This window comes from Rhizobium sp. AC44/96, assembly GCF_001692185.1.
Taxonomy (GTDB): domain Bacteria; phylum Pseudomonadota; class Alphaproteobacteria; order Rhizobiales; family Rhizobiaceae; genus Rhizobium.
The window spans coordinates 1-57426 of the sequence record NZ_LXKO01000039.1; the positions used below are offsets into that span (position 1 = coordinate 1).

Consider the following 57426-nt stretch of genomic DNA (forward strand, 5'->3'; position numbering starts at 1 on the left):
GCAGGCCAGAACCAGAAACGCCGTCTCCGACGCACTCGCAATCATCCTCCAAACAGTCACCCCGCAGGAGTGTCAAAACCACTTCAGCGAGGCTGGATATGAACGGACTTAAAACAATCCCGCTCTAGTGCAGGCGGGCCTTCACTCGCCACCACCGGATTGAACAAAGTCGGCCCGGACAATGCCGTGCCGCTGCAGCTTGTCGTAAAAGGTCTTACGCGGAATGCCGAGGTCGGCAATCGTCCGCCTCACGTCGCCTCCGTTGGCGTCGAGAGTCTCGCGGATGATGCCGGCCTCATATCGCTCCATGCGATCGGGGAGTGGCAGGGGGCCGTCCTCCACCGCTGCCGCGCGGACCGTGCCCCCCGCGGCCTGCTCTACCCCAAGCACGAAACGTTCGGCAAAGTGAGAAAGTTCGCGCACGTTGCCCGGCCAGTTGTGATCCCGCAGATGGCGATGGACCGCTGCTGACGCTGTCGGCACATCGCGTTTGAACCGCTTCGCGGCTCGCTCGGCAAAATAACCGAAGAGAAGCGGGATATCGTCACGCCGCTCCCTCAACGGCGGAATGGAGATCGTCACGACATTCAGCCGGTAGTACAGATCCTCTCGAAAGCTGCCTCGCTCCTTGGGGTCCCCAAGATCGATCTTCGCGGCGGCGACGACACGAAGGTCCACGGGCCTGACTTCATTCGTGCCGAGAGGTGTGACCTCGCGCATCTCAAGCACGCGCAGCATCTGCACTTGCGTCGATGGCGGCATGCTCTCGATTTCGTCAAGAAACAGCGTGCCGCCACTCGAATGCTCGATGCGGCCGATGCGCTTCTTCTGCGCGCCCGTGAAGGCGCCCGCCTCATGCCCGAAGAGTTCGCTTTCGATAACTGTCTCGGGTAGGGCGCCGCAGTTGAGCGCAACGAAATTGCCAGCTGCCCGGCGGCTCCATTGATGCAGGAGGCTGGCAACAACCTCCTTGCCGCTGCCGGTTTCCCCCGTGACAAGAACATCGACGTCCGTATCCGCGATCTGGCGCAGCGTTCGGCGCAACCGCTCCATCGCCGGCGTCTGGCCGATCAGGGGGAGATCGTCGCGGACTTGCTCGCTGGCTTTGCGCAGGGCGCGGTTTTCCAGGATCAGCCGGCGTTTCTCGACGGCCCGGCGAACGCTCTGCACCAGGCGGTCGGCCGGAAACGGCTTGGTGATGAAGTCGTAGACGCCGTCCTGAATGGCCTTCACCGCCATGGGGATGTCGCCATGGCCGGTCATCAGGATGACAGGCAGATCGGCATCCCGATGCCGCACGCGGTTGAAAAGTTCCAGCCCGTCTATTTGCGGCATCCTGATATCAGAGACAACGATCCCGGAGAAATCGGCATCGAGCACCGCCAGCGCATCGCTCGCTACGGAAAACGCGGAGACGCTGAACCCGGCAAGCTCCAGCGTTTGCTTGGTCGCCCGAAGGAGATCCTTGTCGTCGTCGACAAGATAGATCGGTGCTGCGTCGGTCATGATGTCACCTTCACGAGATGAACTGTAAACTTGGTGCCATCGGCACTGCTTGAGACATCGATGCGCCCGCCATAGTCGGCGACGATGTCCTTGGCGATCACAAGGCCGAGCCCCAGGCCTTTTTCCTTCGAGGTGTTGAACGGAGTGAAAAGCGAGTTCAGAATTTCAGGCGGTATCCCGGGGCCATTATCGGCAACGGTGATCGCGACCTCCGCCGGGGTTTCCGCGACCGAAATCTCCACCTTGCCGCCGATGCGGCCATCGAGAGCTTCCAGCGCATTCTGGAGAAGATTGATGAGGATCTGCTCTAGCCGGACCCGGTTGCCGAGAACGCGTAGGCCGGACGGTGCCGGCTGAACCACAAGCGCATCCAGCTGGCCAGAAAAGCGGCTCTTCAACAGGACAACGGCTCCGGCGATGACATCCCGCAGGATGACTGGTTCCGGCGCCGTCCGGCCCTTGCGTGCGAAGGCCTTCAGCTCCTCGGTGATCGTGCCGATGCGCTCCGTCAGAGCCGCGATCGCTTCCAGATTCTCCTGAACCGGCTCCGTCTGCTTCCGGTCGAGGAAAACGCGTGCATTGTCGGCATAGGCGCGGATAGTGGCGACGGGCTGGTTGATCTCGTGGGCGACGCCTGCCGCAACCTGTCCCAGGATGGCGAGGCGGTTTGCCTGCACGAGGTCCTGTTGCACACCCTGCAATCGAGCCTCCGTGTCCCGGTGATCGGAAATCTCCGCCTGAAGGCGGTCGCGTGCGCGGCTGAGATCGACGGTCCGCTCCTCCACGCGTCGCTCCAGCTCTTCACGCATCGCCTGTTCCACCGCGATCGTCATTGTCGCGACCTGCCGTCGTCGCAGAAGAAAAGCGGCCACTGCAAGAATGGGAAGGAGTACGGCGAGTGTCAGAAGTCGCGCCTCTCTCACCGCCGATGCAATCGGCGCTGCGGTAGGGACAAGATATTCAAGTCGCCAGGGCGTCGTCGGCACCGCCGCGAAAAGCCGCAAATATTCCGCCTCGCCGCTGCCGGGAAGAACAGCGGAAACCAGTGCGGTCTCTGCATCGATGTTTCGCGGACGCATGATCGGCAGCGGCGTCAGCGGCGCGTCGCCGAACTGGAGGCTGTTGCGAATGGATGTAAGGTCTTCCTGCGGGATGGGCGTCGCCGTCATGAAGCGCCACGATGGGATGCTGGTGATGAGAACGACCCCGTGGTCATCGGTGACGTAGACGGGTCGCCGTGCGTCGCGCCAGTCATCCTCGAGCCGGTCGAACTCCAGCTTGACGACCACGACACCGAGCGGCTTCGTCTCGTTGCCGACACGGCGCGAGATATAAAGCCCGGGTCGCTTGCTGACGCTGCCGAGTGCAAAATGCTCGGCCGTGCCCTGTTCCATCGCTCGCTGGTAATAGTCGCGAAAGGTGTAGTCGTTTCCAACGAAACTGACCGGCTCCCGCCAGTTGCTCGAGGCGATGGCGATGCCGTCCGTGCCGATGACGTAGAGGACGGCAGCCTGCGTGCCTGACACGAGCCGTTCCAGCTTGCGGTTCAAGATGTCGACGGCGTCGGGCTTGGACGATGACAGCGCGTCCAGAACCTGCTGATCCTCCGCCAGCAGGAAAGGCAGCGCGCGAGGCCGCTCAAGCACGGCATTCAACAACGCGACCTTCAGCCCGGCATCGCTGCGGCTCTGGTTTTCGAGTGCCTCGATCGCCGAGCGGCGCCCATAGAATTCCGCGCCGACAAAACCTGCCGAAAGCAGGGCGAGCGCGAGGCAGGCGAACACGATCCAGCTTCGCCGCGCCTGCCGGCCAGCCTTCATCACAAGTTGGAAGTCCGCGATCTGGGTGGGCGAGGTCATCTCCAAATATTGTGCGTAATTTCGCACGCCCGTCAAATGAATTTGTGCGGAATGTCGCCTAATTCCGGCAACTGGATCTCTGTTGAATCAAAAAGAATGTTTAAAATCATAGCCCTGTCGTCCCGTCCGCGAACTGGCACGCGCGTTGCAAAAGATCAGCAAACAGCACGCGCTGTTGATCGATCAACGAAACTGCCCCGGGAGGCCGATCTGGTTTGGGGCGCGATGGAGGACACTATGGGTGTAGCACTTCCAACCGCGCAGGTGCGCGGCAAGGTTCCATTTTATCGGCATCTCTACGTTCAGGTTCTTGCTGCCATTGCGGCGGGCATCCTGCTCGGCCACTTCTATCCTGACATCGGCACGGCGCTGAAGCCGCTCGGTGATGCCTTCATCAAGCTGGTGAAGATGATCATTGCGCCGGTTATCTTCCTGACCGTCGCGACGGGTATTGCGGGCATGTCGGACCTGCAGAAGGTCGGTCGCGTCGCCGGCAAGGCGATGCTCTACTTCCTCGTCTTCTCGACGCTTGCACTCGCCGTCGGGCTTGTCGTTGCCAATGTCGTGCAGCCGGGCGCAGGGATGCACATCGATCCGGCGACGCTCGATGCCAAGGCTGTCGCCAGCTACACGGAAAAGGCCCATGACGCGACCGTCACCGGCTTTCTCATGAACATCATCCCGAACACCATCGTTGGCGCCTTCGCGGACGGCGACATTCTGCAGGTGCTGTTCTTCTCGGTTCTGTTCGGCATCGCGCTGGCGATGGTCGGTGATCGCGGACGTCCGGTCGTCGATTTTCTACAGGCACTGACCGCACCGGTGTTCAAGCTGGTGGCGGTGCTGATGAAGGCCGCCCCGATCGGCGCGTTCGGTGCGATGGCATTCACGATCGGCAAATACGGTATCGGCTCCATCGCGAATCTCGCGATGCTGATCGGCACGTTCTATCTGACGTCGATCATCTTCGTGATCGTCGTGCTCGGTGCCGTCGCTCGCTATAACGGCTTCTCGATCCTGGCGCTGATCCGCTACATCAAGGAAGAACTGCTGCTCGTCCTTGGCACATCGTCATCAGAAGCGGCTCTGCCGGGTTTGATGCAGAAGATGGAACGCGCCGGCTGCAAGCGCTCGGTCGTCGGCCTCGTTATCCCGACCGGCTATTCGTTCAACCTCGACGGCACCAATATCTACATGACGCTGGCGGCGCTCTTCATCGCCCAGGCAACGGACATTCACCTGTCGCTCGGCGATCAGATCCTGCTGCTGGCGGTAGCGATGCTGAGTTCCAAAGGCGCTGCCGGTATCACCGGCGCCGGCTTCATTACGCTGGCGGCGACGCTGTCGGTCGTTCCCTCGGTTCCGGTCGCGGGCATGGCTCTGATCCTTGGCATTGACCGCTTCATGTCGGAATGCCGCGCATTGACCAACTTCGTCGGCAATGCGGTTGCTACCGTTGTTGTTGCCCGCTGGGAAAATGAACTCGACCGCGAAAAATTCGCTGCCGCCATGGCTGGCCAGCTGCCGGAAGAGCTCGATCAGCCGGTTCCGGTGCTGCAGGCGGCCGAATAAGGCAAACGTACCAACGAACAGCCTGCCGTCACCGCGGCAGCTGTGCCTCCCAAGGCGGATGACCGCACTCCCGAAACGGGAGTGCGGTCGTTTTATTTGGTCGGCCAGCTGAGGTCGAGCCGGTCCAGGCCATGGAAGTGATAGACGTCCTTCACCTTTGGCGTCTTGGCGATCTTCAGGCCGGGCAGGCGTTCGAACAGGATCGGCAGCACGACATTGAGCTCCAGGCGTGCAAGCGGTGCCCCGATGCAGAAGTGGATGCCCGCGCCGAACGACAGGTTGGGCGCCTCGTTGCGACCAGGCGCGAACGTCAGCGGGTCAGTGAACTTCGCAGGGTCGAGATTCGCCGCCGCCAGGATCAGGCTGACCTTGTCTCCGCGCCTGAAGGAAATGCCGTCGATTTCGACAGGCTCAAGCGCCCAGCGCTGGAAAATGTGGACGGGCGCACAGATGCGCAGCGTTTCTTCCACCGTCCGTTCGGTCGTCGCTTCGTCCTTGAAGAGTGCTGCGGGATCTAAGCCGCTATCGAGGATCATGCGGACGGAGTTGCCGATCTGGTGGACCGTCGCTTCGTGCCCGGCGTTCAACAGAACGATCGTCGTCGACACGAGTTCGTCCTCGGTGAGGTACTGGCCCTTGTGCTCGGTGTGGATCATGTGCGTCAGCAGGTCGTCCTGCGGATTGGCGCGCCGTTCCGCGATCACGGTTTTCACGTAATCCGAGAATTCCTTGGCCGCCTTGTCGGCGCCGTCCTCGTCGGCACGCGTCCGGCCGAAGAGGTACATGCGGATGTAGGCGTGTGACCATTTCAGCAGTTGCGGCCCCATCTCTTCCGGGATGCCGATCATGCGGGCGATCATCGTGACCGGAATGATGTCGGCGAAGGCCGAAAGTAGCTCGACTTCGCCAGTCTTCTCGAATGTGTCGATCAGCCGGTTGGCCAGCTCGGCAAGCTCGGGTTTCATTTTCTCGACGTGGCGGGAGACGAAGGCGCGATTGACGAGCGTTCTTAGCCGCGTGTGTTCAGGCGGCTCAAGCTCGAGCAGGGAGAAGCGTTCGGCGAGGTCGAAGTTTGCGACGTGCTGATCGGGTTCGGGCAGGCCGAGTTCTTCGCGGCTCGCGATATGCAGGATCTGACGGCCGAAGCGGCGGTCGCGCAACAGGGCGTTCACATGGTCGTAGCCAGTGAAGAACCATTGCTTCTGCTCTTCCCAATAGAAGGTCGGACAATGAGCGTGCAACGCCGCGTAGGCGGCGTTGGGGTTGCCGTAGAAGGCTGGATTGCTGGCGTCGAGAGAGACGCGGCGAGTGGCGGGATCGATCGAAATAAAAGGCGGTATCATCATGTTTCGAGGCTTAGCGGATTTGCCGAGCCTCGAAAAGAGCGCGCGCCGTTCAACCTCTGGAAAGCGATCCGACCCGGCGAAGCGCGTGGACTTGGTCGTCGACGGTCGGGACAAGCTCACCGCGCCGGTGATCCGGCTCTACCGGCGCAGGTGCGGCCGCTTCCGTCTCTCCGAAGATCACGGTGCAGTTTCGCCCGGCACCCTTGGCCGCGTACAACGCCCGATCGGCAGCGGAAACCAGTTTGTCCATGTTCGCTTCCACCGGCGGTGCGATCGCCACGCCAATACTGACGGTGGCGGGAATGATCGCGTCTCCGGTGCTGATGGGAGCGCGGCAGAACTCTGTGCGGATTGCTTCGGCGAGTGCTTCGGCTTCCGTCTGATCGCCGACACTTGCGAACGCAGCGAACTCTTCGCCGCCCATGCGTCCGAACGCGCCCGTTGGTACATATTGGCGTGTCATACGAGCAAACGCCGTAAGAACGACGTCACCCGCTTGGTGCCCGAACCGATCGTTGATGCGCTTGAAGTTGTCGAGGTCGAACAGCAACACCGCAACCTGCCGCCCTTGTTCGAAGGCGCGCAAGCTGATCGGGTCGAATTGCCCGAACAGACCGCGTCGGTTGAGCACGCCCGTCAGTGTGTCGGTCAGGCTGAGCAGCCGCAATTGGCGCTCGGAACGCTCCATGATGACCCGCGCGGTAAGGGCGCAGGCAAGCGTCAGAAGGAATCCCGTCCCCATGGCGGCCGCGCCGGCGTAATTCGCTGCCTGCACATCCGTGGGCGAGGCAACGGCCATTATCACGGCTGTACTGAAGCAGAGGCCACTCTGAGCGAAGAAAAGAACCGCCAGTTTGGCACGTGTAGGCTCAGCTTTGAGATTTGGCGCGTTTATAGCCATGAGGAGCGAAGTGGCACCCGCCGCGGAAGCAAGATTGTAAAGAATGACGCGGTTGGGGTAATCCTCGTTCACCCAGGGCAGGAAGATACCCGCGACCCATATGAGAGGAGGGAGGAAGATCCACCACTCCATCTTCCGCTTGTCGAGCGCGAGGTAGCCTGCCGCCCACGCGCTCTGGCCGGTCAAGGCAATCGCGTTGCCGAGCTCGATCGACAGGAAGTCGGCAATGTGGCCGCGCAATGCCACCATCGCGAAACCGATGGCGCTGAGCAGAAAGCCATAACCCCAGTAGAGATAGGATTTGTTGCGGACATCATGGCGCCAGGCCATGAAGGCCACCAGGGCGAGCGTCATGGCCTCTGAGCACCAGATGGCCAGACCCGTTGTAACATTGAACACGGCAATACCTCTTGTTGGCCGCATACTCGCCGAAGTTACTGGTGACTTCCTTAATCGCCCGCTGCCCGTCGATGGCCGGCGCCATTTATCCGGCGATAGGCTTTCCGTGAGGTAAACGCCGCACGCTTGGTGGGCAGGATTTAGCATTCCTTCATCTTGCTGCAGAGAAAAGCTGTGCGGCAGCACGACGGCGGATCGCTATTGTCGACAGTTTCGAACAATACGCTCGCCAGCAGACCCAAGTGATTCCACATGGATGCCCGCCCTCTTAACGTTATCCGCTGGCGCGTCTTGAAGAGAAGGGTAGGGAAGTTCTATGTAGGGAGAAGGCATTTTCTTTGATTCCCGGCGTCGGGCCGGAAAGACGTTGACAAAGGACGCACATGAGAAACCCAGTCGATACCGCTATGGCCCTCGTGCCGATGGTTGTGGAACAGACCAATCGCGGTGAACGCTCCTACGACATCTATTCGCGCCTGCTCAAGGAACGTATCATCTTCCTGACGGGTCCTGTCGAGGATCACATGGCGACGCTCGTTTGCGCCCAGCTTCTCTTCCTCGAGGCCGAAAACCCGAAGAAGGAAATCGCGCTTTATATCAATTCTCCGGGCGGCGTCGTGACCGCAGGCATGGCGATCTATGACACCATGCAGTTCATCAAGCCGGCCGTTTCGACGCTCTGCATCGGTCAGGCCGCGTCCATGGGATCGCTGCTTCTGGCGGCTGGCGACAAGGACATGCGCTTCGCTACACCGAACTCCCGCATCATGGTTCACCAGCCGTCCGGTGGCTTTCAGGGTCAGGCGTCGGACATCGAGCGTCATGCGCGCGATATCCTCAAGATGAAGCGCCGCCTCAACGAAGTGTACGTCAAGCATACCGGCCGCACGTACGACGAAGTTGAAAAGACGCTCGATCGCGACCATTTCATGGATGCGACGGAAGCTCGCGACTGGGGCGTTATCGACAAGGTTCTGACGTCGCGCGCAGAAATCGAAGGCGACGCGGCCTAGTGAGAACTAGGGATGGTGTTTTATCCGCCACAGTTCTATCTCATTTGTGATCGAACAAAGGAATAAACCCGGTGGCGGGTGAGGCAATCTCAAGTATTAATGCTATGTTGAATTTTTATGACATAGCATTCGGCATTCGAAGGGGAATTCGTTGCCACCGGAACCAGGACAGCATAGCTTGGACCCGGTTCGTACCCCTTAACGGCCCTGGCCGGCTGGAACTCCAAGAGTGGAGTAGGCCAATGAGTGGACCGTCATTTCACCTTGAAATGCGGCGTGCTGGAAGGAAAGTGATATGAGCAAGGTCAGCGGCAGCAACGGCGGCGACTCCAAAAACACCCTCTATTGTTCGTTCTGCGGAAAGAGCCAGCACGAAGTCCGGAAGCTTATTGCCGGGCCGACAGTTTTCATCTGCGATGAATGCGTCGAATTGTGCATGGACATCATTCGCGAAGAGAACAAGTCCTCGATGGTTAAGTCCCGCGACGGCGTTCCCACGCCCCAGGACATCATCAAGGTTCTCGACGAATACGTCATCGGTCAGCGCCAGGCGAAGAAGATCCTGTCGGTTGCCGTTCACAACCATTACAAGCGCCTCGCACATGCGTCGAAGAACGGCGAAGTCGAACTGGCGAAGTCGAACATCATGCTGGTCGGTCCGACCGGTTGCGGCAAGACCTATCTGGCCCAGACGCTCGCTCGCATCATCGACGTTCCCTTCACGATGGCTGATGCAACGACGCTGACGGAAGCCGGCTACGTCGGTGAAGACGTCGAAAACATCATCCTGAAGCTTCTCCAGGCTGCTGACTACAACGTCGAGCGTGCGCAGCGCGGCATCGTCTACATCGACGAAGTCGACAAGATCTCGCGCAAGTCGGACAATCCTTCGATCACCCGCGACGTGTCGGGCGAGGGTGTCCAGCAGGCGCTTCTGAAGATCATGGAAGGCACCGTTGCCTCGGTACCGCCGCAGGGCGGCCGCAAGCATCCGCAGCAGGAATTCCTGCAGGTCGACACGACGAACATCCTGTTCATCTGCGGCGGTGCGTTTGCTGGTCTCGACAAGATCATCTCCGCTCGCGGCGAGAAGACCTCGATCGGCTTCGGCGCGACGGTGAAGGCTCAGGACGATCGCCGCGTTGGCGAAGTACTGCGCGAGCTTGAGCCGGAAGATCTGGTCAAGTTCGGCCTCATCCCGGAATTCATCGGTCGTCTGCCGGTTCTGGCAACGCTCGAAGACCTCGACGAAGACGCGCTGATCCAGATCCTGTCGGAACCGAAGAACGCGCTCATCAAGCAGTATCAGCGCCTGTTCGAGATGGAAGACGTGGAACTGACCTTCCACGAGGACGCTCTTCGCGAAATCGCCCGCAAGGCGATCACCCGCAAGACCGGCGCCCGCGGCCTTCGTTCGATCATGGAAAAGATCCTGCTCGACACGATGTTCGAGCTTCCGACCCTGGAAGGTGTACGCGAGGTCGTGATTTCCGACGAGGTCGTACGCGGCTCAGCCCGTCCGCTGTACATCTACGCGGATCGTCAGGACGAAAAGGCGAACGCATCGGCCTAACGCCTTATCGATGTCTTTACGATACGAAGCGTGATTTTTAGGGGCTTGCCGTCGGCAGGCCCCTTTCTATTTGAAAAACCATGCACGGCACTGATAAATCTTGCTTATGAAGTCCGAAACCACCTCCGTTGCCGTTGCGAATTCACGCGCCCTTGGCAATTATGGAATGATTCCGTTGGTGTGTTTCGACTTTGTATTTTAGTCGGTTCGGAAGTGGTCAGCGCCGGTCCAGCGTAGCGCGCCATAGTGCAGGTGTTCCGTTGTAGCATAGCTGTCATGTCCAGGGGGACGCGGGCCATGGCACTGCTTGAAAAGCGTAGTCAGAACCTCCACTTGTGTCTCAAGTGAGAGTGCGGCCGGTCCAAGCGGCCGTGCCAGAAGAGCCCGGCAACGGGACGATGGAAAGGAAATAAAATGACGAAGAAAACGTCAGCTGCGAGCAGCACCCCATATCCGGTTTTGCCTCTGCGCGACATCGTGGTTTTTCCGCATATGATCGTGCCGCTGTTCGTTGGTCGTGAAAAGTCGATCCGCGCGCTTGAAGAGGTCATGGGTTCCGACAAGCAGATCATGCTCGTAACGCAGATCAATGCGAGCGATGACGATCCGGAGCCGTCGGCCATTCATAACGTCGGCACTGTCGCCAATGTCTTGCAGCTGCTGAAGCTTCCCGATGGTACCGTGAAGGTGCTGGTCGAAGGGCGCGCCCGCGCCGAGATCGATACCTACACCGACCGTGAGGACTTCTACGAGGCGCTCGGCCATGTTCTCGAAGAACCGCATGACGATCCGGTCGAGCTCGAAGCGCTCAGCCGCTCGGTCGTCTCCGAGTTCGAGAGCTACGTGAAGCTCAACAAGAAGATCTCTCCGGAGGTCGTTGGCGCCGCCAGCCAGATCGACGACTATTCGAAGCTGGCCGATACGGTTGCCTCGCACCTGTCGATCAAGATCACCGAGAAGCAGGAGATGCTGGAAACCACCAGCGTCAAGGCTCGCCTCGAAAAGGCGCTCGGTTTCATGGAAGGTGAGATCTCGGTCCTTCAGGTCGAGAAGCGCATCCGCTCGCGCGTCAAGCGCCAGATGGAGAAGACCCAGCGCGAGTACTACCTGAACGAACAGATGAAGGCGATCCAGAAGGAGCTCGGCGACGGCGAAGAAGGCCGCGACGAGATGGCCGAACTGGAAGAGCGCATTTCCAAGACCAAGCTGTCGAAGGAAGCCCGCGAAAAGGCCGATGCCGAGCTGAAGAAGCTGCGGCAGATGAGCCCGATGTCGGCTGAGGCGACTGTTGTCCGCAACTATCTCGATTGGCTGCTCGGCATTCCGTGGGGCAAGAAGTCGAAGATCAAGTCGGATCTCAACAACGCCGAAAAGATCCTCGAAGCCGATCACTTCGGTCTAGACAAGGTCAAGGAGCGCATCGTCGAGTATCTGGCTGTTCAGGCTCGTGCGACGAAGATCAAGGGGCCGATCCTGTGCCTCGTTGGCCCTCCGGGTGTCGGCAAGACCTCGCTCGCCCAGTCGATCGCCAAGGCGACCGGCCGTGAGTATGTTCGCATGGCGCTCGGTGGCGTTCGTGACGAAGCTGAAATCCGCGGTCACCGCCGCACCTATATCGGTTCGATGCCTGGCAAGGTCATCCAGTCGATGAAGAAGGCGAAGAAGTCCAACCCGCTCTTCCTGCTCGATGAAATCGACAAGATGGGCCAGGATTTCCGCGGTGATCCGTCATCGGCTCTGCTCGAGGTGCTGGATCCGGCTCAGAACTCGACCTTCATGGACCACTACCTTGAGGTCGAATACGATCTGTCGGACGTGATGTTCATCACGACGGCGAACACGCTGAACATCCCTGCGCCTCTGATGGACCGCATGGAAGTCATCCGTATCGCCGGCTACACCGAAGACGAAAAGCGCGAAATCGCCAAGCGGCACCTGCTGCCGAAGGCCATCAAGGAACATGCGCTGCAGCCGAATGAATTCTCGGTTTCGGACGATGCCCTGATGGCGATCAGCCAGCAGTACACCCGCGAAGCCGGTGTCCGTAACTTCGAACGCGAATTGATGAAGCTCGCCCGCAAGGCGGTCACCGAGATCATCAAGGGCAAGACGAAGTCCGTTCATGTGACGGCCGAAAACATCGACGACTACCTGGGCGTTCCGCGCTTCCGCCACGGCGAAGCCGAACGCGAGGATCAGGTCGGCGTCGTTACCGGTCTGGCCTGGACGGAAGTCGGCGGCGAACTGCTGACGATCGAAGGCGTCATGATGCCGGGCAAGGGTCGCATGACCGTCACCGGCAACCTGAAGGAAGTGATGAAGGAATCGATTTCGGCGGCCGCATCTTACGTCCGCAGCAGAGCTGTCGATTTCGGCATCGAGCCGCCGCGCTTCGATAAGAGCGACATCCACGTGCACGTGCCGGAAGGTGCGACGCCGAAGGATGGTCCGTCGGCCGGCGTTGCCATGGCAACCGCGATCGTCTCGATCATGACCGGTATTCCGGTCGACAAGAACGTGGCAATGACAGGTGAAATCACCCTGCGTGGTCGCGTACTGCCGATCGGTGGTCTCAAGGAAAAGCTGCTTGCAGCGCTTCGCGGCGGCATCAAGAAGGTGCTGATCCCGGAAGAGAACGCCAAGGACTTGGCGGAGATTCCGGATAACGTGAAGAACAACATGGAGATCATCCCCGTGTCCCGCATGGGCGAGGTGATCAAGCATGCTCTGGTCCGCAGGCCGGAGCCGATCGAGTGGGATGGAACAGTCGAAACGCCGGTCATCGCGACGGTCGAAGGGCTCGATGAAACTGGCGCAACCATAGCTCACTGAGCCTTGTTTGCCACATTCGTGCCCAATTGCTTAAAAACCCTGAAAAGGCTGGCGTTTTCGCCAGCCTTTTTTTGTGAAAACCATGTGTAGACGCTTGCATTTCCTTGATTTGCAGGGTCTTTGGGGTGCGGCGGGCCTGATGAACCTTATTCTGTGCCAGCTTATAGATTTGAGTCGTTTCGAACCATTTAGAAAGGGGTGGAAACATGAACAAGAATGAACTCGTGTCCGCAGTTGCCGAAAAGGCAGGACTCTCGAAGACCGATGCTGCTTCCGCAGTTGACGCAGTTTTCGAAGTTGTCCAGGCTGAACTCAAGGGCAAGGGCGACGTTCGCCTCGCTGGTTTCGGTAGCTTCACCGTTTCCCATCGCGCAGCCACCAAGGGCCGCAACCCGTCCACCGGCGCTGAAGTCGATATCCCGGCTCGCAACGTGCCGAAGTTCACGCCCGGCAAGGGCCTGAAGGATGCCGTCAACGGCTGATTGGATTTGACTTGGCTGCCGGACAACGAGGCCGGCGGCACAGGTTTTAGAGGGTTCGGCGCAAGCTGGACCCTTTTCGCGTTTTTATGACCTTGCTGATCTTGCGACTTTGTTTTACGCCATTGGTGTTCTCAGGGCGGGGTGAAAGTCCCCACCGGCGGTAAGAGCATTTGCTTGAGCCCGCGAGCGCTTTTCCGGCCACGTCGGAAAGGGTCAGCAGATCCGGTGCAATTCCGGAGCCGACGGTCATAGTCCGGATGAAAGAGAATGAACGTCGTTTGATCGCGAAGGCCGATGCCGACGCGTGATATCGGCGCTCATGCGTCCTGATTTGTGTTGGTCCCTTGTTTCGGATGAATGACATGAATCAGACTTCCCCATTGACCGCTTCCAAGTCGCGCGCGCTTGCCGGCGCCGGCTGGATGGTACTTGCAGGGATCGCTTTCGCGATCCTCAACGTCATCACGCAGTGGCTGACGATGAAGCTGGCGTTTCCCTCCGCATCAGCCGCTTTCTGGCAATATGCATTCGCTTTGCTGTTCTCCCTGCCGTTCCTGAAAAAGGTCGGCCTTTCCGCCATGCGGACCAGTTACCCCTGGCGCCACGCCGTTCGCGTTGCCCTGGCCTCCTTCGGCGTGCTGGCCTGGGTTGCGGGGCTCGCGTCTGTCCCGATCTGGCAGGCGATCGCACTCGTGATGACGTCTCCCTTCTTCATCATCCTCGGCGCCCGGCTGTTTCTTGGCGAACGTGTTGGAACCGCCCGTTGGGCAGCGACCGCAGTCGGTTTCATAGGCGCGATGATCATCCTGCAGCCGTGGTCGGATGCCTTTACCTGGGCTGCCCTGCTGCCGATACTCTCCGCGTTGCTGTGGGGAGCCTCGTCCCTGATCACCAAGAGCCTCACCGGGATCGAGCGCCCAGAGACGATCACCGTCTGGCTGCTGGTCTTGCTGACGCCGATCAATGGTGGCCTGGCGCTTGCCGCGGATTTCGCCATCCCGACCGGCATGACCCTCGTGCTCTTCGTTCTGGCTGGCCTGTTGACCGTCATGGCGCAGTATTTCCTGACGCTCGCCTACACCGTGGCCGACGCCACTTACGTGCAGCCGTTCGATGATCTCAAGCTGCCCCTGAACGTACTGGCCGGCTGGCTGTTCTTCGGTTACGCGCCGGCGGGCTACCTCTGGCTCGGTGCTTTCCTGATCCTCGGCGCCTCTATCTTCATCATGCAAAATGAAATGAAGCGGGAGCGGGCAGGCGGCTGATCCACAGCTGACCAGCGGGCGGTCACGCATATGTTATCGCCCGTTCCAGAAGCCGACAGAAATGTCATATCGTTGTGATCTCACCCCCCTAGGCGGAGTGCGTTTCTTATAGCGCCAATGGGGGTATCCATAGTGAAGACGATTTTTTCCACCGCAGCAGCCTTGCTTTTGACCGCAGGTATCGCAGCCGCTGCAGACTATGTTTCCTATCTCGATTTTCCGCAGCCGAAGGATGACAGCAAGGAGTTCTTCACGGCGATCGAGATCCCGCAGGGAAGCATCATCAAGTACGAGATCGACGCCGATACCGGCCACATCGTCGTTGACCGCTTCCAGTCGATGCCGGTGGCCTATCCGGCCAACTATGGCTCGATCACCAGCTCGCTCGGCGGTGACGGTGATCCGCTCGACGCGATCGTCTACACACGCGAACCGGTCGCTCCCGGCGCAATCATCCGGGTGCGCGCGATCGGTGTGCTGAAGATGATCGACGGTGGCGAGGTCGACGACAAGATTGTTGCCGTGCCGACGACCGACATCGATCCGACCTACGACAAGGTCAAGGAAATCACCGATCTTCCGGAGATCGAGCAGGAGCGCCTGCAGGCCTTCTTCCGCGTCTACAAGCAGCTTCCGGCAAAGCGCAAGGTCGTCGAGCTGAACGGCTTTGAAAATGCCGAGAAGGCGCAGTCGGAAGTCGCCACCGCCATCAAGGCCTATGCCGACAAGAAGTAATTCGAGCCGCACTCTCAAAGAAATGGCCGGGTTTTGCCCGGCCATTTTTGTATCTACCAGCGCTGATGCACGTGCGGCCCGATCAGCCGCTCGTAGATCTCGCGGGTGGCATCCATGACGTCCTGCGAAAGCGGCGCAAGGCTGGCCGCGGCCGCGTTGGCTTTGGCCTGCTCGGCATTGCGAGCGCCGGGGATCACGACGGTGACGGCGTCGCTCATCAGGATCCAGCGAAGCGCGAATGCGGCCATGGAGGCGCCGGCCGGAACCAGCTTGCGCACTTCCTCGACGGCTTGAAGGCCAACCTCGAAAGGCACACCGGCAAACGTTTCGCCGACGTCGAAGGCTTCGCCGTGACGGTTGAAGTTGCGGTGGTCGTCGCTCGCGAACGTCGTTTCCCGGTTGATCTTGCCGGAGAGAAGGCCGCTTGCCAGCGGCACGCGGGCGATGACGGCGATGTTCTTGCGGCGCGCTTCCTGGAAGAACAGATGATCCGGTCGCTGGCGGAAGATATTGTAGATGATCTGGATGCTGACGACGCCGGGATATTCGATCGCCTTCAACGCTTCCTCGACCTTTTCAACGCTGACGCCGTAGCCCCGGATCTTGCCGGCCTTCTGCAGTTCGTTCAGCCCTTCGAAGACTTCGGGACGATAAAGGACCTCTGTCGGCGGGCAGTGCAGCTGAACCAGATCCAGACTGTCGACGCGCAGGTTCCTGAGGCTGCGATCGATGAAGCCTTCGAGGTTGGCCTTGGTGTAGCCATCGGCCATATGCGGATTGAGCCGGCGACCGGCTTTGGTCGCCACCATCGGGCGCTCGCCGCCACGGCTTTCAAGCACATCGGCGATGATCTTTTCCGAACGCCCGTCACCATAGACGTCTGCCGTGTCGATGAAGGTCATGCCGGCATCGAGGGCGGCGTTGAGCGCTGCGCGTCCGTCCGCTTCCGTGACATCGCCCCAGGCGCCGCCGATCTGCCATGCGCCAAAACCGATGTTGGTGACAGTATGGGGCAGATGGCCGAATGAATGTTGCTTCATGAAAATCCTCCACGTGATCAAGTGTTCCCGGCACTAGCAGCGAGCCGGGCAGGGGGCAAGCGTCGGGGCAGAAGATAGGGCGGCCAGCGGGTCGCGTCGCATCTATTTTATGGAGAGCCTTGGCCGTCCCAGGCGTCCTGTCCCTTGGACGGTGGCGATCTATATCCTACGATCGGACGATAACGTTGAGTTCAATTCGCAAGGGAGCGTGCAGTGGAGATCAAACCCGTCGGAAGCGGGCCTTCGATGAAGGCGCCTGCCGAATACTTCACCGGTGCCGTGCGTCAGGACCCACTGATGGATACCCCCGAGCCGGCACGGGTCAGGGCCGTCAGCGTGACTTTCGAGCCGGGCGCCCGCACCGCATGGCACACCCACCCATTGGGGCAAACGCTGATCATCACATCAGGCAAGGGCCTGGCGCAAAGCTGGGGCGGCCCGCTTCAGGAAATCCGCGCCGGCGACTCCGTGTGGTTCGCGCCTGGTGAAAAGCATTGGCACGGCGCCGCGCCGGATACTGCCATGACCCATATCGCCATCCACGAGGCCCTGGATGGCAAGGCCGCTGACTGGATGGAACAAGTCAGCGACGAGCAATATGCGGGAAAGGCCTGAGGCGGTTCAGAGCCGCTTCAGGCAATAGGAAAAGTGAGCGTGCGATTCGACCGTCAGGAACTCGAATTGCCAGCCATAGTCCTTGCAGAATTTCGTGACGGCCTCGACCACGCCGTAAACGATCGGCTTGACCGTGTTGCCGGTGCAGAAATCATGGCCGGCAATCCGGCCGGTCCGTTTGACCTTCTTCTCGCAGAGCAGAAGCTCCTGCCATGTCAGTTCGAACGAGTGGTCGGTGTCGATATAGGCCCAATCGAGAAAGTCGTCTTCGAACTCGGCAAGCTTTTCGAGCGACGTGCCCTGCATCAGGTGCAGCTGGCCGCTATCGATCTGCTGCTTGAACTGGGTATGGATCTGGTCGAGGCCGGAGCTGTAGCGATCCATGCTCCACGGATCGATGAGATAAAGTTGCGCCGGGCGATTCTTCTCCAGAATCTCGGCGGTGTACTCGCCGAATGCCGCCCCGACCTCGACGCCGATGCCGCCATTCGGAATGCGATAGAGCAATTCGCCGCGATCCGGCAGCAGCCGCGCATTTTCCATGTGATGGGCAGCAAGCTGCGTCCTCGGCATGCTCGCCCTTTGTGCCTGCCGTTCTTCGCGTGTTTTCATGATGATATCTCGGATGATGATGCCTGTGGGCTCCCCGCCGGCGCGGCCGGAAGCAAGATGCTCATATAGCCAACCGGGCGGCCGCTTGGCTACCCCATGGGCCGTCATGGGTGGGTGAGGCGGAAGATGCGAGCGCCGCGTTACACTTCCGGTTCCCACCGTTTGGCGCCAGGGCGCAACAGCGAGAGAAAATGCAGGCCCTTTTAGATTCCCTTTCAGATCGTTGCTCTAGCATTCCAGAAGGTGTGTCCTTCATCGCGAAATTATCGAAAGGAAAGAAGGCGGTCCTCGTCAACTAGGGAAGCTCGTTTATTCGTACTCTCGCGTCGGCAAGCCTCCAGCGAGGCCATTCGCCCAGCACCGGCTACGAATCGGCGAGCAGGTAAGATGCACCACGCGCAAGAGAAGGCGAATCTCTCTTCATCGCGCTGCGTTTCCGAGGCTCATTTTTCCAACCACTTCGCCCCTACTCGAATATCGCTGTTCTATCAACCGCGTACAGCCAACTGGCAGTCCTGTAGGGGTGTTGCTCTCCGGGCCGTTCGGTACAGCGGCTTCGGTGCGTATTGCTGACGAAGCGGTGGGTGCGGATTTCCATTGACGTCGTCGTGGCTGCAGAGTTCGATATGAAGCGACATGGGTGAGGGCGCGCGATGGACTACCAAGAAATCGGTGAGCGTCGGAGACAGCTGCGTATAGACGGCTTTGCGACACTTGCAGATGTTGGCTTTGATGGGGACTGGGTAAGCCCCTACCAGATATCATCTCGGTCTAAGACCGGTCCCGTGCTGCTTGCGCTGCACTGGCTGGATGTGTCGTCAATCACCCAACATCATGCAATCTTGACCAAGCTCGGGTTCCTCCCCGGCATTCTCTTCAACAAGGTCTTAGGCCAAGCCCTCGTTGAGTCGGGTCTCACCCGCTCACACATCTACGTCACTCAGGCATTTCATTTACTGCCCAAGGAACAGCGATCGGAAGGCATTTCGCGCGCCAATGTGGATATCTCGTTCGACCAAGTTACACGGCACGAGCTTTCGGGGAGACGTGTTATCGCTCTCGGAGGCGTCGCCACGGCAGCATGTCGGCGGCACGGTATTTCTCACACCGTCGTTTGCCACCCAAGCGCAAGGGGGCGCACGATATCGGACAAGGCGTTGGAAATCGGCACAGCCCTCGCTGGGTAGGAGGGGGACAACACATCGCGTCGCCCGGGGGCATGACGCTTCGGTATTGAAATATGCGGCCAAAAAGGGAGGAAAATGGTGGGCGATGAGAGACTCGAACTCCCGACATCCTCGGTGTAAACGAGGCGCTCTACCAACTGAGCTAATCGCCCGCTCGCTGTGCGGATCATGTCCGCCGCGTCGGTGGCCGTGATCTATGCGGATCGCGGACAAACCGCAAGAGTGTTTGTGAAGATTTTTTGATTTTTTTGAAGGCGGATCGTCATTTGCCTTGGTTGTGCGCGGATTCTGCCTGTGGATAAAAAACCGGCCGCGACGACGGTCGGTTGATGCGGCAGCCAAAATCGATGCGAGGGGCCCCTTATATAGAAGGGGAGCGATTCATCTCGTTTTTCGTCTCCCACAAACAATTCGCAAACTGTCATCGTTTTGTCTCCAAACCTGCTTGACACTCAAATGCGAACCCCTTAGTTAGCCGCTCATCGAAGCGGCAACGCTGCTTTGACAAGGATGCGAAAGCCTCCGGATTGCTTGAAATGAATGCGGGTGTAGCTCAGTCGGTTAGAGTGCCGGCCTGTCACGCCGGAGGTCGCGGGTTCGAGCCCCGTCACTCGCGCCATTTCAATGCAGATGCTGAAAGGCATCGTCCGGCAAGCTTGGTGTCTGTTATGCGCGGGTGTAGCTCAGTCGGTTAGAGTGCCGGCCTGTCACGCCGGAGGTCGCGGGTTCGAGCCCCGTCACTCGCGCCATTTCTTTCTTCAGGAAATGTTCTCCAATACATCAAGGTTCCGGGCTTTCTTGCCCCGGCCTTTATTGACTTTTGCCGCATGCGGTCGACCGATTTCCCTGTCTGTTTCCGCGATAAGCCATGCAATATCGGATGGGCTGGCATGCGCCTGAATCAACTTCTGTGGATTTGTCGCGACATCATTGCATCTGCTTGGTAAAGTCGCGCGTCGACTATTCGAATTGACCCTCTAAAAGTCTTGCGCCGTGGCTCTGGCTGCGCTAACCACGGCGTTGTTGCAACGCACGTTCGCTTGCCGGGCAAATGCCCATTCGCGCCTCCCGGCGCAGCCGGCAAGCAGGGATGAACCTGATGACTGGACTGCTCAGTTCCTATATTCCGATCGCCATTTTCATTGCTATCGCCCTTGTAATCGGCCTGTCGCTGCTCATTGCGCCGTTCGCCGTTGCCTACAAGGCGCCTGATTCGGAAAAGCTTTCGGCTTTTGAATGCGGCTTCAACGCATTCGACGACGCTCGCATGAAGTTCGATATCCGCTTCTATCTGGTGTCGATTCTCTTCATCATCTTCGACCTCGAAGTCGCCTTCCTCTTCCCTTGGGCCGTTTCGTTCGGCGCGATCGGCTGGTTCGGCTTCTGGTCCATGATGGTCTTCCTTGGCGTGCTGACCATCGGCTTTATTTATGAATGGAAAAAGGGAGCCCTGGAATGGGAGTAGCCCCAAGCGACAAGGCGCTCGTTGCGCCGCATCCGAAAGGCGTGATCGACCCGGCTACGGGCAAGCCGATCGGCAACGACAGCGCCTTCTTCGGTGAGATCAACGATGAATTGGCTGACAAGGGCTTTCTCGTTACCTCCACGCGCGATCTGATCACCTGGGCCCGTACGGGCTCGTTGATGTGGATGCAGTTCGGTCTGGCCTGCTGCGCCGTCGAAGGCCTGATGCAGGTCTCCGGTCCGCGTTACGACATGGAGCGCTTCGGTGTTGCTCCGCGCGCTTCGCCGCGCCAGTCCGACGTCATGATCGTTGCCGGCACGCTGACCAATAAGATGGCGCCTGCGCTCCGCAAGGTCTATGACCAGATGCCTGAGCCGCGTTACGTCATTTCGATGGGCTCCTGCGCAAACGGCGGCGGCTACTATCACTATTCCTATTCGGTCGTGCGTGGTTGCGATCGTGTCGTTCCTGTCGATATCTACGTGCCGGGCTGTCCCCCCACGGCAGAAGCGCTGCTCTACGGGGTGCTGCTTCTGCAGAAGAAGATCCGTCGAACCGGAACGATTGAGCGCTAAGGGCGGAGGACTGTCATGAGTGAAGCCTTGAGCGAACTATCCTCGTATCTCCGCGAGATGCGTGGCGATCTCTTTCTTGATGCATCCATCAGCTACGACGAGCTGAACGTAACTGCGACGCCGGAGACGATTCTGGCGCTGCTGACGTTCCTGCGTGACGACGCCCGTTGCGGCTTCATCAGCATGATCGATATCTGCGGCGTCGACTGGCCGCAGCGTGAGAAGCGTTTCGATGTCGTCTATCACCTCCTGTCGCCGAAGCGGAACCTGCGCATCCGCGTGAAGGTTGCTGTCGCCGATGGTGAGTCGGTTCCATCAGCTACATCAGTCTACATGGGTGCTGAGTGGTTCGAGCGTGAAGCCTGGGACATGTACGGCATTCCGTTCTCCGGCCATGCCGACCTCCGCCGCATCCTCACGGACTACGGCTTTGAAGGTCATCCGCTCCGCAAGGATTTCCCGACGACGGGTTATGTCGAGGTGCGTTATGACGATGCCGCCAAGCGCGTCGTTTACGAACCCGTCGAGCTCAAGCAGGAATTCCGCAATTTCGATTTCACGTCCCCGTGGGAAGGCACCGACTACGTACTTCCGGGAGACGAGAAGGCTGCGAACTAAGATGAGGCTCGACTGTCTTGAAGCCTCTCCGTTCGCCGTCTCATGCCAATTGCCAGCGCGGAGCGCGTCGCTATGACTGAACATAACGTTCGCAACTTTACGATCAACTTCGGACCGGAGCACCCGTCCGCGCACGGCGTTCTGCGTCTCGTGCTTGAACTCGATGGCGAAATCATCGAGCGCGTCGATCCGCATATCGGCCTGCTGCACCGCGGCACCGAGAAGCTGATCGAATCGAAGACCTATCTTCAGGCTGTTCCTTATTTCGATCGTCTCGACTATGTCGCGCCGATGAACCAGGAGCACGCTTTCGCGCTCGCCGTCGAAAAGATGCTGAAGCTTGAAATTCCGATTCGCGGTCAGCTGATTCGAGTTCTGTACTCCGAAATTGGCCGAATTCTGTCGCACATCATGAACGTCACGACGCAAGCCATGGACGTCGGCGCAATGACGCCGCCGGTCTGGGGCTTCGAAGAACGCGAAAAGCTGATGGTGTTCTACGAGCGCGCCTGCGGCGCGCGTATGCACTCGGCCTATTTCCGTCCGGGCGGCGTCCACCAGGACATCCCGCCAGAGCTGGTCGAGGATATCGGCAAGTGGTGTGACCCGTTCCTCAAGATCCTCGACGATATCGAAGGCCTTCTGACGGACAACCGCATCTTCAAGCAGCGTAACGTCGATATCGGCGTGGTGTCGCTGGCTGATGCCTGGTCCTGGGGCTTCTCGGGCGTGATGGTTCGCGGCTCGGGCGCTGCCTGGGACCTGCGTCGCTCGCAGCCTTATGAGTGCTACAACGATATGGAATTCGACATTCCGATCGGCAAGAACGGCGACTGCTACGATCGTTACCTGATCCGCATGATCGAGATGCGCCAGTCGGTTCGCATCATGAAGCAGTGCGTAGAGCGCCTGATGGGCAGCGCCAAGACCGGCCCGGTCTCGTCGATCGACGGCAAGGTCGTTCCGCCGAAGCGTGGCGAGATGAAGCGTTCGATGGAAGCGCTCATCCACCACTTCAAGCTCTACACCGAAGGCTACCACGTTCCGGCCGGCGAAGTGTACGCGGCCGTCGAAGCGCCGAAGGGCGAGTTCGGCGTCTATGTCGTCTCCGATGGCAGCAACAAGCCGTACCGCTGCAAGATCCGCGCCCCGGGCTACGCCCATCTGCAGGCGATGGACTTCCTCTGCAAGGGTCACATGCTTGCGGACGTGACGGCTGTTCTCGGTTCACTCGACATCGTGTTCGGTGAGGTAGACCGCTGATGCGTTTGCTGCCGCTCGTCTCCATCGTTCTTCTCTCGGCTTCCGGAGCATTCGCTCAGGAAGCCGGTGGGCTTGGCCTCAAGCTGGGTCAGGAAGCACCGACGGCGCCGGCAGCAAAGACCTCGATGGGCGACCTGTTGTCCAAGGGGTATGAAATCAAGACCGCCGTTCCAAACGGCGGCAAGTTCGTTGTGTTTTTGCAAAAAGACCAGTCGGCCTATGCTTGCGAGATGAAGTCTCTGACCGCCTCGCAGTGTGGCGCCCTAAACTGACAAGGCGTGAGGAAGAATGTCCGTTCGTCGATTAGCCGAAGATCAATTCCAGCCAGCCGCGTTCGCCTTCAATGACGAGAACGCAGCCTGGGCGGATAAGACGATCCAGAAATATCCCGCAGGCCGTCAGCAATCCGCGGTCATTCCGCTGTTGATGCGGGCGCAGGAGCAGGATGGTTGGGTTACGCGTGCAGCGATCGAGAAGGTCGCCGACATGCTCGACATGGCCTATATCCGCGTCCTCGAGGTCGCGACATTCTACACCCAGTTCCAGCTGGCTCCTGTGGGAACGCGTGCGCACATCCAGGTTTGCGGCACCACGCCCTGCATGCTACGTGGTTCGGAAGGTCTGATGTCGGTCTGCAAGAGCAAGATCCACCATCATCCCTTCGAACGGAATGCTGAAGGCACGCTGTCCTGGGAAGAAGTCGAATGTCTCGGGGCCTGCGTCAATGCACCGATGGTCATGATCGGCAAGGACACTTACGAGGATCTGACACCAGAGCGTCTGGGTGAGATCATCGACACGTTTGAAGCAGGCAACGGCGCGAGCATCACGCCCGGCCCGCAGATTGATCGTCATTTCTCGTCGCCCGAAGGCGGCCCGACGAGCCTGACCGACGAAGAGCCGAAGAAGAAGGCATCCGCCAAGAAGGTTGTTGCAGAAGCAGCAACCGCCAAGGTTGACGCTGCGCCCGTTCCTCCGTCCGAAGCGGCTCGTCCGAAGAGCACCGACGCCGAAACCAACGCGGCCCTGAAGACGCCTGCTACGGCGCCCAAGGCTGCCGCGAAGAACGTCAAGGCGGTCGAAGAACAGGCTGCGGCTGACGTCGGCAAGCCTTCGCTGAGCGACAAGAATCGTCCGGCGGGCATCGAGAAGCCGGCCACTCCTGACGATCTGAAGTTGATCTCCGGCGTTGGCCCGAAGATCGAGGGTACGCTCCACGAACTCGGCATCTTCACCTTCGCGCAAGTCGCGGGTTGGAAGAAGGCGGAGCGCGAATGGGTCGACGGCTACCTGAATTTCAAGGGTCGCATCGAGCGTGACGACTGGGTCAAGCAGGCCAAGGCGCTCGCCAAGGGCGGCGAAGCGGAATATATCAAGGTCTTCGGTAAGAAGCCGCGGTAAGAGGTGAAGCATGTTACAAGATAAAGACCGCATCTTTACCAATATCTACGGCCTCAAGGACAAGTCCCTGAAGGGCGCGATGAGCCGCGGCCACTGGGACGGCACCAAGCAGATTCTCGAAAAGGGTCGCGACTGGATCATCAACGAGATGAAGGCCTCTGGTCTTCGAGGTCGTGGCGGCGCAGGCTTCCCGACGGGTCTCAAGTGGTCCTTCATGCCGAAGGAATCGGATGGTCGTCCGCACTATCTCGTCGTCAACGCCGACGAGTCGGAGCCGGGCACCTGCAAGGACCGCGATATCATGCGCCACGATCCGCATACGCTGATCGAAGGCTGCGTGATCGCCAGCTTCGCCATGGGCGCGAATGCTGCCTACATCTACGTCCGTGGTGAATACATCCGCGAGCGCGAAGCCCTCCAGGCCGCGATCGACGAGTGCTACGACTACGGTCTGCTCGGCAAGAGCAACAAGCTCGGCTATCCGATGGACATCTATGTCCACCATGGCGCGGGTGCTTACATCTGCGGCGAAGAAACAGCACTTCTCGAAAGCCTCGAAGGCAAGAAGGGCCAGCCGCGCCTCAAGCCGCCATTCCCGGCCAACATGGGTCTCTACGGCTGCCCGACGACCGTCAACAACGTCGAGTCGATCGCCGTTGCTCCGACGATCCTGCGTCGTGGTGCTGGCTGGTTCTCCTCGCTCGGTCGCCCGAACAACGTCGGCACGAAGCTGTTCATGCTCTCCGGTCACGTCAACAAGCCGTGCACCGTCGAAGAAGAAATGGGCATCACCTTCCGTGAACTCGTCGACAAGCACGCCGGCGGGATCCGTGGCGGTTGGGACAATCTGCTCGCGGTCATCCCGGGCGGCGCATCGTGCCCGATCGTTCCGGCCAAGGACATGATCGACGTTCCGATGGACTTCGACGGTCTGCGTTCGGTTGGTTCGTCCTTCGGTACGGCAGCCTCGATCGTCATGGACAAGTCCACCGACGTCATCAAGGCGATCGCCCGTATCTCGGCCTTCTTCAAGCATGAGAGCTGCGGTCAGTGCACGCCGTGCCGCGAAGGCACGGGCTGGATGTGGCGCGTCATGGAGCGCATGGCCAAGGGCAATGCCCAGAAGCGCGAAATCGACATGCTGTTCCAGGTCACGAAGCAGATCGAAGGCCACACCATCTGTGCGCTCGGCGACGCTGCCGCATGGCCAGTGCAGGGTCTGATCCGTAACTTCCGCCACGAGATCGAAGCGCGTATCGACCAGTACACGGCGAGCGCGATGGATCACGGTGCGGTTCTCGAGGCTGCAGAGTAAGGCTGATGACGAAGGCGTCCGACAGCACGAAGAAGGAAGGAGCGGCTGATTTTTCGGCCGACTTCGGCCGTCTTGCTGCCGAGATGCTGGAAAACGCCCGGGCCCTGCCGCTGCCGCCGCTGATGATCAATCCGGCTGCGGCGATGGCCGCAGCGACGGCGATCGGTTTCGGCTTTTCCACGCAGATGGCCGGTGCGTTCCTCGGAGCCCTCCAGGGCGCTGTGGAAGCGTCAAACCAGCTGGCCGCTGTGCTCGATGAGACGCCGCCGGATGAGTCTAAGCCGGAAGTGGACGTGAAGCCTGAGAACATTCGCCCAGCACCGGTAAAGACCGCGCCAGGCAAGGTCGAACTTGCCGTTGCTCCGGCTCCGAAGCCGGTCGCGAAGGCGAAGGTCGCGCCACGGACGCGGAAAGCCGATGATCTCAAGCAGATCTCGGGGATCGGTCCGAAGCTTGAGCAGGTTCTTAACGCCAAGGGGATACGCACCTTCGCGGATCTCGCGGCATGGTCGGACGAGGACATCGCGCGGATCGACGCTGAGCTCGGCTTTGAAGGCCGTATCGCGCGGGACGGCTGGGTTGCTCAAGCAAAGGCGCTATCGGCGAAGGGCAGGAAGCGGACGTAATTTTTCGGCCGAATGACTTGGCCGAAGTGAAGTCGAGGCAGAACGACGGACAGGCATGGCCTGGTGTTGCAGATGCCGAATGCCGGTCTCGGGTCTCGGGAGCGGAAACAGAATTTGGACGATACCGGTGCTAGCGGGCGCAAAAATCCGGCCTGGCAGTGGAAACGTTGCAAAATAGATTTGTTTGCCGCCATCCGGCAAACGGAAAACAGGACTGAGTGACGATGGCAAAACTGAAGATTGACGGTAACGAGATCGAAGTCCCGGATCATTACACCCTCATTCAGGCGTGTGAAGAAGCCGGTGCTGAAGTTCCGCGCTTCTGCTTCCACGAGCGCCTTTCGGTTGCCGGCAACTGCCGCATGTGCCTCGTCGAGGTCAAGGGTGGTCCGCCGAAGCCGCAGGCATCTTGCGCCATGGGCGTACGCGATATCCGTGGCGGCCCGAACGGCGAGCTGCCTGAAGTGTTCACCAATACGCCGATGGTCAAGAAGGCCCGCGAAGGCGTGATGGAGTTCCTGCTCATCAATCATCCGCTGGATTGCCCGATCTGCGACCAGGGTGGCGAATGCGACCTGCAGGACCAGGCAATGGCCTTCGGCATCGACAGCTCGCGCTATCAGGAAGACAAGCGCGCCGTGGAAGACAAGTACATTGGACCGCTCGTCAAGACCGTGATGAACCGCTGCATTCACTGCACGCGTTGCGTTCGCTTCACGACCGAAGTGGCCGGCATTGCCGAACTCGGCCTGATCGGCCGCGGCGAGGATGCCGAGATCACCACCTATCTCGAGCAGGCGATGACCTCCGAACTGCAGGGCAACGTCGTTGACCTTTGCCCGGTCGGTGCGCTCACCTCCAAGCCTTTCGCTTTCACGGCGCGTCCGTGGGAACTGAACAAGACCGAATCGATCGACGTCATGGACGCGCTCGGTTCGGCGATCCGCGTCGATACCCGTGGCCGCGAAGTCATGCGCGTCCTGCCGCGCGTCAACGACCAGATCAACGAAGAGTGGATCTCCGACAAGAGCCGCTTCATCTGGGACGGCCTGAAGACACAGCGCCTCGACAAGCCATACGTCCGCAAGGACGGTCGCCTTCAGCCTGCGACCTGGGGTGAAGCTTTCGGCGCGATCAAGGCGGCCGTTTCAGCGACCTCGGGCGACAAGATCGGCGCGATCGCCGGTGACCTCGCTTCCGTCGAAGAAATGTATGCGCTTTCCGAACTGGTGAAGTCGCTGGGCTCCGAGAACCTCGACTGTCGTCAGGATGGGACGGCACTCGATCCGTCGCTCGGTCGTGCAAGCTACGTCTTCAACCCGACGATCGAAGGCATCGAGCAGGCTGACGCGCTGCTGATCATCGGCTCCAACCCGCGCTTCGAAGCTGCTATCCTCAACGCTCGCATCCGCAAGCGCTGGCGTCGTGGCAACTTCCCGATCGGCGTGATCGGTGAGGGCGGCGAGCTTCGCTACAACTACGAATACCTCGGCTCCGGCCCGGACACCCTGAAGGATCTCGTCGACGGCAACCATGCCTTCGCAAAGGTTCTGACGGACGCCAAGAAGCCGCTCATCATCATCGGCCAGGGCGCTCTGTCGCGCAGCGATGGCGCTGGCGTTCTCGCAAGTGTTGCCAAGCTCGCCGGCAATGTCGGCGCGGTTGTCGAAGGATGGAACGGCTTCGCAGTACTGCACACCGCAGCATCGCGCGTTGGCGGTCTCGACCTCGGCTTCGTGCCTGGCGCCAAGGGCGTCGGCGCGGCTGAAATGCTGACTGCGATGGACGTGCTCTTCCTGCTCGGCGCGGACGAACTGAACTTCTCGGCGAAGAAGGCCAAGCTCACGGTCTACATCGGCTCGCACGGTGACGAAGGCGCACAGAACGCTGACGTCATCCTGCCGGCAGCCGCCTACACCGAAAAGTCCGGTATCTGGGTCAACACCGAAGGCCGCGTTCAGATGGGCAACCGCGCAGGCTTTGCTCCTGGCGACGCTCGCGAAGACTGGGCGATCATTCGTGCGCTTTCCGACGTGCTCGGCAAGAAGCTGCCGTTCGATTCACTGAACCAGTTGCGCGCCAAGCTCTATGCGGCATTCCCGCATTTCGCAGCGCTCGACGAGATTGCCGAAAGCGACAGCGCCAAAATTGCCGCAGTTGCGAAAAAAGCCGGCAAGATGAACAAATCCGGGTTTGCGTCGCCTGTGAAAGACTTCTATTTGACGAACCCAATCGCGCGCGCGTCGGCTGTCATGGCCGAGTGCTCGGCATTGGCCCGCAACAACTTTAAAGTCGCGGCAGAGTAAGGGCAGGGGACTATGGAATCGTTTGTTTCAACTTATGTCTTGCCCGGCCTTCTCATGGTCGGTCAGTCGCTTCTCGTCCTCGTCTGCCTCCTCGTCTTCATCGCCTACATTCTGCTGGCCGACCGTAAGATCTGGGCAGCAGTTCAGCTCCGTCGTGGTCCGAATGTGGTGGGTCCGTGGGGACTTTTCCAGTCCTTTGCCGACCTTTTGAAGTTCGTCTTCAAGGAGCCGATCATTCCGGCCGGGGCTGACAAGGCGGTTTTCCTTCTGGCGCCGCTGGTTACCGTGCTTCTGGCGCTGTCGACCTGGGCTGTCGTGCCCTTCGCTGATGGCTGGGTTATCTCGAACATCAACGTCGGTATCCTCTACATCTTCGCGATCTCGTCGCTCGAAGTGTATGGCGTCATCATGGGCGGCTGGGCTTCGAACTCGAAGTATCCGTTCCTCGGCGCGCTTCGCTCTGCAGCACAGATGGTGTCCTACGAAGTCTCGATCGGTTTCGTCATCGTTACCGTCCTGCTTTGCGTTGGCTCGCTGAACCTGACGGATATCGTTCACGCTCAGCAGAGCGGCATCGGAACGCGCCTCGGCCTGCCGGCTTCCTTCCTGGATTGGCATTGGCTCGCCCTGTTCCCGATGTTCATCATCTTCTTCATTTCGGCGCTTGCTGAAACGAACCGTCCGCCCTTCGACCTTCCGGAAGCTGAATCCGAACTCGTCGCCGGCTTCATGGTCGAGTACGGCTCCGCGCTCTACATGATGTTCATGCTCGGCGAATACGCGGCCATCGTTCTGATGTGCTCGCTGACGACGATCCTGTTCCTCGGGGGCTGGCTGCCGCCGGTCGACGTGTGGTTCCTGAACTGGGTTCCGGGCATCATCTGGTTCATGCTGAAGTCGTGCCTGGTGTTCTTCATGTTCGCGATGGTGAAGGCATTCGTGCCGCGCTACCGCTACGACCAGCTCATGCGCCTCGGCTGGAAGGTCTTCCTTCCGCTGTCGCTGGCAATGGTCGTTATCGTTGCATTCGTGCTGAAGCTGATGGGTTCGTGATTATGTCGGCCCTCGTTTCAAGCAATTTTGGAGGTTGAAGATGGCAGGCTTGTCCAACGCTGTCAGCTCGCTGTTCCTGAAGGAATTCGCCAGTGCGTTCTGGCTGACCTTCCGGTACATTTTTAAGCAGAAGGCAACGGTCAACTATCCGTTTGAAAAGGGACCGGTCAGCCCGCGCTTCCGCGGCGAACATGCCCTGCGTCGTTATCCCAACGGCGAAGAGCGCTGCATCGCCTGCAAGCTGTGCGAGGCGATCTGTCCTGCACAGGCGATCACCATCGAAGCTGGCCCGCGCCGCAACGATGGCACGCGCCGCACGGTTCGTTACGACATCGACATGGTGAAGTGCATCTACTGCGGCTTCTGCCAGGAGGCATGCCCGGTCGATGCGATCGTCGAAGGCCCGAATTTCGAATTTGCGACGGAAACACGCGAAGAGCTCTACTTCGACAAGCAGAAGCTCCTCGACAACGGCGACCGCTGGGAGCGCGAAATTGCGCGCAACATCGCGCTGGACGCACCGTACCGTTGATCGAAATTGAAATGCCGGGATGCCGCGCCTGACGCGGCTTCCGGTCAACATGCACCGGAGCTTTGCTGGATCCCTCCTTGCGAAGCTTCATCGGGCAGGGAAACTCCCGGCTGCCCGGGGGAAGATGAAAAAGGCACCAACATGGGTCTGCAGGCTCTATTTTTCTATCTTTTCGCCTTTATCGCGATAGCGTCGGCGTTCATGGTTATCTGGTCGAAGAACCCTGTTCATTCGGTTCTCTTCCTGATCCTGGTTTTCTTCAATGCGGCGGGCCTGTTCCTGCTGCTCGGCGCCGAATTCCTCGCGATGATCCTGCTGGTCGTTTATGTCGGGGCCGTGGCCGTTCTCTTCCTTTTCGTGGTCATGATGCTCGACATCGACTTCACGGAGCTGCGGGCCGGCGTTCTCGAATATGCGCCGATCGGCGCGCTGATCGGGGTGATCCTCGCAGCCGAGCTGATCGTCGTGGTCGGCGGCAGCGTGATTTCGCCTGAGATCGCGAAGTCCGTGGCGATGCCGATCCCGGCCATCACCGACCGGACCAACACCGCGGCGCTCGGCGATGTGCTCTACACCAATTACGTCTACTTCTTCGAAATCGCCGGTTTGGTGCTTCTGGTCGCGATGATCGGGGCGATCGTGCTGACGCTCAAGCATCGCACGCACGTCAAGCGGCAGAACATTGCGAACCAGGTTGCCCGCAATCCGAAGACCGCCGTCGAGGTGGTGACGGTGAAGCCGGGGCAGGGGCTTTGAGGCAGGCGCGAGCTTAAGGAAACAACACAATGGTCATCGGACTTTCCCATTACCTGACGGTCAGCGCCATCCTCTTCACGCTCGGCGTCTTCGGTATCTTCCTCAACCGGAAGAACATCATCGTTATCCTGATGTCGATCGAGCTCATTCTGCTCGCGGTCAACATCAACATGGTCGCCTTCTCGTCGTTCCTGAACGACATCGTCGGCCAGGTCTTTGCATTGTTCATTCTGACCGTCGCTGCTGCTGAAGCGGCCATCGGTCTCGCAATTCTCGTCGTCTTCTACCGCAACCGCGGCTCCATCGCCGTGGAAGACGTCAATATGATGAAGGGCTGATAAGGCTATGTTTTTATATAAGGCTATCGTCTTTCTTCCCCTGATTGGCGCGATCATCGCCGGCCTTTTCGGCCGCGCGATCGGCGCCAAGGCATCGGAATTCGTCACCACCGGTTTGATGATCGTCGCGGCAGTTCTGTCGTGGTACGTTTTCATCACCGTCGGCATGGGCCACCACGAAGGCGGTCCGATCAAGGTTGAAGTTCTGCGCTGGATCCAGTCCGGCGGTATCGACGTCTCCTGGGCGCTGCGTATCGACACGCTGACCTCGGTCATGCTGATCGTCGTCAACTCGGTTTCGACCCTCGTTCACGTCTACTCGATCGGGTACATGCATCATGACCCGCATCGTCCGCGCTTTTTCGCCTATCTGTCGCTCTTCACCTTCGCGATGTTGATGCTCATCACGTCCGATAACCTTGCCCAGATGTTCTTCGGCTGGGAAGGCGTCGGTCTGGCTTCGTATCTGCTCATCGGTTTCTGGTTCAAGAAGCCGTCGGCCAATGCTGCTGCCATGAAGGCCTTCATCGTCAACCGCGTTGGCGACTTCGGCTTCATCCTCGGCATCGCGAGCGTCTTCGTTCTCTTCGGCGCGATCAACTTCGACACCATCTTCGCCAACGCTCCGAGCTTCGCTGCGACTGAGGCTGGAGGCCAGGGTGGCGAGATCGTTCTCAACCTCTTCGGCATGCACCTCGACAAGGCGCACGCACTGACCGGCGCCTGCCTGCTGCTTTTCATGGGCGCGATGGGTAAGTCGGCACAGTTCCTGCTGCACACCTGGCTGCCGGACGCCATGGAAGGCCCGACGCCTGTTTCGGCGCTCATCCATGCCGCTACCATGGTCACCGCCGGCGTCTTCCTCGTCGCCCGCATGTCGCCGCTGTTTGAACTGTCGCCCGATGCGCTGACTGTCGTCACCATCATCGGCGCCATCACCGCCTTCTTCGCGGCAACCGTCGGCCTCGTGCAGAACGACATCAAGCGCGTCATCGCTTATTCGACCTGTTCGCAGCTCGGCTACATGTTCGTCGCACTCGGCGTCGGCGCCTATGGCGCGGCCATTTTCCACCTCTTCACGCACGCCTTCTTCAAGGCACTGCTGTTCCTTTGCGCCGGCTCGGTCATCCACGCCGTCGATGGCGAGCAGGACATGCGTCACATGGGTGGTCTGCGTCCGCACATCAAGGTCACCTTCTACATGATGCTGATCGGTACCCTCGCCATCACCGGCGTCGGCATTCCGTTCACGCCGTTCGGCTTTGCCGGCTTCTTCTCGAAGGACGTCATCATCGAGGCTGCCTATGCATCGCATTCGCCGGTTGCCGGCTTTGCCTTCGCGATGCTGGTGATCGCTGCTCTGTTCACGAGCTTCTATTCCTGGCGCCTGATGTTCATGACCTTCTTCAACAAGCCGCGCGCTTCGCACGAGGTCATGCACCACGTTCACGAGTCGCCGCAGGTCATGCTTGTGCCGCTCTACCTCCTGGCGATCGGCGCAGTCTTCGCAGGCTGGTTCTTCGAAGGCCACTTCTACGGCGAAGAGTACGCCGAGTTCTGGAAGGGCGCTCTCTTCACCTCGAAGGAAAACGAACTGCTGGAACACTTCCATCACGTTCCGGCCCTGGTTGGTCTCAGCCCCTTCATTGCGATGATCGTCGGCTTCGTCACCGCCTGGTACATGTACATCAAGTCGCCGTCGACGCCGCGTGTCCTCGCGCAGCAGCATCGCGTCCTGTACAACTTCCTTCTGAACAAGTGGTACTTCGACGAGCTGTATGACTTCCTCTTCGTTCGCTCGGCAAAGGCGCTTGGCCGCTTCCTCTGGAAGAAGGGTGACGTCGGTGTCATCGACACCTACGGCCCGAACGGCATCGCTGCCCGCGTCGTCGATGTCACCAACCGCGTCGTGCGCCTGCAGAGCGGTTACCTCTATCACTACGCGTTCGCCATGCTGATCGGCGTTGCAGCGCTCGTTACCTGGATGATGCTCGGGAGTGCCCTCTGATGACCGATTGGCCTATTCTTTCCACGGTCACCTTTCTGCCGCTCGTCGGCGTGGTGCTCCTGCTGCTTATGAATGAGAACGGCCCGAACGGCCGCCGCAACGTGCTCAACATCTCGTTGCTCACGACCGTGGTGACCTTCATCGTGTCGCTGTTCATCTGGATCGGTTTCGACAATGCGAACCCGGGCTTCCAGATGATCGAGAAGCACGGCTGGCTCGGCACCGGTATCAGCTACCACATGGGCGTCGATGGCATTTCCATGCTCTTCGTCATCCTGTCGACCTTCCTCATGCCCTTCTGCGTGCTCGCCAGCTGGTTTTCGGTGGAGAAGCGCCTGAAGGAATACATGATCGCCTTCCTGATGCTTGAGATCATGATGGTCGGCGTCTTCGTGTCGCTCGATATCGTTCTCTTCTACGTGTTCTTCGAAGCCGGCCTTATCCCGATGTTCCTGATCATCGGCGTCTGGGGTGGCAAGGATCGCGTTTACGCCAGCTACAAGTTCTTCCTCTACACGCTGCTCGGCTCGGTGCTGATGCTGCTCGCCATCATGGCTATGTACTGGCAGGCCGGCACGACGGATATTCAGGCGCTGCTCGCCTACAAGTTCCCGCCACAGATGCAGACCTGGCTATGGCTTGCCTTCTTCGCCTCGTTTGCAGTGAAGATGCCGATGTGGCCGGTTCACACCTGGCTTCCCGACGCGCACGTTCAGGCGCCGACGGCAGGCTCGGTTATCCTGGCAGGCGTGCTCCTGAAGCTCGGCGGCTACGGCTTGATCCGCTTCTCGATCGGCATGTTCCCGGTTGCGTCCGATTTCTTTGCGCCGCTCGTCTTCGCAATGTCGGTCATCGCCATCATCTACACCTCGCTGGTGGCGCTGATGCAGGACGATATCAAGAAGCTGATCGCCTATTCCTCCGTGGCCCACATGGGCTACGTGACGATGGGTATATTCGCGGCCAACGCGCAGGGTCTGCAGGGCTCGATCTTCCAGATGCTGTCGCACGGTATCGTCTCCGGCGCGCTCTTCCTCTGCGTCGGCGTTGTCTACGACCGCACCCATACCCGCGAGATCGCGGCCTATGGTGGTCTGGTCAACAACATGCCGAAGTATGCTGTTGCGATGATGGTCTTCACCATGGCGAACGTCGGCCTTCCCGGCACGTCGGGCTTCATCGGCGAATTCCTGACGCTGATCGGTGTCTTCCGCGTCAACAGCTGGGTTGCGCTGTTTGCCGCGACGGGTGTCATCCTGTCGGCTGCCTACGCGCTCTGGCTCTATCGTCGCGTGATTTTCGGCGCACTGGAGAAGGAGAAGCTCAAGGCTCTCCTCGACCTTTCGCCGCGCGAACAGCTGATCCTCTATCCGATGATCGCACTTACAATCTTCTTCGGCGTCTATCCGGCTCCTGTTTTCGACGTGACGGCTGCGTCTGTTGATCAACTGGTGCATAGCTATTCGGCCGCAGTCCAGGCAGCGCAGGATGTTGCGCTGTCCATGAAATGATGACGGGACTTTTGGGACATGACCTCTGAAACAATTCTCGCAAGCCTGCATCTTTCCATTCCGGAACTGATCCTCGCGATCGGTGCCCTGGTGCTGCTGATGATCGGCGTCTTTTCGGGCGAACGGTCCGGCCGCATGGTCAGTGTTCTCGCGCTGATCGTGCTGGCGGCGGCTGCACTCTGGCTCATCTTCGTGCCGAGCGAAGGCCTCGCCTATGGCGGCGTCTTCGTGTCGGATGGCTTCGGCCGCTTCATGAAGATCACGGCGCTCATCGGCTCGATCGTGGCGCTGTTCATGTCGCTCGGTCTCGCCAAGGAGAACCAGCTCGACAAGTTCGAGTTCCCGGTACTGCTCGTGCTCTGCACACTCGGTATCCTCCTGATGATCTCGGCCAATGACCTGATCTCGCTCTATCTCGGCCTCGAGCTGCAGTCGCTCGCGATCTACGTCATTGCTGCAATCAACCGCGAGAGCGTCAAGTCGACCGAAGCCGGCCTGAAGTACTTCGTACTCGGCGCCCTGTCCTCGGGCATGCTTCTTTACGGCATGTCGCTGGTCTATGGCTTCAGCGGCCACACGCACTTTGCCGAAATCGCGCAGGCTCTCACGATCGACGGCGCTCGTTCGCTCGGTCTGATCTTCGGCCTCGTCTTCATCCTCGCCGGCATTGCCTTCAAGATCTCGGCCGTTCCGTTCCACATGTGGACGCCGGACGTTTACGAGGGTGCACCGACGCCGGTGACCGCCTTCCTGGCAAGCGCGCCGAAGATTGCGGCCATGGCCATGATGACCCGTATCGTCATCACGGCCTTCCAGCCCGTCATGGCTGATTGGCAGCAGGTCGTGGTGTTCATCTCGATTGCTTCGATGCTGCTCGGCTCCTTTGCGGCCATCGGGCAGAAGAACATCAAGCGACTGATGGCCTACTCCTCGATCGGTCACATGGGTTACGCACTGGTCGGCCTCGCCGCCGGTTCGCAGACAGGTGTTTCGGGCGTGATGCTCTACATGGTCATCTACATGGTCATGACACTCGGCAGCTTTGCGATCATCATGTCGATGCGCCGCAAGGATGGCACCGTCGTTGAAAACGTAGCCGATCTGGCCGGCCTTTCGACCACGAACCCGTTCATGGCGACCGTACTGACGATCCTGATGTTCTCGCTGGCTGGCATTCCGCCGCTCGCAGGCTTCTTCGGGAAGTACTTCGTCTTCGTTGCGGCCATCGAAGCCAAGCTCTACGCGCTTGCCATCATCGGCGTGCTCGCATCGGTCGTCGGCGCTTACTACTACCTGCGCGTCATCAAGCTGATGTGGTTCGATGAAGCCACCGGCGAGTTTGCCCGCGTATCCGGTTCGCTGCGCCTGGTCTTTGGCGTGTCCGGCCTGTTCGTTCTCGCCTATGTCCTCATCGGCGGTCCGATCGGTGGCGCGGCCGAGCTTGCTGCGGCGACGCTGTTCTGATGAGCTTCGACGCACGGCGCCGGATGTCGCTCGACGATATCAGGCACGAGGCTCTGTCGGAGACATCGTCCACCAATAGCGAATGCCTTGCCCGGGCTCGGGCAGGGGACCGCGGTCTCCTTTGGATCACCGCGGAAAAACAGACCGGCGGCCGAGGCCGCCGGGGACGCCCCTGGGTCTCGGAACGGGGCAACCTCTATGCCTCCCTTCTCCTGATCGATGCTGCCCCAATGGAGCGCCTGGGTTCCTTGCCGCTGGCGATTGCCGTGGCTGTTCATCAGGCGGTGCGCGCGGTGCTTCCGGCTTCCGCCGAACCGCTCGAGGTTAAGTGGCCGAACGATATCCTGATTGGGCGTAAGAAGACCTGCGGCATCCTCGTCGAAGGCGAAAGCCTTCCGGACGGCCGCCACGCCCTGGTGATCGGCATCGGTATCAATGTCTCCGTCATGCCGGATAACCCGCTCTACCCGGTAACGTGCCTGCGTGAGCAGGGAAGTGCCGCTTCGCCGGAGGAGCTCTTTGCTCACCTCTTCGCCGCGATGGCAGAGGCGCTTGCAGCCTGGGATCGTGGCCGCGGCATTCGCGAGATTACGGCACGTTGGCGCGAAGTCGCCTGCGGTATTGGTGAAAAGATAACCGTGAACCTGCCTGACCGGTCGATTTCCGGCCACTTCAGCGGAATTGATGATAATGGCCTGTTGATGCTCGATACTGGGGCAGGCAGGATGATGACGATCGCCGCCGGCGACGTCTTCTTTGGATGATTGGAAAAACGAAGACTATGGCGAAGCAGGACGAACTTGTATTTCTGCCTCTGGGCGGCGTGGGCGAGATCGGTATGAACCTCGCTCTCTACGGCTATGGCCCGGCCGAGCATCGCCAATGGATCATGGTCGATTGCGGTGTGACCTTTCCGGGGCCCGATTTGCCGGGCGTCGATCTCGTCCTTCCCGACATCCGCTTCCTCGCCAAGCAGCGCAAGAGCCTGAAGGCGATCATTATCACCCACGCGCATGAAGACCACTACGGTGCGCTGGCCGACCTGTGGCCTGGCCTCAACGTTCCGGTCTATGCCTCGAAGTTCACCGCTGGGCTGCTCGAGGCCAAGCGCAGCTTCGAGAAGTCTGCGATCGGCGAGATCCCGATCACGCCGTTTACCGCTGGCGACACGATCAACGTCGGCCCGTTCAGCATCGAAGGCGTGGGCGTCAATCACTCGATCCCAGAGCCGATGTCGCTGATGATCCGCACGCCCGTTGGCAATGTCATCCATACCGGTGACTGGAAGATCGACCATGAGCCGTCGCTCGGTCCGCTGACCGACGAAGCGCGGTTCCGGCAGTTGGGCGACGAAGGTGTGCTGGCGCTGATGTGCGACTCCACCAATGCGCTGCGCGATGGCGTTTCTCCGTCGGAAAAGGATGTCTCCGAGAGCCTGCGCAAGATTATCGAGAATGCGGAAGGTCGCGTTGCGATCACGACATTCTCGTCGAACGTCGGCCGCATCAGGACGATTGCCGAGGCTGCGGAAGCAGCCGGTCGCGAGGTCCTCCTCCTCGGCAGCTCGCTGAAGCGCGTTGTCGACGTGTCGCGCGATATCGGCATCATGGAGGGTGTGAAGCCCTTCATCTCGGAAGAGGAATACGGCTACATCCCGCGTGACAAGGTCGTCGTTATCCTGACAGGCAGCCAGGGCGAGTCGAGGGCTGCTCTTGCCAAGCTTTCCCGTGACGAGATGCGCAATGTCGCACTCGCGGCCGGCGATATCGTTGTCTTCTCGTCTCGCGCCATCCCGGGTAACGAAAAGGCGATCCAGGACATCAAGAACGGCCTCGTCGAGCAGGGTGTCCATTGCATCACCGACAGCGAGGCTCTTGTTCACGTCTCCGGCCACCCGCGCCGCAACGAATTGCAGAAGATGTATGAGTGGACGCGCCCGAAGATCGTTGTGCCTGTCCACGGCGAAGCGACGCATCTGACCGCCCACAAGGAGCTGGCGGAGCAGTCGGGTGTCGGCATCGTTCCGCGCGTGCGCAATGGTGACGTGCTGCGGCTTGCTCCAGGCCCGGTCGAGGTCATCGACGAGGCGCCCCATGGCCGGATCTACAAGGACGGCACGTTGATCGGCGATTTCGACGAAATGGGCATCGGCGAGCGCAAAAAGCTCTCTTATGTCGGACACGTTGCGTTCAGTCTCGTTATCGACTCGCGCTACGATATTGTCGGCGAGCCGGATATCGTCGCCATCGGACTGCCGGTCTATGATGACGAAGGCGACGAGATGGAAGATGCACTTTATGATGCCGCAGTCGGCGCCATCGAGAGCATTCCGCGCGCGCGCCGCAAGGATCTGGATTTGCTGCAGGAGTCGGCGCGTCGCGCCATCCGCGCTGCTGCGAACCAGATCTGGGGCAAGAAGCCCGTCGTCACGGTCTTCATCAACAAGGTCTGACGAATGCTCGGGCGCGTCAATCACATAGCAATGGCTGTTCCGGATCTCGCTGCCGCGACAGCCGTCTATCGCGATACGCTCGGAGCGACGGTATCCATCCCGCAGGCCTTGCCGGAGCATGGCGTGACCGTTGTCTTCGTGGAGTTGCCGAACACGAAGGTCGAACTGCTCGAGCCGCTTGGGGCGGAATCGCCGATCGCGGCCTTCCTTGAAAAGAACCCATCGGGCGGAATGCACCACATCTGCTACGAGGTCGACGATATTGCCGCCGCCCGCGACCATCTGGTCCGCGCCGGGGCGAGGGTGCTCGGGAACGGTGAGCCGAAGATCGGCGCGCATGGAAAGCCGGTGCTCTTCCTTCATCCGAAGGATTTCTTCGGTGCCTTGGTCGAACTCGAGCAAGTCTGAGCCGGCTGCGGCAGAGTGACACAAAGCCGGCAAATCTCAGCAAGGATCAACACCGGCCTTTGTGTTGACACTAGATCCGGCCTATAAGCAGCCAAATCGCGATAGTCACAGCGCGCTCGGCGGGACACTTTATGCTGCAGACATTTCTTCAGGGCTTTGCCGTCTATTTCATCGTCTGGTGGTTGACGCTTTTTGCCGTCCTGCCGATCGGCCTTCGCACCCAGGCTGAAGACAACGACATCGTCTTGGGTACGGTCCACAGTGCACCGACCCGTTTCCGGCCGCTGTTCGTCTTCTCGATGACGACTATCGTTTCGGCCGTGATCTACGCCGCCTGGTATATTTCTTCGAATTACTTTGGATGGGGCTTCGATGCCCTGCCGCAGATCGGGCCTTCGTTCTCGAACGTTTAAGGGCGTTTGCTCAGCATTTGAGCAGCTGCGGTTTCTGCCGTCATACAGATGTCATCAAATTGCGCCATGAGCTTCCCTAACGGAATGCATGGCTTACGTTGCGGCAGTCTCATCGTGCCTGGGGAACGAATGCCGAAGCTAAAAGGCAAAAAAAAACAAGGCTAAAAGCCTTGTTTTAAGTATCGCGTGATCCTTAACCGTTGCCGGGGCTGCGACGAGCGCGCCTAAGATCTGATCCTCCCAAGACTTGACCGCGAAATCGACAAGAATTTAGCTTCCTGCCTGTTTTGTGGGCTAAAGCTAGCTCAAAGAATGGGCTTTGTCATTAGGTTTTTTTGCATTTTTGCTACACTCTAGCATTTTTTTTCTGTTGATAAGGATTTCGTTCAAACCATTATAATCTCATGTTTTTCTTCGCGTTTATATTTTGCAGGCGCGAACTTGCATTTACGGAAGTCTGCGCGGACCTTTGCCGGGTTTCTTTCCGGCCGCGAAGCGGTTATGAACGCTCACAATATCTATCATCGCCTTCGATTCCGCGATCCGCGGTGTCCCAACAGCTTTGGAATTCGCCATGCGTCTGTCTCGCTATTTCATGCCCATCCTCAAGGAAAATCCCAAGGAGGCGGAAATCGTCTCCCACCGGCTCATGCTGCGCGCCGGCATGATCCGGCAGCAGTCGCAGGGCATCTATTCCTGGCTGCCGTTGGGCAAGCGTGTACTGGACAAGGTCAACAACATCATTCGCGAAGAGCAGAACCGCGCGGGCGCGATCGAGCTCTCGATGCCGACTCTGCAGTCTGCCGAGCTGTGGCAGGAAAGCGGTCGTTATGATGCCTATGGCAAGGAAATGCTGCGGATCAAGGACCGCCAGGATCGCCCGATGCTGTATGGCCCGACCAACGAGGAGATGGTGACGGATATCTTCCGCTCCTACGTGAAGTCGTACAAGAGCCTGCCGCTCAACCTCTACCATATCCAGCTGAAGTTCCGTGACGAGATCCGTCCGCGCTTCGGCACGATGCGTTCGCGCGAATTCATGATGAAGGATGCCTATTCCTTCGATCTGACGCGTGAAGGCGCCGAGCATTCCTACAAGAAGATGTTCACAGCCTACCTGCGCACCTTCGATCGCCTGGGGCTGCGTGCCATTCCGATGCGTGCCGATACGGGCCCGATCGGCGGCGATCTCAGCCACGAGTTCATCATTCTGGCCGACACCGGCGAGTCTGAAGTCTACAGCCACAAGGATTTCGTCGATTTCGACATTCCGGCTGTTGATACGGATTTCGACGACGTCGCCGATCTGGACGCGATCTTCAAGAAGTGGACGTCGGTCTACGCGGCCACATCGGAAATGCACGACGAGGCGGCTTTCAATGCGATCCCGGAAAGCGACCGCCTGTCCGCGCGCGGCATCGAAGTTGGCCATATCTTCTACTTCGGCACGAAATATTCCGAGCCGATGGGCGCCAAGGTGCAGGGTCCTGACGGCAAGGAACACCCCGTTCACATGGGATCCTACGGAATTGGCCCGACGCGCCTTGTTCCCGCCATCATCGAAGCATCGCATGATGAGAACGGAATCATCTGGCCAGACTCAGTCGCGCCGTTCGATGCGATCGTGATCAACATGAAGGCAGGCGACGCTGCCTGCGATGCCGCCTGCGAGACCATCTATGCCGCGCTTTCGAACGCCGGCAAGGACGTGCTCTATGACGACACCGACGACCGCGCCGGCACGAAGTTTGCGACCGCCGATCTGATCGGTATTCCGTTGCAGATCATTGCCGGTCCGCGTGCGGTCGCGAACGGCGAAGTGGAAGTCAAGGACCGCAAGACGGGTGCCCGCGAAACGATGACCATCGAAGCGGCAATCAACAAGCTCTTGGGCTAACGAGAAGGCGGGAGGCAAAATGGCAGACGCAGCGGTGGGCCAGCGGGGTTCCAAATCCGGCTTGGCTCCGGCCGGCCGGCCATTTTCCACCTTCGAGCGCCTTGTGGCGTGGCGCTATTTGCGCGCGCGCCGCAAGGAGGCGTTCATTTCGGTGATCGCCGGCTTCTCCTTCATCGGCATCATGCTCGGCGTGGCGACGCTCATCATCGTCATGGCTGTCATGAACGGCTTCCGGACGGAGCTGATTTCCCGTATCCTGGGCATCAACGGCCATATGATCGTGCAGCCGGTGGATGGACCATTCACCGACTATGCGGCGCTGACCGACAAGTTTGCTGCGGTCCCTGGAATCAAGCTGGCGCTGCCGCTTGTGGAGGGCCAGACGCTCGCATCGGGCGCCGGCGGGGCAGGAACGGGAGCGCTGGTGCGCGGTATTCGTCCCGAAGACCTGACCAAGGTCAAAACCGTTTCCGAAAATATCAAGTCCGGCGACCTTGTCGGCTTCGCGGCCGGGCAGGGCGTTCTCATCGGTTCGCGCATGGCCGACCAGCTTGGCCTCCAGGCGGGCGACAACATCACCCTGATATCACCGGAAGGTGACATTACGCCGATGGGTGTCAACCCGCGCGTCAAATCCTACAAAGTCTCGGGTATCTTCGAGATCGGCATGTCGGAATACGATGCGTCAATCATCTACATGCCGCTCGAGGAATCGCAGCTTTATTTCAATGCCGACGGGTTGGTGCAGTCGATCGAACTCTTCGCCGACAACCCGGACGACATCGACAACCTGCGGCCGAAGGTCGAGGCCGCGGCCGGCCGCCAGATCGCCATCACCGATTGGCGCCAACGCAACCAGACATTCTTCTCGGCACTCCAGGTCGAACGCAACGTCATGTTCATGATCCTGACGCTGATCGTCCTGGTCGCCGCTCTGAACATCATTTCCGGCCTCATCATGCTGGTGAAGGACAAGGGTAGCGACATCGCCATCCTGCGGACCATGGGGGCGACCTCGGGTGCCATCATGCGGATCTTCTTCATGACGGGTGCGGCGATCGGGATCGTCGGGACGGTCGCTGGCGTCGGGCTCGGGGTCCTCGTCTGCGTCAACATCGAAAAGATCCGCGAGTTCTTCTCCTGGGTCTCCGGCACCGTGCTCTTCGATCCGCAGCTCTACTTCCTCAGCCAGCTGCCCGCCGAGATGAACCTCGGTGAAACGATCTCGGTGGTCGTGATGGCGCTGACCCTCTCCTTCATCGCAACGATCTTCCCTGCGTGGCGGGCCTCGAGGCTCGATCCCGTGCAGGCCCTGCGCTACGAATAAGGAATGCTCATTTCATGAAGCGGAATACCGTTCTCAAGCTTTCCGGCGTCGAGCGTCACTACGGCCAGGGTGAGACGCTGCTCTCGATCCTCAAAGGCGCGGATTTCACCCTGAACAGCGGTGAGATCGTCGCACTCGTCGCTCCCTCGGGCACGGGTAAATCGACGCTGCTGCACGTCGCTGGCCTGCTCGAACATCCCGATAGCGGCGAAGTCAGCATCAACGGTCATCCCTGCAATGGGCTGTCGGACGACAAGCGCACGGCAATCCGTCGCAGCGAGATCGGTTTCGTCTACCAGTTCCACCACCTGCTGCCGGAATTTTCCGCAATCGAAAACATCATGATGCCGCAGATGATCGCGGGTCTTCCCCGCGTCGAAGCAAAGCAACGTGCCGCGCAGCTGCTTGATTACATGCGGATCGGCCATCGCGGCGCACATCGCCCAGGCGAGCTGTCCGGAGGCGAGCAGCAGCGCGTAGCCATTGCGCGCGCCGTCGCCAATGCGCCGAGCCTGCTTCTCGCCGACGAGCCGACCGGCAATCTCGACCCGGAGACGGCGAGCTATGTCTTCGATGCACTGGAAGCACTCGTCCGTCAGTCCGGCCTAGCGGCGCTGATCGCGACCCACAATCACGAACTCGCGGGCCGGATGGATCGTCGCGTGACGATTGCCGATGGCAAGGTGGTGGATTTCTGATCAGGGGTGGATGAGACCGCCGCGGTAGTCCAGTTCGTAGGCCCGGCGCTCGTTCACCACGATCACTTCGCGCCCGCTGAAATGACTGCAATCGCCGACGCTCTCGTCGGCATACAGACCGAAGGCATGCTCGAATTCCATGCCGCCTAGAAAGCGCCGATACTCGGCGTACATCTTGGACAGCGCGGCCTTGATCACGACGCCCGCGCGCTCGCCGTCGATCAGCGAATGCTCGACGATGCGGCCGAAGTAGTTCATCGCCCAGACCGGCTTGCTGTCCAGCCAGACCACTTCCTGCCCGGCAAAATCGGCTCCGCCGAAATAGCTGTCGAGATAACGCCACGGGCCGCGCTGACAACCGATGTCATGCGATCCCGGTCGACAGGCCGGCACTGGCCCACCGCCACCGACATAGGTGTTGGCCTTCGCCTCGACGATGAAATCATTCAATGCGGCAATATCCATGCGCCGTTCCCTCCGCCGCGCAACCTCTCAGGAACGCAAGGAATTGTAAAGAACAAAAAGAGAACAGTCTCTATTGTCCGCAGATCTTTTGCCCCGTTTCGTCGGTCCATTCCGCGAGTGGGATGACACGCGGTTCGGCTCTGGCATCCTTGCCGTCCTTCTGCAGCTTGCCGGTCAAGGCATTGTAGTCACAGCTGCCGGCGGCGTCGGGATCGAGCGTGTCGTAGTGATTGTAGGTATAGCCGGCAACGACGAACTGCTCGTTGCGGTAGGCGACCGTCAGCGTCTGATCCCAGCGATCCCGCCCAACGGCGCTGTTTTGTGAATGTATCGCGATCGAGGATTTGCCGACGGCCTTTAGCGACGGTTCCTGGCCGAAGATCCCGTCCGCATTGGTGCTGCCCCAGATCTTGTTTGGCGCGCTCAGCGAAAGTCTGAGGAGCTCATGCTCGCTGTCACGAAGATAGATGTAGATGCCGATCTGGTCATCGCTGGCGCTGTCCGCTGGAGCAACCAACAGCGCAAGATCGTTTTTCCCGTCGGCATCCCAATCACCGCTGGCTGCATCGACGATGCGTGCCGGATCAATCTGCTCGGCTTGCGCGGTTAACGCCGCCGACAGGGTCAATCCTGCGATTAGTACAATCTTAAACATGCTTTTCTCCCGTGGCCACGTAGCCAGAAAAGCGGAAAAGATTCCTGTTGACAATAGAACAAACAGAAAACAAAATAAAAACATAAGAGCACAGGAGAGCCAAATGACTGATATGATCCGCGATATCGCAGCATTCACCTCCATCGCAATGTTCGTTGCCAGCTTCTCGCTGATCTGCATGGCAATGTAGAATTCAGGGGACCGCATGGCTGCCATGCGGTCGATACGCAGGACTTAACTGGACATCGCCACTCCCAATGCCGACAATGCGCCCGATTCATTTGGATGCGCGGAAAGGCATGTCATGGCGGGTACGGAAAAGGACGGCTCGGACGGATTTATCGGCGGTACGCCGGGGTTCGTTCACCTGCGTGTTCATTCGGCCTATTCGCTTCTCGAGGGCGCTCTTCCGCTGAAGAAGATCCTCTACAAGGCGTCGGGCGACAGCCAGCCTGCAATCGCCATTACCGACACCAACAACCTGTTCGTCGCCCTCGAGTTTTCGCAGAAGGCGATGGACGAGGGACTTCAGCCGATCATCGGCTGCCAGCTGTCGATCGACATGGAAGACGGCTTGGAAACGGAGCGGCGTGGTGGCCAGCAGGCGTTGGTCAAGCTGCCGTCCGTGGTGCTTCTTGCCGCAACCGACGGCGGCTATGAACGCCTGGTCGATCTCGTCAGCCGCGCCTATCTCGGCGGTGAGGACGGCCAGGCCGTGCACATTCGCTCGTCGTGGCTCGATGAGAGCGGCACGGACGGGCTGATTGCCCTGACCGGGGCATCGACCGGCCCCATCGACACGGCGCTTAAGGATGGCCATGCAGGACGGGCCGAGGCCAGATTGCTGTCCCTGAAGCGGCTGTTCGGCGATCGCCTCTACGTCGAATTGCAGCGGCACGGGACCTATGACAAGCGCCATGAGCGCAAGATGATCGAGCTGGCTTACGAGCACGATTTGCCGCTGGTGGCCACCAACGAAGCATTCTTTCCGGCGCGTGACGACTATGACGCGCACGATGCGCTGATGGCCGTGGCCCACAACGCCATTGTCTCCGACGACAGCCGTTTCAGGTTGACGCCCGACCATTATCTCAAGAGCCGCGCGGAAATGCAGAAGCTCTTTGCCGATCTGCCGGAGGCGCTGGAAAACACGGTGGAGATCGCCCGCCGTTGTTCTTTCGTCCTGAAGACCCGCAAGCCGATACTGCCGCGGTTTACCGGTGCGACCGACGATCCCGAGGTGGCCGAGCGCGAAGAGGCGCTGGAATTGCGCCGCCAGGCCGTCGAGGGTCTCAACGATCGTCTTGCGTCGCTTGGTATGTCGCCAGGCTATGAAGAGAAGGACTATCGCGAGCGGCTGGAGTTCGAACTGAGCGTTATCGAACGCATGAAGTTCCCGGGCTATTTCCTGATCGTTGCCGACTTCATCAAATGGGCAAAACAGCACGATATTCCGGTCGGCCCTGGCCGCGGTTCCGGTGCGGGCTCGCTGGTCGCTTATGCGCTGACCATCACCGACGTGGATCCGCTGCGCTTTTCGCTGCTCTTCGAACGCTTCCTAAACCCGGAACGCGTATCGATGCCCGACTTCGATATCGACTTCTGCCAGGATCGCCGCGAAGAGGTGATCCGCTACGTGCAGAAGAAATACGGGCGTGAGCAGGTAGCCCAGATCATCACCTTCGGTTCGCTGCAGGCGCGCGCCGCCTTGCGCGACGTGGGTCGCGTGCTGGAAATGTCCTACGGTCAGGTCGACAAGATCTGCAAGCTGGTGCCGAACAATCCCGCCAATCCGACGCCACTCTCAAAGGCGATCGAGGAGGAACCGAAGCTTCAGGAGGAGGCCGACAAGGAGCCGGTCGTTGCTCGCTTGCTCGATATCGCGCAGAAGATCGAGGGGCTTTACCGCCACGCTTCGACCCACGCCGCCGGTATCGTCATCGGCGACCGCCCGCTGTCGAAGCTGGTGCCGATGTACCGCGATCCGCGCTCCGACATGCCGGTTACCCAGTTCAACATGAAGTGGGTCGAGCAGGCCGGTCTCGTGAAGTTCGACTTCCTCGGCCTGAAGACGCTGACGACGCTGAAGGTTGCCGTCGATTTCTGCAAGAAGCGCGGCATCGAGGTCGATCTTGCCTCCATCCCGCTCGACGACAAGCTGACCTACGAGATGCTCTCACGCGGTGAAACCGTCGGCGTGTTCCAGGTGGAAAGTGCCGGCATGCGCAAGGCGCTGATCGGGATGCGGCCCGACTGCATCGAGGACATCATCGCGCTTGTGGCGCTCTACCGCCCAGGTCCGATGGAAAACATTCCGACCTACAATGCTCGCAAGCATGGCGAGGAAGAGATCGAGTCGATCCATCCGACGATCGACTACCTGCTGAAGGAAACCCAGGGCGTTATCGTCTACCAGGAGCAGGTCATGCAGATCGCCCAGGTCCTGTCCGGCTACTCGCTCGGCGAAGCCGATCTTCTGCGCCGCGCCATGGGTAAGAAGATCAAGGCGGAAATGGACCAGCAGCGCGAGCGCTTCGTTGACGGTGCCGTCAAGAACGGCGTGTCGAAGCCGCAGGCCGACAACATCTTCGAGCTGCTGGCAAAGTTCGCGAACTACGGCTTCAACAAGTCGCACGCCGCGGCTTACGCGATCGTCTCCTACCAGACGGCCTATATGAAGGCGCATTATCCGGTCGAGTTTCTCGCAGCGTCGATGACGCTCGACATGTCGAACACCGAAAAGGTCAACGACTTCCGCCAGGATGCAAAGCGCCTCGGGATCGAGGTGATCGCGCCGTCGGTGCAGACCTCGTTCCGTCATTTCCAGACGGGCGAGAGCCGCATCTATTACGCATTGGCCGCGCTCAAGGGCGTTGGCGAATCGGCCGTCGATCACATCGTCGAGGTCCGTGGTGACACATCCTTCGCCAGCCTCGAGGATTTCTGCCTGCGCATCGATCCGAAGCAGGTAAACCGCCGCGTGCTGGAAAGCCTGATCTTCGCCGGCGCCTTCGATTGCTTCAATCTCGATCGCGCCCAGCTGTCGGCCGGCCTCGACCGCATTCTCGGCTATGCCCAAAATGCCCAGCAAGAGAAAGCCAGTGGTCAGATGGGCTTTTTCGGTGCGTCATCAGGCGCGGGGCCGGAGAAAATCGCGTTGCCGCCATTTTCGCCCTGGCTCGCCTCCGAACGGCTTCTCAAGGAGTTCCAGGTCCTCGGCTTCTACCTGACGGCTCACCCGCTCGACAGCTACAACAGCGTTCTACAGAAGATGCGCGTGCAGACCTTTGCGGATTTCTCTGCCGCGGTGAAGCAGGGCGCAACCAATGCCCGACTGGCCGGAACGGTGATTTCGAAGCAGGAGCGAAAGACCCGCACCGGCAACAAGATGGGGATCGTCGTCTTCTCTGATTCCTCTGGTCAGTTTGAAGCCGTCCTCTTCTCGGAAATGCTGAACCAGTACCGCGACATGCTCGAGTCAGGAAAGTCCTTCGTCATCACGGCGACGGGCGAGGAAAGACCTGAAGGCATTGGACTACGCATCCAGACGATCCAGTCGCTAGAGGAAAAGTCACTGCAGATGCAGAAGGCGCTCCGCGTCTATGTCCGCGATTCCGGACCACTGCGCGCGGTTGCCGCTCATCTCAATGCCAGGGGCGATGGTCTTGTCTCCTTCATCGTGATCAAGGAGGACGGACGGCGGGAAGTAGAGGTTGAACTCTCGCAGAAATATCGGATTACGCCGGAGATTGCCGCTGCACTGCGCGCAGCGCCGGGTGTGGTGGACGTGGAACTCGTCTGACCCTTCAGTGGGTCACGGTGATGAAGTCCGTGCCGATGCCGGTCTCTGTCCCGATGCCGGTGTCTGATATGGTGATGGTCGATCCGGCTGTCAGCATCGCGTCGATCTTCCTCCGCGTGTCGTCGGGAATATCGACGCGGCTCAATGCGTTGGTGATCGGCGTTCCCGAGATGATCGAGCTTTCGAGGCCGGTGATACCGAGCCGCTTCATCGCTTGGCGCGAGAGATTGTTTGCGAGCGTTACGCCCATCCAGTTCGCGGTGCCGTTCTCGAAGTCGACCGCGCTGGCCGTCAGGAAGTGTGTTCCGAGCGCGAGCCCAGGATCGGAGATGATCACCGGAGCCGTAAATACCGGGCGGAAACCCTGCCGAACGAGAAGGACGCCATTTGGTGGCCCGGATTTGCCCGCAGCCGCATAGACGGCGTCGATCAACGTGTCACTGATGAGTGACTTTTCGTTGCCCGGGGCTAAAGGATGCTGCGACTTGAAGTCGGTGATCGCCTGAACCGTTGCCGGCCCCAGAAGCCCATCGGGATTGCCGACGGCAAATCCAAGATCGGCCAGTAGGGTTTGCAATTCTATGATCGTCTCACGCTCGCTTCTACGAGTAATGAGGATACGGATCGGTTCGTCGTTGACGGGTGCGACGATCGGCTGGATTTGCAGCCGTGGCATCGCTGCTTCGTTCATGGCGACCTGTACCGGCACTTGTCCGATCGCAGGTCTGAGCTCGACGTCCGACAGGAGAGGAGCTGGCTCTGGCGCCTGCGGATGGAAGAGCGCCGGGTGATCGATCGGCCTCGGCGTGACTTCACCGTCGGTGATCACGACGGGCACGCCCATCGCGGTCATCTTGTAGAGCTCCTTTGCGAATGCGCTCGGCAAACGCACGCAGCCGTGTGAGGCGGGATAGCGCGGCACGGAATTCGACTCGTGCAGCGCTATGCCGGACCATGTCAGCCTTTGCATGAAAGGCATCGGGGCTGCCGAATAGAGATTGGATTCGTGGTACTTCTTCTTCTCGATGACGGAGAAGATGCCGCTGGGCGTCGTATGACCCGGCTTGCCCGTCGAAACTTTCGACGTCGCAATAACCTCCGCACCGTCATAGACGGCAAGCGTCTGATTGCTCTTCGAAACGAAGATTTGCAACGTGCGCGCATCTCCGGCGAAAGCCGGGTGCACGAGCGCGGTTGCCGACAGCAAGCCGAGGCCGAAAACGAGACGCGAGAACATTGAACCAACCAGAACGCAATACAGTGAAGGTAGCCTAGTCCTCGAAACTTAAGGAAAACTTGAAACAGCGTTCCGTGCGACCGGATCGGCACGGAACGCTGGCGAGCTTGGTGCCCTTAAGAGCGGTCGCGCTTGCCGCCGAAGGTATAGCCGGTTTCGACGGTTCCTTTTCCGAACTTGTCGCGCAGCTTGTCCATGGCCGCTTCCGCAGCCGCGCGGCGGCCCGATTGCACATCGACGAGATCACGCGGATCGGCGCGTACGGGATCGCAAAGGTCGGTGACGCCGATGCCGATCAGGCGGAATTTCGTCCCATCGGTTTCTTTCTGAAGCATGTCGAGCCCGGTGCGGAAGATCCGGTCGGCGAGCTGTGTCGGATCTTCGAGCTTGCGGTTGCGGGTTCGCGATTTGAAGTCCGCAGTCTTCATTTTCAGAACGACCGTGTGGCCGGCAATCTCGTTCTTTTTCAATCGCCAGGAAACTTTTTCGGAAAGGCTACGTAGGATCGGGACCAGATCGTCGTATCGCGAGATGTCGTCGAAGAATGTGGTTTCCGCGGATACGCTCTTGGCGGCGTCGTTCAGATGCACATCTCGATCGTCGATGCCGCGCGACAGCCGCGAGAGCCGCTGACCGAGGCTGCCGTAACGCCGCATGAGATCGCTCTCTTCCATCGTCTGCAATTGTCCGATGGTGCGAATCCCGTCTGCCTCCAGTGTAGCGGCGAACGCCTTTCCGACGCCCCAGATCGTTGTGACTGGCCGCGGCGCGAGAAAGGTCACCGCTTCTTGGCGTCCGATCACCGAAAATCCCCGCGGCTTTTGCAGGTCGGACGCAACCTTGGCGAGGAACTTGCAATAGGAGAGGCCCACGGAGACGGTGATGCCTATTTCCTTTTCGACGCGCCGGGCAAACTTGGCCAATGTGCGGGCAGGGGGATCGTGGTGGAGCCGTTGCGTGCCACCAAGCTCCAGGAATGCTTCATCGATCGAAAGCGGCTGCACAAGCGGCGTCAAGTCCTGCATCATCGCGCGCACTTCGCGCCCCACCTTCACGTATTTCTCCATGTTTGGCGGCAACACGACCGCCTGCGGGCAGGCTTCGAGCGCCTTGAACATGGGCATCGCCGAGCGGACACCGTGTATGCGTGCGATGTAGCAGGCGGTGGAAACGACACCGCGCTTGCCGCCGCCGATGATCACCGGCTTGTCGGCAAGCTCGGGATTGTCACGCTTCTCGACCGTCGCATAGAAGGCGTCGCAGTCAATGTGCGCCAGCGTCAGATCGTAGAGCTCGTCATGCCGCACGAGGCGCGGGCTGCCACATGCCGTACAGCGACGTGCCTCGCTCTTCTGCTCGGCAAGGCAGTCGCGACAGAAGCCGGGCGTCTTGGAAGGCAGTTGCATCATGGCTGAGAACAAAGGTTGAACATCGCGACATTAGCTCTTAAACTTGTGAGTCTCAAGAGCGTCGCGAAGCTTTTGGTGGCGCGTCCACGTCGGTGTCATGCGCCACATGCGGCAATGTATGCCGGCCGTAAAATGTCCGGAAAGCCGTACGGTGCGCTCCGTTTCAGCCGGTTCGGGAGGTTACCGGTGCGGTGCCGGATGCCATGTGTGCCCGCAACAGGTCGTGTGCGTGCTCCCATCCCGAGGCAGCGACGATCGGATCGACCGGAACCGGTGCGAAAGGCTTGAAGTCGGCATTGGCCATCATCGTCACGAGCAGGCACTCGGGGACATGCTCGCCGACAGAGAGGAGATTGCGTTGCATATCATCGATGAACGCGACAGGCAGATCTCGTCGATCGTGCAGCTCCGCAACGACGGGCCCCTTCGGCTGTTCGGTCGCAATCATGTCGAAGGCGAGCTCGAAGCGGTCGAGAAGGCGGCGCCGGACGCCATGGTGGCGCGGTGGCATGGCGGTCAGAAAAACGATGTCCGCCTCGTCGGAAAGGGCTTGCAACGTTTCGATCGCGCGTTCCGCCGGCGTTTGCCACAAATCCTGGCTGGCGAAGAACGCATCCTCGAAGGTGTCAACCTGTTCGCGGTCGAGTTCGCTGCCGTCCAGCAGCGAGACGATGTTGCCGTGCAGTCGGAAAGAGCGCGGCAGGAGATCGCAGCGTTGCGAACGAAGGAAAGCGGTGAACGGTGTCAGGAACTCCAGGACCACCTCGTCGATATCGCAGACGATAAGGGGGCGGTCGCCGAGGCGCACCTGACTGGCATTGGTCACGATCTCCATTCTCAATACTCCCCCGACCCCAGGCCCGGCGGCGAGAAATGCAACCACGCCGCATTCAGCGCTTCTGGCGACGTGCCGGTCGCCTCGCAAAAGGCAAGGGCGGTGGGCTCGTGCTGCATCAGAAAATCCATCATGCCGGAAAGAAAGCCCGGATCGCTTATCGCGGTGCGGACCTGTGCGGGCTCAACCCCTGTCAGGGCAAGGAATCGGCCGAAAAGATCTGGGTCATTTGCAAGCCAGGCAAGAACGGCAATTGCGGTCTCTTGCGGGTCTGCGGCGCGCTGTTTGGAAGTCTTGAAGTTGCTCTGCATTTCTCGGGCTAAATTACCTATTTTTCAACCAAATACCGATAACATTCAGCCATCGGTTTCATGGGTCCGTGCGTTCGCATGTCATACTTATGCGGCTGAACGGTTGCCAGAACGGACTTAGGACGCGTGTCATGCCCAAGCAGGTGATGATTGTAGAAGATAACGAGCTCAACATGAAGCTCTTTCGCGACCTCATCGAGGCGTCCGGCTACACGACGATTCAGACCCGCAATGGGATGGAAGCGCTGGAACTTGCCCGCAAGTATCGCCCCGATCTGATCCTCATGGATATCCAGTTGCCGGAAGTCTCGGGCCTCGAGGTCACCAAGTGGCTGAAGGAAGACGACGAGCTGCACGTGATTCCGGTCATCGCCGTGACCGCTTTTGCGATGAAGGGCGACGAGGAGCGTATCAGGCAGGGCGGCTGCGAGGCATATGTCTCCAAACCCATCTCCGTTCCCAAGTTCATCGAAACGATCAAGACATACCTTGGGGATGCCTGACGCATCGGAAAGAAGCCCATGACTGCGCGAATCCTGGTGGTTGATGATATCCCGGCGAATGTGAAGCTGCTCGAAGCGCGGCTGGTCGCCGAGTATTTCGATGTGCTGACGGCCTCGGACGGATATCAGGCTCTGGCGATTTGCGAGCGGAACCAGGTCGATCTCGTGCTTCTCGATATCATGATGCCTGGAATGGACGGCTTTGAAGTTTGCGAGCGCCTGAAGTCCAATGTGAAGACGGCGCATATTCCCGTGGTCATGGTCACCGCGCTCGATCAGCCGACCGACCGCGTTCGTGGCCTCAAGGCCGGTGCCGATGACTTTCTGACCAAGCCCGTCAACGACCTCCAACTGATCGCCCGCGTGAAAAGCCTGCTGCGTCTCAAGACCTTGAGCGACGAGCTGCGCATTCGCGCCGAGACGGCGCACATGATGGGCATCGACGATCTGCTCAGGGGCGCCGACGGGCGCGGCGAGGAGACGGCCGAGGTGATGCTGGTCGACGGCCGGGCCAATTCGCAGGAGCGCATCATCCGGGCATTGAAGCCTGTTGCCGACGTCTTCGCGATCTCGGATGCCCAGGCGGCGATCTTCGAAGCAACCGAGAACGCCTTCGACCTGGTGATCGTGAACGCCAATCTCGATGACTATGATCCGCTGCGCCTGTGCTCGCAGCTCCGCTCTCTCGAACGCACGCGTTTCCTGCCGATCCTGATCATCACGGAGCAGGGCGACGACGAGATGGCCACGCGTGCCCTCGACCTCGGCGTGAATGACTACATCGTGCGGCCGCTCGATCCGAACGAACTCGTCGCCCGTTGCCTGACACAGCTGCGGCGCAAGCATTATAACGATCGCCTGCGTGCCGGTCTGAAGCAGACCATCGAGCTTGCGGTGACGGATCCGCTGACAGGGCTCAGCAACCGTCGCTATCTCGACAACCACATGAGCACGCTGTTTAATCGCTCGATGGCCAGAGGCCGGCCGCTGTCGGTGTTGATCACCGACATCGATCGCTTCAAGGACGTCAACGACACATACGGTCACGATGCCGGCGATGACGTCCTCAGGGAGTTTGCCAACCGTATTCGCTCCACGGTTCGTGGCGCCGATCTCGCCTGCCGCTACGGTGGCGAGGAGTTCGTTGTCGTCATGCCGGATACGGCGCCCGAAGTGGCCGCGGTGGTCGCCGAGCGGTTGCGCCTTGCCATCGAGACGGCGCCATTCGTGCTGAAGTCCTCTGGTCAGGCGCTGGAGATCACCGCTTCCTTCGGGATATCATCGCGCGGCGCGTCGGTGCTCACTCCGGGACAGTTGATGAAGCAAGCCGACCAGGCGCTCTATGAGGCCAAGAACGGCGGACGTAACCGCGTCGTCGCGGCTGCCTGAGCCTTCTCGCTTCTCCACGACAATCCACAGGTAAATGGATGGACGCCCAGAGGGCGTCGCAACGCGTTCCGTCAAAATAGAACCACGTAAGTTCCGGATTTAAGCTTTCGCGCCACAGAAATGGCCCGCCGAAGGTATTTGCCAGGTGGCGAGCGGAACGTGAATAATCGTCGCATTTTCCGGGGATACTCCGGAGCTTCGGTAATCACCAGACTTTAGGAGGCCGCGGCTGCTAATGCTATTGGACTATACTTGCGGACAGCTCCGCCGTATTCGTGCCTATTCTTGCCAAAAGAGATGATTCTTCGCGTTATAAGCTGTTCCAAATCCGGACTTTTAACCATGAAATCAATCTGAGAATTCTAACCATTAAGAATTTGTTGATTTTCTTTCATTTTCGCGCAAATTATCGGCTCATAAGAGAAAAACACTCCTACGGGAGTTGTCGATACCCCATGATGCTCAGGTCCGCCGCATCTCCTGGGTCGTGGGGTCGGTCGGCTGGTATGCAACATTCCGCGGTTCCTCGTGCCGCGTTGCTTGCTGGCCGACCCCCTTTCATGAACACGCCGTCCTTTCCGTCGAAACGGGAAGGACGGCGTTTCTGTTTCTGCGGCTCTCTGGAGAGGTTGCCATTCAGGCAATAAAAAAGCGCGCAGCCGATTGGCGCGCGCTTTTACGAACCGCTAGATCAAGTGATTACTTGATCTTGGTTTCCTTGAACTCGACGTGCTTCTTAGCAACCGGGTCGTACTTCGTCTTCGTCATTTTGTCCGTCATCGTACGGCTGTTCTTCGTCGTAACGTAGAAGAAACCGGTGTCGGCTGTCGACAGCAGCTTGATCTTGATTGTTGTAGCCTTGGCCATGGTCGTCCTGCCTTTAATAAAATGAAAGCCGTGGAAGGCCGGATGGCTCCACGGCAAATTCTGGCGCGAAACTACGAATCCAGCCCGAAAAGTCAAGCCCGCTTTCTAATGAAAAGCAGCCTTACGGCGGAAAGCAGGGCATAAAGGCCGAAGAAAGCGGCAATTGCCCAGGCAAATCCGTTGTTGCCGGCGACATCGATCGCCGCGCCGATGACCTGGGGACCTGCGACGGTGCCGACGGCGTAGCAGAAGACGAACGCCGCATTGGCCGCCGCAAGGTCCGATCCGGTCAGGCGGGAGCCCAGATGGCTGAGGCCGACCGTATAGAGCCCGGCAACGCAGCCGCCCCAGAAAAGCAGCACCGCGGCCATCAAGGCCCAGCTGTGGGACAGGAGCGGCAGCATCAGCGAGCCGATCAGGCCCATGAAAGCCATGCCGGCGAGCAGGGGGCGTTTGTCCTTCATCCGGTCTGAGAGCAGGCCCACCGGTATCTGAAAGATCATGTTGCCGATGCCCATGACCGTCAGCAACAGCGCCGCCTGCGATTCGGTAAAGGATGCCCTGACGGCATAGATCGGGAACAGGGCCAGGCCGCCGGCCTCGACCGCGCCGAAGATGAAGACCGCAGCCGTGGCACTCGGAACCAGGAAGATATAGCGCATGAAATGCAGCTCGGGCTTTTCTTCCAGAACCGGGCTCTCGTGGCGTGCGATGAAGATGGGCACAGCCGCCAGCAGGATGGCGCAGGCGCCGACGCCGAAAGGAATGATGCCTTCGCTGCCGACAATGGAGAACAGCAACGGCCCGGCAGCAAAGCCGAGCGAAAGCACGGTGGCGTAGATGCCGAGAACGAAGCCGCGCTTCGAGGGAGGGGACGCGGCGTTGATCCAGAATTCCGAGAGAATGAACAGCGTCGTCGTCGCGCCGTGGAAAGCGAAGCGCAGCGGGAACCACATCCAGAATTGCTCGGCATAGAAGAAGCCGACGGCGCTGAGCGCTGAAAGCACCACAGCCCAGAGCATTGTCGGGGCGACGCCGAACTTGTGGGCGAGCTTGGTCGTGATCGGCGCGGCCACCATGGCGGCAACGCCGGCCATTGCCGTGTTCAGGCCGATCAGGGTCGACGGGATGCCTCGCTTCTCGAGAATGATGCTGAGGAGCGGAAGGCCGAGGCCGATAGCGATCCCGACAGCCGAGATCGACGAAATGGCAGCCACCAGTGAAGGCCAATGGATTTCCTCAACATCGCCCGGTGTGCCGTTTCGCGGCTGAGACATAAAGCCATCCTTAGAACCACTGCAGGGAATCGCGTGCCGCGAACACATAGAAAGGCACAACAGCACCAAATCCAAGTGACGGCTGTGCTTTACAAGATGAACCGCGCCTGCCGCAATAAGCTGATTGATGTGGGACAGGATTCGTCAAGAAAAGCTTACCGTTGGGCGCACATGATTTGGCGCCACAACACGTGTAGCAGCGCACGCGGCGCTGCTACACGTCAAATGTGTCGTGATGGTGAATGTAGCCGCCTAGCGACGGCGGCCGGGAATTTCGTACTGATCGTGATCGTCGCCATGGCCGCCAAAACCGTGCATCTTGAGCGCCCACTGCAGACCGATGACGCCACCCTTGATCGGCTGGATGACCAGCAGCGCCGCAATCAGCGTTATCGGTGTCCAGATCGCAAAGGTAAGCCACAGCGGCATCGGCCAGACCATGTCGGTCATCATGTAGCCGCCGATGATGATGTGGCCGATCACCACGATCGTAAGGTACGGCGGCAGGTCGTCGGAACGATGGTGATGCATGGCTTCGCCGCAGGCGGCGCAGTTGTCCACCGGCTTCAGGAAATTCCTGAAGAGCTTGCCGCTGCCGCAAGCCGGACAACGATTGAGCATGCCACGCATGATGGAGCGACCGACCGGACGTTCCACTTCTTCGCTTCCTCCGTAACGGATCGTCTGGTCGCTTGAGGTGGTCGTCATCGTCGTTTCCTTTTCTGGCGTCCCTACAACGCCTATCGCCGCCCTCTCGGGGGTCTTGTTCCGGCCTTCTTCCGCGCGTTGTGCGCGTCGCGTCGGCCCGCCTTGTGGAACGAACGCACAGCGGTAGGCATCTTCCGCCCTTCGCTGATCATCTCGAAACGAAGTGCACCGGCGAGCGGAATGGCTTCCGCAAGTTTCACCGTAACGCTATCCCCCAGGCGATATCCGAGACCAGTTTTCTCGCCGGATAGCGCCTGATGCGCCTCATCATAGATGAAGTAGTCCGTTCCTAGCGTAGATATAGGAATGAAGCCGTCCGCTCCATAGTCCGGCAGGGCGACAAATAGTCCCGATTTCGTCACCCCTCCTATGCGCCCTTCGAATTCCTCGCCGACGCGGCCGGCAAGGTGGTGTGCAATGAGTCGGTCCACGGTCTCACGCTCGGCTGCCATGGCGCGGCGCTCGAAGGTCGAGATTTCCGCGGCGATATCGTCCAGTGCGGCTTCTTCGTCCGGCGTGATGCCGCCTTCGCCGAAGCCAAGCGAACCGACCAGCGCGCGATGCACGATCAGATCGGCATAGCGTCGGATCGGTGAGGTGAAGTG

General features: G+C 59.7%; 51 protein-coding genes, 3 tRNA genes, 1 pseudogene and 1 riboswitch (1 of these 56 only partly in view). Of the genes and pseudogenes, 38 read left to right on the plus strand and 17 right to left on the minus strand.

Annotation, left to right across the window (positions count from 1 at the left end):
* Nucleotides 1-112, plus strand: a pseudogene (locus A6U87_RS30255) (IS630 family transposase); the annotation flags it as partial.
* Nucleotides 113-141: 29 nt separating this feature from the next.
* Here A6U87_RS30255 and A6U87_RS25415 read toward each other — a convergent pair.
* Nucleotides 142-1506, minus strand: coding sequence for a sigma-54 dependent transcriptional regulator (locus A6U87_RS25415; protein ID WP_065694109.1), 1365 nt, complete (start codon nucleotides 1504-1506; stop codon nucleotides 142-144).
* Nucleotides 1503-3365 carry an ATP-binding protein gene (locus tag A6U87_RS25420; protein WP_065694110.1) on the minus strand — a complete coding sequence of 621 codons (1863 nt, stop codon included), beginning with the start codon at nucleotides 3363-3365 and terminating at the stop codon, nucleotides 1503-1505. The genes A6U87_RS25415 and A6U87_RS25420 overlap by 4 nt, the downstream gene beginning before the upstream one ends.
* Before the next feature lie 237 nt (nucleotides 3366-3602).
* On the opposite strand from A6U87_RS25420, the gene A6U87_RS25425 reads away from it, so the two are divergent.
* Nucleotides 3603-4937, plus strand: coding sequence for a dicarboxylate/amino acid:cation symporter (locus A6U87_RS25425; RefSeq protein WP_198928764.1), 1335 nt, complete (start codon nucleotides 3603-3605; stop codon nucleotides 4935-4937).
* A 92-nt stretch (nucleotides 4938-5029) separates the two neighbouring features.
* Here A6U87_RS25425 and A6U87_RS25430 read toward each other — a convergent pair whose 3' ends face one another.
* Together A6U87_RS25430 and A6U87_RS25435 are read right to left on the minus strand one after the other, a co-directional pair.
* Nucleotides 5030-6283 (minus strand): cytochrome P450, encoded by a 1254-nt coding sequence (locus A6U87_RS25430; RefSeq protein WP_065694112.1) that lies wholly within the window; start codon nucleotides 6281-6283, stop codon nucleotides 5030-5032.
* Nucleotides 6284-6332: 49 nt separating this feature from the next.
* Nucleotides 6333-7583 carry a GGDEF domain-containing protein gene (locus tag A6U87_RS25435; protein ID WP_244499570.1) on the minus strand — a complete coding sequence of 417 codons (1251 nt, stop codon included), beginning with the start codon at nucleotides 7581-7583 and terminating at the stop codon, nucleotides 6333-6335.
* A 383-nt stretch (nucleotides 7584-7966) separates the two neighbouring features.
* Here A6U87_RS25435 and clpP point away from each other — a divergent pair, with 383 nt between their 5' ends.
* The 6 genes from clpP to A6U87_RS25465 all read left to right on the plus strand — a co-directional run bounded on the left by clpP (nucleotide 7967) and on the right by A6U87_RS25465 (nucleotide 15483).
* The gene (clpP, locus tag A6U87_RS25440; RefSeq protein WP_065694114.1) at nucleotides 7967-8596 is read left to right on the plus strand and encodes an ATP-dependent Clp endopeptidase proteolytic subunit ClpP; all 630 of its coding nucleotides are present in this window, start codon (nucleotides 7967-7969) and stop codon (nucleotides 8594-8596) included.
* Nucleotides 8597-8891: 295 nt separating this feature from the next.
* Nucleotides 8892-10169: an ATP-dependent Clp protease ATP-binding subunit ClpX gene (clpX, locus tag A6U87_RS25445; protein ID WP_065694115.1), complete on the plus strand. Its 1278-nt coding sequence runs from the start codon at nucleotides 8892-8894 to the stop codon at nucleotides 10167-10169.
* A 414-nt stretch (nucleotides 10170-10583) separates the two neighbouring features.
* Nucleotides 10584-13001 (plus strand): endopeptidase La, encoded by a 2418-nt coding sequence (gene lon / locus A6U87_RS25450; RefSeq protein WP_065694116.1) that lies wholly within the window; start codon nucleotides 10584-10586, stop codon nucleotides 12999-13001.
* Between the two features lie 206 nt (nucleotides 13002-13207).
* Complete coding sequence (gene hupB, locus A6U87_RS25455; RefSeq protein ID WP_007531759.1) at nucleotides 13208-13483, plus strand: DNA-binding protein HupB; 276 nt, start codon at nucleotides 13208-13210, stop codon at nucleotides 13481-13483.
* A gap of 123 nt (nucleotides 13484-13606) precedes the next feature.
* A riboswitch (FMN riboswitch) is annotated at nucleotides 13607-13756 on the plus strand.
* 89 nt (nucleotides 13757-13845) lie between these two features.
* Complete coding sequence (locus tag A6U87_RS25460; RefSeq protein WP_065694117.1) at nucleotides 13846-14748, plus strand: DMT family transporter; 903 nt, start codon at nucleotides 13846-13848, stop codon at nucleotides 14746-14748.
* Between the two features lie 132 nt (nucleotides 14749-14880).
* Nucleotides 14881-15483, plus strand: coding sequence for an inorganic diphosphatase (locus A6U87_RS25465; RefSeq protein ID WP_083199678.1), 603 nt, complete (start codon nucleotides 14881-14883; stop codon nucleotides 15481-15483).
* A 53-nt stretch (nucleotides 15484-15536) separates the two neighbouring features.
* On the opposite strand, the gene A6U87_RS25470 is transcribed toward A6U87_RS25465, so the two are convergent.
* Nucleotides 15537-16523 (minus strand): aldo/keto reductase, encoded by a 987-nt coding sequence (locus A6U87_RS25470; protein ID WP_065694119.1) that lies wholly within the window; start codon nucleotides 16521-16523, stop codon nucleotides 15537-15539.
* A gap of 213 nt (nucleotides 16524-16736) precedes the next feature.
* On the opposite strand from A6U87_RS25470, the gene A6U87_RS25475 reads away from it, so the two are divergent.
* The gene (locus A6U87_RS25475) at nucleotides 16737-17138 is read left to right on the plus strand and encodes a cupin domain-containing protein (protein WP_065694120.1); all 402 of its coding nucleotides are present in this window, start codon (nucleotides 16737-16739) and stop codon (nucleotides 17136-17138) included.
* A gap of 6 nt (nucleotides 17139-17144) precedes the next feature.
* Here the strand turns inward: A6U87_RS25475 and A6U87_RS25480 are convergent, their stop codons facing one another.
* Nucleotides 17145-17750, minus strand: a complete 606-nt coding sequence (locus tag A6U87_RS25480) for a class I SAM-dependent methyltransferase (RefSeq protein WP_065694366.1) — start codon at nucleotides 17748-17750, stop codon at nucleotides 17145-17147.
* A 653-nt stretch (nucleotides 17751-18403) separates the two neighbouring features.
* Here A6U87_RS25480 and A6U87_RS25485 point away from each other — a divergent pair.
* Nucleotides 18404-18937, plus strand: coding sequence for a hypothetical protein (locus A6U87_RS25485; protein ID WP_065694121.1), 534 nt, complete (start codon nucleotides 18404-18406; stop codon nucleotides 18935-18937).
* 76 nt (nucleotides 18938-19013) lie between these two features.
* On the opposite strand, the gene A6U87_RS25490 is transcribed toward A6U87_RS25485, so the two are convergent.
* Nucleotides 19014-19089, minus strand: a tRNA-Val gene (locus A6U87_RS25490).
* A 390-nt stretch (nucleotides 19090-19479) separates the two neighbouring features.
* On the opposite strand from A6U87_RS25490, the gene A6U87_RS25495 reads away from it, so the two are divergent.
* The 25 genes from A6U87_RS25495 to A6U87_RS25615 all read left to right on the plus strand — a co-directional run bounded on the left by A6U87_RS25495 (nucleotide 19480) and on the right by A6U87_RS25615 (nucleotide 43363).
* A tRNA-Asp gene (locus tag A6U87_RS25495) sits at nucleotides 19480-19556 on the plus strand.
* A 53-nt stretch (nucleotides 19557-19609) separates the two neighbouring features.
* Nucleotides 19610-19686, plus strand: a tRNA-Asp gene (locus A6U87_RS25500).
* 350 nt (nucleotides 19687-20036) lie between these two features.
* A complete protein-coding gene (locus tag A6U87_RS25505) occupies nucleotides 20037-20402 on the plus strand; it encodes an NADH-quinone oxidoreductase subunit A (protein ID WP_056537832.1) in 366 nt (121 codons plus the stop codon).
* Nucleotides 20393-20977: an NADH-quinone oxidoreductase subunit B family protein gene (locus A6U87_RS25510; RefSeq protein ID WP_056537784.1), complete on the plus strand. Its 585-nt coding sequence runs from the start codon at nucleotides 20393-20395 to the stop codon at nucleotides 20975-20977. Before A6U87_RS25505 ends, A6U87_RS25510 begins: the two co-directional genes overlap by 10 nt.
* Nucleotides 20978-20992: 15 nt before the next feature.
* Nucleotides 20993-21595, plus strand: a complete 603-nt coding sequence (locus A6U87_RS25515; RefSeq protein WP_065694122.1) for an NADH-quinone oxidoreductase subunit C — start codon at nucleotides 20993-20995, stop codon at nucleotides 21593-21595.
* 72 nt (nucleotides 21596-21667) lie between these two features.
* Nucleotides 21668-22858 carry an NADH-quinone oxidoreductase subunit D gene (locus A6U87_RS25520; RefSeq protein ID WP_065694123.1) on the plus strand — a complete coding sequence of 397 codons (1191 nt, stop codon included), beginning with the start codon at nucleotides 21668-21670 and terminating at the stop codon, nucleotides 22856-22858.
* Entirely contained in the window at nucleotides 22858-23130 is a 273-nt protein-coding gene (locus A6U87_RS25525; protein ID WP_065694124.1) for a hypothetical protein, read from the plus strand. Before A6U87_RS25520 ends, A6U87_RS25525 begins: the two co-directional genes overlap by 1 nt.
* A 16-nt stretch (nucleotides 23131-23146) precedes the next feature.
* The gene (locus A6U87_RS25530) at nucleotides 23147-24259 is read left to right on the plus strand and encodes an NADH-quinone oxidoreductase subunit E (protein WP_065694125.1); all 1113 of its coding nucleotides are present in this window, start codon (nucleotides 23147-23149) and stop codon (nucleotides 24257-24259) included.
* Nucleotides 24260-24269: 10 nt separating this feature from the next.
* A complete protein-coding gene (gene nuoF / locus A6U87_RS25535; protein WP_065694126.1) occupies nucleotides 24270-25574 on the plus strand; it encodes an NADH-quinone oxidoreductase subunit NuoF in 1305 nt (434 codons plus the stop codon).
* A 2-nt stretch (nucleotides 25575-25576) separates the two neighbouring features.
* Nucleotides 25577-26200, plus strand: a complete 624-nt coding sequence (locus A6U87_RS25540) for a helix-hairpin-helix domain-containing protein (protein WP_141684049.1) — start codon at nucleotides 25577-25579, stop codon at nucleotides 26198-26200.
* A gap of 224 nt (nucleotides 26201-26424) precedes the next feature.
* Entirely contained in the window at nucleotides 26425-28506 is a 2082-nt protein-coding gene (gene nuoG, locus A6U87_RS25545; RefSeq protein WP_065694128.1) for an NADH-quinone oxidoreductase subunit NuoG, read from the plus strand.
* A gap of 12 nt (nucleotides 28507-28518) precedes the next feature.
* Entirely contained in the window at nucleotides 28519-29559 is a 1041-nt protein-coding gene (nuoH, locus tag A6U87_RS25550) for an NADH-quinone oxidoreductase subunit NuoH (RefSeq protein WP_065694129.1), read from the plus strand.
* 40 nt (nucleotides 29560-29599) lie between these two features.
* Nucleotides 29600-30091 carry an NADH-quinone oxidoreductase subunit NuoI gene (gene nuoI, locus A6U87_RS25555; RefSeq protein WP_065694130.1) on the plus strand — a complete coding sequence of 164 codons (492 nt, stop codon included), beginning with the start codon at nucleotides 29600-29602 and terminating at the stop codon, nucleotides 30089-30091.
* A gap of 141 nt (nucleotides 30092-30232) precedes the next feature.
* Nucleotides 30233-30847 (plus strand): NADH-quinone oxidoreductase subunit J, encoded by a 615-nt coding sequence (locus tag A6U87_RS25560; protein WP_065694131.1) that lies wholly within the window; start codon nucleotides 30233-30235, stop codon nucleotides 30845-30847.
* A 29-nt stretch (nucleotides 30848-30876) separates the two neighbouring features.
* Nucleotides 30877-31185, plus strand: coding sequence for an NADH-quinone oxidoreductase subunit NuoK (gene nuoK, locus A6U87_RS25565; protein ID WP_018900202.1), 309 nt, complete (start codon nucleotides 30877-30879; stop codon nucleotides 31183-31185).
* A gap of 7 nt (nucleotides 31186-31192) precedes the next feature.
* On the plus strand, nucleotides 31193-33193 hold the full coding sequence (gene nuoL, locus A6U87_RS25570) for an NADH-quinone oxidoreductase subunit L (RefSeq protein WP_065694132.1): 2001 nt from the start codon (nucleotides 31193-31195) through the stop codon (nucleotides 33191-33193).
* Nucleotides 33193-34704 carry an NADH-quinone oxidoreductase subunit M gene (locus A6U87_RS25575; protein ID WP_065694133.1) on the plus strand — a complete coding sequence of 504 codons (1512 nt, stop codon included), beginning with the start codon at nucleotides 33193-33195 and terminating at the stop codon, nucleotides 34702-34704. Before nuoL ends, A6U87_RS25575 begins: the two co-directional genes overlap by 1 nt.
* Nucleotides 34705-34722: 18 nt before the next feature.
* The gene (gene nuoN, locus A6U87_RS25580; protein ID WP_065694134.1) at nucleotides 34723-36168 is read left to right on the plus strand and encodes an NADH-quinone oxidoreductase subunit NuoN; all 1446 of its coding nucleotides are present in this window, start codon (nucleotides 34723-34725) and stop codon (nucleotides 36166-36168) included.
* Nucleotides 36168-36932, plus strand: a complete 765-nt coding sequence (locus A6U87_RS25585) for a biotin--[acetyl-CoA-carboxylase] ligase (RefSeq protein ID WP_065694135.1) — start codon at nucleotides 36168-36170, stop codon at nucleotides 36930-36932. Before nuoN ends, A6U87_RS25585 begins: the two co-directional genes overlap by 1 nt.
* A gap of 17 nt (nucleotides 36933-36949) precedes the next feature.
* Nucleotides 36950-38620 (plus strand): ribonuclease J, encoded by a 1671-nt coding sequence (locus A6U87_RS25590; RefSeq protein WP_065694136.1) that lies wholly within the window; start codon nucleotides 36950-36952, stop codon nucleotides 38618-38620.
* 3 nt (nucleotides 38621-38623) lie between these two features.
* The gene (mce, locus tag A6U87_RS25595) at nucleotides 38624-39028 is read left to right on the plus strand and encodes a methylmalonyl-CoA epimerase (protein ID WP_065694137.1); all 405 of its coding nucleotides are present in this window, start codon (nucleotides 38624-38626) and stop codon (nucleotides 39026-39028) included.
* Between the two features lie 131 nt (nucleotides 39029-39159).
* Entirely contained in the window at nucleotides 39160-39441 is a 282-nt protein-coding gene (locus A6U87_RS25600) for a DUF1467 family protein (protein ID WP_065694138.1), read from the plus strand.
* 574 nt (nucleotides 39442-40015) lie between these two features.
* The gene (gene proS / locus A6U87_RS25605) at nucleotides 40016-41338 is read left to right on the plus strand and encodes a proline--tRNA ligase (protein WP_065694139.1); all 1323 of its coding nucleotides are present in this window, start codon (nucleotides 40016-40018) and stop codon (nucleotides 41336-41338) included.
* A gap of 19 nt (nucleotides 41339-41357) precedes the next feature.
* Nucleotides 41358-42665: a lipoprotein-releasing ABC transporter permease subunit gene (locus A6U87_RS25610; protein ID WP_065694140.1), complete on the plus strand. Its 1308-nt coding sequence runs from the start codon at nucleotides 41358-41360 to the stop codon at nucleotides 42663-42665.
* Between the two features lie 14 nt (nucleotides 42666-42679).
* Nucleotides 42680-43363: an ABC transporter ATP-binding protein gene (locus tag A6U87_RS25615; protein ID WP_065694141.1), complete on the plus strand. Its 684-nt coding sequence runs from the start codon at nucleotides 42680-42682 to the stop codon at nucleotides 43361-43363.
* Here A6U87_RS25615 and A6U87_RS25620 read toward each other — a convergent pair whose 3' ends face one another.
* Nucleotides 43364-43828 (minus strand): DUF5680 domain-containing protein, encoded by a 465-nt coding sequence (locus A6U87_RS25620; RefSeq protein ID WP_065694142.1) that lies wholly within the window; start codon nucleotides 43826-43828, stop codon nucleotides 43364-43366.
* 70 nt (nucleotides 43829-43898) lie between these two features.
* The gene (locus tag A6U87_RS25625; protein ID WP_065694143.1) at nucleotides 43899-44483 is read right to left on the minus strand and encodes a hypothetical protein; all 585 of its coding nucleotides are present in this window, start codon (nucleotides 44481-44483) and stop codon (nucleotides 43899-43901) included.
* 304 nt (nucleotides 44484-44787) lie between these two features.
* Between A6U87_RS25625 and dnaE the strand changes: the two genes are divergently transcribed.
* The gene (gene dnaE, locus A6U87_RS25630) at nucleotides 44788-48285 is read left to right on the plus strand and encodes a DNA polymerase III subunit alpha (RefSeq protein WP_065694144.1); all 3498 of its coding nucleotides are present in this window, start codon (nucleotides 44788-44790) and stop codon (nucleotides 48283-48285) included.
* Between the two features lie 4 nt (nucleotides 48286-48289).
* On the opposite strand, the gene A6U87_RS25635 is transcribed toward dnaE, so the two are convergent.
* The 4 genes from A6U87_RS25635 to A6U87_RS25650 all read right to left on the minus strand — a co-directional run bounded on the left by A6U87_RS25635 (nucleotide 48290) and on the right by A6U87_RS25650 (nucleotide 52077).
* On the minus strand, nucleotides 48290-49522 hold the full coding sequence (locus A6U87_RS25635) for a L,D-transpeptidase family protein (protein WP_065694145.1): 1233 nt from the start codon (nucleotides 49520-49522) through the stop codon (nucleotides 48290-48292).
* Between the two features lie 116 nt (nucleotides 49523-49638).
* A complete protein-coding gene (locus tag A6U87_RS25640; RefSeq protein ID WP_065694146.1) occupies nucleotides 49639-50931 on the minus strand; it encodes a DNA polymerase IV in 1293 nt (430 codons plus the stop codon).
* Nucleotides 50932-51094: 163 nt separating this feature from the next.
* Complete coding sequence (locus tag A6U87_RS25645; RefSeq protein ID WP_065694147.1) at nucleotides 51095-51766, minus strand: hypothetical protein; 672 nt, start codon at nucleotides 51764-51766, stop codon at nucleotides 51095-51097.
* 2 nt (nucleotides 51767-51768) lie between these two features.
* A complete protein-coding gene (locus A6U87_RS25650; RefSeq protein ID WP_065694148.1) occupies nucleotides 51769-52077 on the minus strand; it encodes a DUF3572 domain-containing protein in 309 nt (102 codons plus the stop codon).
* 131 nt (nucleotides 52078-52208) lie between these two features.
* Between A6U87_RS25650 and A6U87_RS25655 the strand changes: the two genes are divergently transcribed.
* Together A6U87_RS25655 and A6U87_RS25660 are read left to right on the plus strand one after the other, a co-directional pair.
* Entirely contained in the window at nucleotides 52209-52580 is a 372-nt protein-coding gene (locus A6U87_RS25655) for a response regulator (RefSeq protein WP_065694149.1), read from the plus strand.
* A gap of 18 nt (nucleotides 52581-52598) precedes the next feature.
* The gene (locus A6U87_RS25660; RefSeq protein ID WP_065694150.1) at nucleotides 52599-53969 is read left to right on the plus strand and encodes a PleD family two-component system response regulator; all 1371 of its coding nucleotides are present in this window, start codon (nucleotides 52599-52601) and stop codon (nucleotides 53967-53969) included.
* 699 nt (nucleotides 53970-54668) lie between these two features.
* Here the strand turns inward: A6U87_RS25660 and rpmG are convergent.
* The 4 genes from rpmG to rnr all read right to left on the minus strand — a co-directional run.
* A complete protein-coding gene (gene rpmG / locus A6U87_RS25665; RefSeq protein WP_003547442.1) occupies nucleotides 54669-54836 on the minus strand; it encodes a 50S ribosomal protein L33 in 168 nt (55 codons plus the stop codon).
* Nucleotides 54837-54928: 92 nt separating this feature from the next.
* A complete protein-coding gene (locus A6U87_RS25670) occupies nucleotides 54929-56113 on the minus strand; it encodes an MFS transporter (RefSeq protein ID WP_065694151.1) in 1185 nt (394 codons plus the stop codon).
* Between the two features lie 252 nt (nucleotides 56114-56365).
* Entirely contained in the window at nucleotides 56366-56821 is a 456-nt protein-coding gene (locus A6U87_RS25675; RefSeq protein ID WP_065694152.1) for a DUF983 domain-containing protein, read from the minus strand.
* Nucleotides 56822-56853: 32 nt separating this feature from the next.
* A protein-coding gene (gene rnr / locus A6U87_RS25680) for a ribonuclease R (protein WP_065694153.1) crosses the window boundary here: on the minus strand, nucleotides 56854-57426 show its 3' end. 1794 nt of this gene lie beyond the right edge of the window; only the last 573 of its 2367 coding nucleotides appear in the window; its start codon lies off the right edge, out of view — the gene reads right to left on this strand; its stop codon occupies nucleotides 56854-56856.

Coding starts and splice junctions, on each gene's coding strand:
- A6U87_RS25415 (WP_065694109.1), bottom strand. CDS start 1,506: ATGACCGACGCAGCACCGATCTATCTTGTCGACGACGACAAGGATCTC.
- A6U87_RS25420 (WP_065694110.1), bottom strand. CDS start 3,365: ATGACCTCGCCCACCCAGATCGCGGACTTCCAACTTGTGATGAAGGCT.
- A6U87_RS25425 (WP_198928764.1), top strand. CDS start 3,603: ATGGGTGTAGCACTTCCAACCGCGCAGGTGCGCGGCAAGGTTCCATTT.
- A6U87_RS25430 (WP_065694112.1), bottom strand. CDS start 6,283: ATGATGATACCGCCTTTTATTTCGATCGATCCCGCCACTCGCCGCGTC.
- clpP (WP_065694114.1), top strand. CDS start 7,967: ATGAGAAACCCAGTCGATACCGCTATGGCCCTCGTGCCGATGGTTGTG.
- clpX (WP_065694115.1), top strand. CDS start 8,892: ATGAGCAAGGTCAGCGGCAGCAACGGCGGCGACTCCAAAAACACCCTC.
- lon (WP_065694116.1), top strand. CDS start 10,584: ATGACGAAGAAAACGTCAGCTGCGAGCAGCACCCCATATCCGGTTTTG.
- hupB (WP_007531759.1), top strand. CDS start 13,208: ATGAACAAGAATGAACTCGTGTCCGCAGTTGCCGAAAAGGCAGGACTC.
- A6U87_RS25460 (WP_065694117.1), top strand. CDS start 13,846: ATGAATCAGACTTCCCCATTGACCGCTTCCAAGTCGCGCGCGCTTGCC.
- A6U87_RS25470 (WP_065694119.1), bottom strand. CDS start 16,523: ATGAAGCAACATTCATTCGGCCATCTGCCCCATACTGTCACCAACATC.
- A6U87_RS25480 (WP_065694366.1), bottom strand. CDS start 17,750: ATGAAAACACGCGAAGAACGGCAGGCACAAAGGGCGAGCATGCCGAGG.
- A6U87_RS25485 (WP_065694121.1), top strand. CDS start 18,404: ATGGACTACCAAGAAATCGGTGAGCGTCGGAGACAGCTGCGTATAGAC.
- A6U87_RS25505 (WP_056537832.1), top strand. CDS start 20,037: ATGACTGGACTGCTCAGTTCCTATATTCCGATCGCCATTTTCATTGCT.
- A6U87_RS25510 (WP_056537784.1), top strand. CDS start 20,393: ATGGGAGTAGCCCCAAGCGACAAGGCGCTCGTTGCGCCGCATCCGAAA.
- A6U87_RS25515 (WP_065694122.1), top strand. CDS start 20,993: ATGAGTGAAGCCTTGAGCGAACTATCCTCGTATCTCCGCGAGATGCGT.
- A6U87_RS25520 (WP_065694123.1), top strand. CDS start 21,668: ATGACTGAACATAACGTTCGCAACTTTACGATCAACTTCGGACCGGAG.
- A6U87_RS25525 (WP_065694124.1), top strand. CDS start 22,858: ATGCGTTTGCTGCCGCTCGTCTCCATCGTTCTTCTCTCGGCTTCCGGA.
- A6U87_RS25530 (WP_065694125.1), top strand. CDS start 23,147: ATGTCCGTTCGTCGATTAGCCGAAGATCAATTCCAGCCAGCCGCGTTC.
- nuoF (WP_065694126.1), top strand. CDS start 24,270: ATGTTACAAGATAAAGACCGCATCTTTACCAATATCTACGGCCTCAAG.
- nuoG (WP_065694128.1), top strand. CDS start 26,425: ATGGCAAAACTGAAGATTGACGGTAACGAGATCGAAGTCCCGGATCAT.
- nuoH (WP_065694129.1), top strand. CDS start 28,519: ATGGAATCGTTTGTTTCAACTTATGTCTTGCCCGGCCTTCTCATGGTC.
- nuoI (WP_065694130.1), top strand. CDS start 29,600: ATGGCAGGCTTGTCCAACGCTGTCAGCTCGCTGTTCCTGAAGGAATTC.
- A6U87_RS25560 (WP_065694131.1), top strand. CDS start 30,233: ATGGGTCTGCAGGCTCTATTTTTCTATCTTTTCGCCTTTATCGCGATA.
- nuoK (WP_018900202.1), top strand. CDS start 30,877: ATGGTCATCGGACTTTCCCATTACCTGACGGTCAGCGCCATCCTCTTC.
- nuoL (WP_065694132.1), top strand. CDS start 31,193: ATGTTTTTATATAAGGCTATCGTCTTTCTTCCCCTGATTGGCGCGATC.
- A6U87_RS25575 (WP_065694133.1), top strand. CDS start 33,193: ATGACCGATTGGCCTATTCTTTCCACGGTCACCTTTCTGCCGCTCGTC.
- nuoN (WP_065694134.1), top strand. CDS start 34,723: ATGACCTCTGAAACAATTCTCGCAAGCCTGCATCTTTCCATTCCGGAA.
- A6U87_RS25585 (WP_065694135.1), top strand. CDS start 36,168: ATGAGCTTCGACGCACGGCGCCGGATGTCGCTCGACGATATCAGGCAC.
- A6U87_RS25590 (WP_065694136.1), top strand. CDS start 36,950: ATGGCGAAGCAGGACGAACTTGTATTTCTGCCTCTGGGCGGCGTGGGC.
- mce (WP_065694137.1), top strand. CDS start 38,624: ATGCTCGGGCGCGTCAATCACATAGCAATGGCTGTTCCGGATCTCGCT.
- A6U87_RS25600 (WP_065694138.1), top strand. CDS start 39,160: ATGCTGCAGACATTTCTTCAGGGCTTTGCCGTCTATTTCATCGTCTGG.
- proS (WP_065694139.1), top strand. CDS start 40,016: ATGCGTCTGTCTCGCTATTTCATGCCCATCCTCAAGGAAAATCCCAAG.
- A6U87_RS25610 (WP_065694140.1), top strand. CDS start 41,358: ATGGCAGACGCAGCGGTGGGCCAGCGGGGTTCCAAATCCGGCTTGGCT.
- A6U87_RS25615 (WP_065694141.1), top strand. CDS start 42,680: ATGAAGCGGAATACCGTTCTCAAGCTTTCCGGCGTCGAGCGTCACTAC.
- A6U87_RS25620 (WP_065694142.1), bottom strand. CDS start 43,828: ATGGATATTGCCGCATTGAATGATTTCATCGTCGAGGCGAAGGCCAAC.
- A6U87_RS25625 (WP_065694143.1), bottom strand. CDS start 44,483: ATGTTTAAGATTGTACTAATCGCAGGATTGACCCTGTCGGCGGCGTTA.
- dnaE (WP_065694144.1), top strand. CDS start 44,788: ATGGCGGGTACGGAAAAGGACGGCTCGGACGGATTTATCGGCGGTACG.
- A6U87_RS25635 (WP_065694145.1), bottom strand. CDS start 49,522: ATGTTCTCGCGTCTCGTTTTCGGCCTCGGCTTGCTGTCGGCAACCGCG.
- A6U87_RS25640 (WP_065694146.1), bottom strand. CDS start 50,931: ATGATGCAACTGCCTTCCAAGACGCCCGGCTTCTGTCGCGACTGCCTT.
- A6U87_RS25645 (WP_065694147.1), bottom strand. CDS start 51,766: ATGGAGATCGTGACCAATGCCAGTCAGGTGCGCCTCGGCGACCGCCCC.
- A6U87_RS25650 (WP_065694148.1), bottom strand. CDS start 52,077: ATGCAGAGCAACTTCAAGACTTCCAAACAGCGCGCCGCAGACCCGCAA.
- A6U87_RS25655 (WP_065694149.1), top strand. CDS start 52,209: ATGCCCAAGCAGGTGATGATTGTAGAAGATAACGAGCTCAACATGAAG.
- A6U87_RS25660 (WP_065694150.1), top strand. CDS start 52,599: ATGACTGCGCGAATCCTGGTGGTTGATGATATCCCGGCGAATGTGAAG.
- rpmG (WP_003547442.1), bottom strand. CDS start 54,836: ATGGCCAAGGCTACAACAATCAAGATCAAGCTGCTGTCGACAGCCGAC.
- A6U87_RS25670 (WP_065694151.1), bottom strand. CDS start 56,113: ATGTCTCAGCCGCGAAACGGCACACCGGGCGATGTTGAGGAAATCCAT.
- A6U87_RS25675 (WP_065694152.1), bottom strand. CDS start 56,821: ATGACGACCACCTCAAGCGACCAGACGATCCGTTACGGAGGAAGCGAA.